General features: G+C 48.9%; 58 protein-coding genes and 1 pseudogene. 31 read left to right on the forward strand and 28 right to left on the reverse strand.

What is annotated here, in order from left to right:
- Positions 1-247 (forward strand): hypothetical protein (locus tag L4C42_RS19085; protein WP_429759926.1); only part of this gene is annotated, 247 nt, incomplete at its 5' end.
- Positions 248-350: 103 nt separating this feature from the next.
- On the opposite strand, the gene L4C42_RS19090 is transcribed toward L4C42_RS19085, so the two are convergent.
- From L4C42_RS19090 to L4C42_RS19100, 3 genes are all read right to left on the reverse strand, one after another.
- The gene (locus tag L4C42_RS19090; protein WP_429761617.1) at positions 351-1,334 is read right to left on the reverse strand and encodes an aldo/keto reductase; all 984 of its coding nucleotides are present in this window, start codon (positions 1,332-1,334) and stop codon (positions 351-353) included.
- Positions 1,335-1,372: 38 nt separating this feature from the next.
- Positions 1,373-2,707 carry a 6-phospho-alpha-glucosidase gene (locus L4C42_RS19095; RefSeq protein WP_429761618.1) on the reverse strand — a complete coding sequence of 445 codons (1,335 nt, stop codon included), beginning with the start codon at positions 2,705-2,707 and terminating at the stop codon, positions 1,373-1,375.
- A gap of 157 nt (positions 2,708-2,864) precedes the next feature.
- A complete protein-coding gene (locus L4C42_RS19100; RefSeq protein WP_353497426.1) occupies positions 2,865-3,593 on the reverse strand; it encodes a GntR family transcriptional regulator in 729 nt (242 codons plus the stop codon).
- Between the two features lie 174 nt (positions 3,594-3,767).
- Here L4C42_RS19100 and L4C42_RS19105 point away from each other — a divergent pair, with 174 nt between their 5' ends.
- Positions 3,768-5,345, forward strand: coding sequence for a PTS transporter subunit EIIC (locus L4C42_RS19105; RefSeq protein WP_353497425.1), 1,578 nt, complete (start codon positions 3,768-3,770; stop codon positions 5,343-5,345).
- An 87-nt stretch (positions 5,346-5,432) separates the two neighbouring features.
- Here L4C42_RS19105 and L4C42_RS19110 read toward each other — a convergent pair whose 3' ends face one another.
- The 6 genes from L4C42_RS19110 to flgA all read right to left on the reverse strand — a co-directional run bounded on the left by L4C42_RS19110 (position 5,433) and on the right by flgA (position 10,375).
- Positions 5,433-6,704 (reverse strand): NRAMP family divalent metal transporter, encoded by a 1,272-nt coding sequence (locus L4C42_RS19110; RefSeq protein WP_353497424.1) that lies wholly within the window; start codon positions 6,702-6,704, stop codon positions 5,433-5,435.
- Positions 6,705-7,016: 312 nt separating this feature from the next.
- Entirely contained in the window at positions 7,017-7,907 is an 891-nt protein-coding gene (locus L4C42_RS19115) for a DMT family transporter (RefSeq protein WP_353497423.1), read from the reverse strand.
- Positions 7,908-8,017: 110 nt separating this feature from the next.
- Positions 8,018-8,692, reverse strand: coding sequence for a lytic transglycosylase domain-containing protein (locus L4C42_RS19120; RefSeq protein WP_418642303.1), 675 nt, complete (start codon positions 8,690-8,692; stop codon positions 8,018-8,020).
- Between the two features lie 40 nt (positions 8,693-8,732).
- On the reverse strand, positions 8,733-9,176 hold the full coding sequence (gene flgN, locus L4C42_RS19125; protein ID WP_353497421.1) for a flagellar export chaperone FlgN: 444 nt from the start codon (positions 9,174-9,176) through the stop codon (positions 8,733-8,735).
- 32 nt (positions 9,177-9,208) lie between these two features.
- Positions 9,209-9,493: a flagellar biosynthesis anti-sigma factor FlgM gene (gene flgM, locus L4C42_RS19130; protein WP_042502029.1), complete on the reverse strand. Its 285-nt coding sequence runs from the start codon at positions 9,491-9,493 to the stop codon at positions 9,209-9,211.
- Positions 9,494-9,652: 159 nt separating this feature from the next.
- On the reverse strand, positions 9,653-10,375 hold the full coding sequence (gene flgA, locus L4C42_RS19135) for a flagellar basal body P-ring formation chaperone FlgA (RefSeq protein ID WP_353497420.1): 723 nt from the start codon (positions 10,373-10,375) through the stop codon (positions 9,653-9,655).
- A 132-nt stretch (positions 10,376-10,507) separates the two neighbouring features.
- On the opposite strand from flgA, the gene flgB reads away from it, so the two are divergent.
- The 12 genes from flgB (at position 10,508) to L4C42_RS19195 (ending at position 20,685) form a co-directional block, all read left to right on the forward strand.
- Complete coding sequence (gene flgB / locus L4C42_RS19140; RefSeq protein WP_042502033.1) at positions 10,508-10,870, forward strand: flagellar basal body rod protein FlgB; 363 nt, start codon at positions 10,508-10,510, stop codon at positions 10,868-10,870.
- 2 nt (positions 10,871-10,872) lie between these two features.
- On the forward strand, positions 10,873-11,307 hold the full coding sequence (flgC, locus tag L4C42_RS19145) for a flagellar basal body rod protein FlgC (RefSeq protein ID WP_353497419.1): 435 nt from the start codon (positions 10,873-10,875) through the stop codon (positions 11,305-11,307).
- The gene (gene flgD, locus L4C42_RS19150; protein ID WP_353497418.1) at positions 11,307-11,984 is read left to right on the forward strand and encodes a flagellar hook assembly protein FlgD; all 678 of its coding nucleotides are present in this window, start codon (positions 11,307-11,309) and stop codon (positions 11,982-11,984) included. Before flgC ends, flgD begins: the two co-directional genes overlap by 1 nt.
- Before the next feature lie 43 nt (positions 11,985-12,027).
- On the forward strand, positions 12,028-13,299 hold the full coding sequence (flgE, locus tag L4C42_RS19155) for a flagellar hook protein FlgE (protein WP_353497417.1): 1,272 nt from the start codon (positions 12,028-12,030) through the stop codon (positions 13,297-13,299).
- A 9-nt stretch (positions 13,300-13,308) separates the two neighbouring features.
- Positions 13,309-14,040: a flagellar basal body rod protein FlgF gene (locus L4C42_RS19160; protein ID WP_353497416.1), complete on the forward strand. Its 732-nt coding sequence runs from the start codon at positions 13,309-13,311 to the stop codon at positions 14,038-14,040.
- Positions 14,041-14,064: 24 nt separating this feature from the next.
- Positions 14,065-14,850: a flagellar basal-body rod protein FlgG gene (flgG, locus tag L4C42_RS19165; RefSeq protein WP_353497415.1), complete on the forward strand. Its 786-nt coding sequence runs from the start codon at positions 14,065-14,067 to the stop codon at positions 14,848-14,850.
- A gap of 86 nt (positions 14,851-14,936) precedes the next feature.
- The gene (flgH, locus tag L4C42_RS19170) at positions 14,937-15,626 is read left to right on the forward strand and encodes a flagellar basal body L-ring protein FlgH (RefSeq protein ID WP_353497414.1); all 690 of its coding nucleotides are present in this window, start codon (positions 14,937-14,939) and stop codon (positions 15,624-15,626) included.
- Positions 15,626-16,747 (forward strand): flagellar basal body P-ring protein FlgI, encoded by a 1,122-nt coding sequence (locus L4C42_RS19175; RefSeq protein WP_418641805.1) that lies wholly within the window; start codon positions 15,626-15,628, stop codon positions 16,745-16,747. Before flgH ends, L4C42_RS19175 begins: the two co-directional genes overlap by 1 nt.
- A gap of 10 nt (positions 16,748-16,757) precedes the next feature.
- Positions 16,758-17,312: a rod-binding protein gene (locus L4C42_RS19180; protein ID WP_353497413.1), complete on the forward strand. Its 555-nt coding sequence runs from the start codon at positions 16,758-16,760 to the stop codon at positions 17,310-17,312.
- 5 nt (positions 17,313-17,317) lie between these two features.
- Positions 17,318-18,691: a flagellar hook-associated protein FlgK gene (gene flgK, locus L4C42_RS19185; RefSeq protein WP_353497412.1), complete on the forward strand. Its 1,374-nt coding sequence runs from the start codon at positions 17,318-17,320 to the stop codon at positions 18,689-18,691.
- Positions 18,692-18,700: 9 nt separating this feature from the next.
- Entirely contained in the window at positions 18,701-19,603 is a 903-nt protein-coding gene (flgL, locus tag L4C42_RS19190) for a flagellar hook-associated protein FlgL (RefSeq protein WP_429761619.1), read from the forward strand.
- A 44-nt stretch (positions 19,604-19,647) separates the two neighbouring features.
- Positions 19,648-20,685: a flagellin gene (locus tag L4C42_RS19195; RefSeq protein WP_353497410.1), complete on the forward strand. Its 1,038-nt coding sequence runs from the start codon at positions 19,648-19,650 to the stop codon at positions 20,683-20,685.
- Positions 20,686-20,889: 204 nt separating this feature from the next.
- Here L4C42_RS19195 and L4C42_RS19200 read toward each other — a convergent pair whose 3' ends face one another.
- The 18 genes from L4C42_RS19200 to L4C42_RS19285 form a co-directional block, all read right to left on the reverse strand.
- The gene (locus tag L4C42_RS19200) at positions 20,890-21,192 is read right to left on the reverse strand and encodes a hypothetical protein (protein WP_429761620.1); all 303 of its coding nucleotides are present in this window, start codon (positions 21,190-21,192) and stop codon (positions 20,890-20,892) included.
- Positions 21,193-21,284: 92 nt separating this feature from the next.
- Positions 21,285-22,292 (reverse strand): flagellar motor protein MotB, encoded by a 1,008-nt coding sequence (locus L4C42_RS19205; protein ID WP_429761621.1) that lies wholly within the window; start codon positions 22,290-22,292, stop codon positions 21,285-21,287.
- The gene (gene motA, locus L4C42_RS19210) at positions 22,292-23,149 is read right to left on the reverse strand and encodes a flagellar motor stator protein MotA (RefSeq protein WP_429761622.1); all 858 of its coding nucleotides are present in this window, start codon (positions 23,147-23,149) and stop codon (positions 22,292-22,294) included. The genes L4C42_RS19205 and motA overlap by 1 nt, the downstream gene beginning before the upstream one ends.
- 9 nt (positions 23,150-23,158) lie before the next feature.
- A complete protein-coding gene (locus tag L4C42_RS19215; protein WP_429761623.1) occupies positions 23,159-23,887 on the reverse strand; it encodes a FliA/WhiG family RNA polymerase sigma factor in 729 nt (242 codons plus the stop codon).
- Between the two features lie 8 nt (positions 23,888-23,895).
- Positions 23,896-24,372, reverse strand: a complete 477-nt coding sequence (locus L4C42_RS19220; RefSeq protein ID WP_353497405.1) for a flagellar basal body-associated FliL family protein — start codon at positions 24,370-24,372, stop codon at positions 23,896-23,898.
- A gap of 18 nt (positions 24,373-24,390) precedes the next feature.
- The gene (locus L4C42_RS19225) at positions 24,391-25,455 is read right to left on the reverse strand and encodes a flagellar hook-length control protein FliK (protein ID WP_353497404.1); all 1,065 of its coding nucleotides are present in this window, start codon (positions 25,453-25,455) and stop codon (positions 24,391-24,393) included.
- Between the two features lie 4 nt (positions 25,456-25,459).
- Positions 25,460-25,771, reverse strand: coding sequence for a LafD (locus L4C42_RS19230; RefSeq protein WP_429761624.1), 312 nt, complete (start codon positions 25,769-25,771; stop codon positions 25,460-25,462).
- Positions 25,755-26,141 carry a flagellar export chaperone FliS gene (gene fliS / locus L4C42_RS19235; protein WP_429761625.1) on the reverse strand — a complete coding sequence of 129 codons (387 nt, stop codon included), beginning with the start codon at positions 26,139-26,141 and terminating at the stop codon, positions 25,755-25,757. Before fliS ends, L4C42_RS19230 begins: the two co-directional genes overlap by 17 nt.
- On the reverse strand, positions 26,141-27,511 hold the full coding sequence (fliD, locus tag L4C42_RS19240; RefSeq protein WP_429761626.1) for a flagellar filament capping protein FliD: 1,371 nt from the start codon (positions 27,509-27,511) through the stop codon (positions 26,141-26,143). The genes fliS and fliD overlap by 1 nt, the downstream gene beginning before the upstream one ends.
- 202 nt (positions 27,512-27,713) lie before the next feature.
- Positions 27,714-28,598, reverse strand: a complete 885-nt coding sequence (gene lafA, locus L4C42_RS19245) for a lateral flagellin LafA (RefSeq protein ID WP_429761627.1) — start codon at positions 28,596-28,598, stop codon at positions 27,714-27,716.
- Positions 28,599-28,797: 199 nt separating this feature from the next.
- Positions 28,798-29,760: a diguanylate phosphodiesterase gene (locus L4C42_RS19250; RefSeq protein ID WP_429761628.1), complete on the reverse strand. Its 963-nt coding sequence runs from the start codon at positions 29,758-29,760 to the stop codon at positions 28,798-28,800.
- Positions 29,761-29,800: 40 nt separating this feature from the next.
- The gene (flhA, locus tag L4C42_RS19255) at positions 29,801-31,894 is read right to left on the reverse strand and encodes a flagellar biosynthesis protein FlhA (RefSeq protein ID WP_353497398.1); all 2,094 of its coding nucleotides are present in this window, start codon (positions 31,892-31,894) and stop codon (positions 29,801-29,803) included.
- Between the two features lie 36 nt (positions 31,895-31,930).
- Complete coding sequence (flhB, locus tag L4C42_RS19260; protein ID WP_353497397.1) at positions 31,931-33,058, reverse strand: flagellar biosynthesis protein FlhB; 1,128 nt, start codon at positions 33,056-33,058, stop codon at positions 31,931-31,933.
- A complete protein-coding gene (gene fliR, locus L4C42_RS19265; protein ID WP_429761629.1) occupies positions 33,055-33,831 on the reverse strand; it encodes a flagellar biosynthetic protein FliR in 777 nt (258 codons plus the stop codon). Before fliR ends, flhB begins: the two co-directional genes overlap by 4 nt.
- Complete coding sequence (gene fliQ / locus L4C42_RS19270) at positions 33,831-34,100, reverse strand: flagellar biosynthesis protein FliQ (protein ID WP_112461405.1); 270 nt, start codon at positions 34,098-34,100, stop codon at positions 33,831-33,833. The genes fliR and fliQ overlap by 1 nt, the downstream gene beginning before the upstream one ends.
- Before the next feature lie 9 nt (positions 34,101-34,109).
- Positions 34,110-34,898, reverse strand: a complete 789-nt coding sequence (gene fliP / locus L4C42_RS19275; protein WP_353497395.1) for a flagellar type III secretion system pore protein FliP — start codon at positions 34,896-34,898, stop codon at positions 34,110-34,112.
- A gap of 6 nt (positions 34,899-34,904) precedes the next feature.
- The gene (fliN, locus tag L4C42_RS19280) at positions 34,905-35,276 is read right to left on the reverse strand and encodes a flagellar motor switch protein FliN (protein WP_353497394.1); all 372 of its coding nucleotides are present in this window, start codon (positions 35,274-35,276) and stop codon (positions 34,905-34,907) included.
- The gene (locus L4C42_RS19285; protein WP_353497393.1) at positions 35,273-36,091 is read right to left on the reverse strand and encodes a FliM/FliN family flagellar motor switch protein; all 819 of its coding nucleotides are present in this window, start codon (positions 36,089-36,091) and stop codon (positions 35,273-35,275) included. Before L4C42_RS19285 ends, fliN begins: the two co-directional genes overlap by 4 nt.
- A 571-nt stretch (positions 36,092-36,662) precedes the next feature.
- Between L4C42_RS19285 and L4C42_RS19290 the strand changes: the two genes are divergently transcribed.
- The 15 genes and pseudogenes from L4C42_RS19290 to tatC all read left to right on the forward strand — a co-directional run bounded on the left by L4C42_RS19290 (position 36,663) and on the right by tatC (position 50,736).
- A complete protein-coding gene (locus L4C42_RS19290; protein WP_353497392.1) occupies positions 36,663-37,478 on the forward strand; it encodes a MotY family protein in 816 nt (271 codons plus the stop codon).
- A gap of 15 nt (positions 37,479-37,493) precedes the next feature.
- A complete protein-coding gene (locus L4C42_RS19295; RefSeq protein WP_418642302.1) occupies positions 37,494-38,831 on the forward strand; it encodes a sigma-54 dependent transcriptional regulator in 1,338 nt (445 codons plus the stop codon).
- A 12-nt stretch (positions 38,832-38,843) separates the two neighbouring features.
- Positions 38,844-39,200 carry a flagellar hook-basal body complex protein FliE gene (gene fliE / locus L4C42_RS19300; RefSeq protein ID WP_042502074.1) on the forward strand — a complete coding sequence of 119 codons (357 nt, stop codon included), beginning with the start codon at positions 38,844-38,846 and terminating at the stop codon, positions 39,198-39,200.
- A 3-nt stretch (positions 39,201-39,203) separates the two neighbouring features.
- The gene (gene fliF, locus L4C42_RS19305; protein WP_353497390.1) at positions 39,204-40,946 is read left to right on the forward strand and encodes a flagellar basal-body MS-ring/collar protein FliF; all 1,743 of its coding nucleotides are present in this window, start codon (positions 39,204-39,206) and stop codon (positions 40,944-40,946) included.
- On the forward strand, positions 40,912-41,928 hold the full coding sequence (locus tag L4C42_RS19310; RefSeq protein ID WP_112461401.1) for a flagellar motor switch protein FliG: 1,017 nt from the start codon (positions 40,912-40,914) through the stop codon (positions 41,926-41,928). Before fliF ends, L4C42_RS19310 begins: the two co-directional genes overlap by 35 nt.
- Before the next feature lie 2 nt (positions 41,929-41,930).
- Entirely contained in the window at positions 41,931-42,680 is a 750-nt protein-coding gene (gene fliH, locus L4C42_RS19315) for a flagellar assembly protein FliH (protein WP_353497389.1), read from the forward strand.
- Positions 42,673-44,022, forward strand: coding sequence for a flagellar protein export ATPase FliI (fliI, locus tag L4C42_RS19320; protein WP_353497388.1), 1,350 nt, complete (start codon positions 42,673-42,675; stop codon positions 44,020-44,022). The genes fliH and fliI overlap by 8 nt, the downstream gene beginning before the upstream one ends.
- Before the next feature lie 44 nt (positions 44,023-44,066).
- Positions 44,067-44,498 carry a flagellar export protein FliJ gene (gene fliJ, locus L4C42_RS19325; RefSeq protein ID WP_353497387.1) on the forward strand — a complete coding sequence of 144 codons (432 nt, stop codon included), beginning with the start codon at positions 44,067-44,069 and terminating at the stop codon, positions 44,496-44,498.
- Positions 44,499-44,748: 250 nt separating this feature from the next.
- Positions 44,749-46,080: pseudogene (gene rmuC, locus L4C42_RS19330) on the forward strand (DNA recombination protein RmuC); the annotation flags it as partial.
- A gap of 45 nt (positions 46,081-46,125) precedes the next feature.
- Positions 46,126-46,908, forward strand: coding sequence for a bifunctional demethylmenaquinone methyltransferase/2-methoxy-6-polyprenyl-1,4-benzoquinol methylase UbiE (gene ubiE, locus L4C42_RS19335; RefSeq protein WP_429761630.1), 783 nt, complete (start codon positions 46,126-46,128; stop codon positions 46,906-46,908).
- A gap of 10 nt (positions 46,909-46,918) precedes the next feature.
- Complete coding sequence (locus tag L4C42_RS19340; RefSeq protein WP_429761631.1) at positions 46,919-47,554, forward strand: ubiquinone biosynthesis accessory factor UbiJ; 636 nt, start codon at positions 46,919-46,921, stop codon at positions 47,552-47,554.
- On the forward strand, positions 47,551-49,185 hold the full coding sequence (gene ubiB / locus L4C42_RS19345) for a ubiquinone biosynthesis regulatory protein kinase UbiB (protein ID WP_353497383.1): 1,635 nt from the start codon (positions 47,551-47,553) through the stop codon (positions 49,183-49,185). Before L4C42_RS19340 ends, ubiB begins: the two co-directional genes overlap by 4 nt.
- A 55-nt stretch (positions 49,186-49,240) precedes the next feature.
- Positions 49,241-49,492 (forward strand): Sec-independent protein translocase subunit TatA, encoded by a 252-nt coding sequence (gene tatA / locus L4C42_RS19350; RefSeq protein WP_353497382.1) that lies wholly within the window; start codon positions 49,241-49,243, stop codon positions 49,490-49,492.
- Positions 49,493-49,495: 3 nt separating this feature from the next.
- A complete protein-coding gene (gene tatB, locus L4C42_RS19355) occupies positions 49,496-49,900 on the forward strand; it encodes a Sec-independent protein translocase protein TatB (RefSeq protein ID WP_418641802.1) in 405 nt (134 codons plus the stop codon).
- 83 nt (positions 49,901-49,983) lie between these two features.
- Positions 49,984-50,736, forward strand: a complete 753-nt coding sequence (tatC, locus tag L4C42_RS19360) for a twin-arginine translocase subunit TatC (RefSeq protein WP_353497381.1) — start codon at positions 49,984-49,986, stop codon at positions 50,734-50,736.
- 410 nt (positions 50,737-51,146) lie between these two features.
- Here the strand turns inward: tatC and L4C42_RS19365 are convergent, their stop codons facing one another.
- Positions 51,147-51,908 (reverse strand): TatD family hydrolase, encoded by a 762-nt coding sequence (locus L4C42_RS19365; protein ID WP_429761632.1) that lies wholly within the window; start codon positions 51,906-51,908, stop codon positions 51,147-51,149.
- 132 nt (positions 51,909-52,040) lie between these two features.
- Between L4C42_RS19365 and hemB the strand changes: the two genes are divergently transcribed.
- On the forward strand, positions 52,041-53,063 hold the full coding sequence (gene hemB, locus L4C42_RS19370) for a porphobilinogen synthase (RefSeq protein WP_429761633.1): 1,023 nt from the start codon (positions 52,041-52,043) through the stop codon (positions 53,061-53,063).
- Between the two features lie 656 nt (positions 53,064-53,719).
- Positions 53,720-56,509: a DNA polymerase I gene (gene polA, locus L4C42_RS19375; RefSeq protein ID WP_418641801.1), complete on the forward strand. Its 2,790-nt coding sequence runs from the start codon at positions 53,720-53,722 to the stop codon at positions 56,507-56,509.
- Positions 56,510-56,702 lie beyond the last annotated feature (193 nt).

The raw sequence follows: 56,702 nt of genomic DNA on the forward strand, positions 1-56,702 counted from the left end.
AAAGTCTCCTCGACCATTCCCCAATCAATTACCTCCGCTGGAATACCCTAGCGAACATGAAGTCAGAAAGGTGAAATGTGGCGGCTATATTAAACTTAACGGGCAAGCCATTTACGTCACGAGAAGACTATTAGGTGAGTACGTTAGTTTGGAATATATCGACAATCGATGTTGGTTGCTTCGATTTGGAGAAATGAGATTAGGGATTGTAGATGAAGTTGTTGGAAAAGTAATTCGGCCAACATAGGGTGTTACCTATGTGGCCGGTTTAAAGTGTTACCTATGTGACCATCAGTACACGCATTCCAAGCTTTAAATTGTCATTAGCCTAGCAACAGGCTCGAGAGCCGTTATTTTAGTTCCCATTTCGCTACAATCGCTTCGGCACGTGCCAGTAACTCAGTGCTCGATGTCGATTGCATGAACGCTGCGTTATCACGCACTTGCTCGACAGTGTGCGCGCCAGCAATCACAGGCCCTACTTCTTCTTGCGCCACAAGCCAGTGGATCGCTAAGTGTGAAAGCGGAATGTTGGCTTCTTTAGCCAGCGCTTTTAGCTCTTCAACACAGTTGAAGTAGGGTTCAAACGCTTCGCCATTGAGTTTAGGGTTGTTACGACGGTCGTCGTTCTCATCCCAGTTACCAGAGCGCTTTAACGTACCCGTCAGCAGACCCTGCATTAGCGGTGAGTACGGTAGGTACTTCATGTCGTGCTCTTTACAGAACGGCAGCGCTTCTTCACGTGCACGGTATTGCAGCGGAATGTTGTGGTAATGCTCTGGGTTTTGCTCAAGTAGGTTGTAGAGACCTTGGAAGGTCGCCACTTCAACACCTGTCATCATCTCACGCGTCATATCAAGCGAGTAGTTCGATACACCGACGTGGCGAATTTTGCCTTGTCGTTTAAGTTCAGCCAGTGCCTCTGCCGTTTCTGAAATTGGCGTGTTTGGATCTGGCCAATGCACTTGGTACAGGTCGATGTACTCAGTTTGCAAGCGAGTTAGTGAGTCATCAATCTCTTTGGAGATGCTCTCTTTTGTCAGATCTTTACGAGTCTTTTTGCGCTCATCTTGAGACCATGGCAGGCCACACTTGGTCGCGATGATAATGTTGTCGCGAGACTCGGTTTTCAGCGCTTGGCCAAGTACCGTTTCCGCGTGACCTTTACCGTAAACCGGTGCAACATCGAAAAAGTTGATGCCGTTGTCGAGCGCCGCTTTGATTGCTTTGATGGATTCATTGTCAGAGACGTTGTTCCAAGTCCCGCCGATTGCCCAGCAGCCAAAACCCACCGCTGAGGCATTAAGATCTTTGATTTGTTTGTTTTTCATCATTCGTTCTCTTGTTTTCTCATTCAAGGGTCGGGATTGGATTACTTAAGTTCCGGCCAGTACTCTTTGTTCGCTTCGAGCATGTCATCAAGGATAAGCTTCGCCACTTTCGCTGATGGAATGGTCTTGTTAAGCGCAAAGGCTTGCAGCGCTTTGTCGTAAGAGCCTTCAATTGCAGCATCAACTAAGCACTTCTCAGACATTAGCTGTTGCTGCAGCATGCCTTGGTAGAAGTGTGGCACTTCACCCACTTGGATTGGGTAGACTTTATCGCGGCCGAGTAGTGCAGGCACTTCCACCATTGCGTCATCTGGCAAGCCTTTGATGATGCCGTTGTTAGGGATGATCACTAGCCACTTCTGGCGTAGGTCATAAGCCATCGACATCGCCACGTCTGCAATAAACTCACCGTGCACGCCAACATGGAATTTGCCTTCAACGTTGCCATCTGATGCTTTGATTTGCTCAATCGCTTCAAACATCTTCTTCTCACGACCTTCCATGACCTCGTTAGCACGAGTGTGCTCTGGGTCAGACTGAGCCACGATATCATCAGCCATTAGGTAGTATTGAAGGTAAGTGTTTGGCACGTACTCTGGGAACATTTGCATTAGAGGCTGAGTGTTCTTGAAGGTTTTAATCCAAGAAGGCTCAGAGTGACACGCGTTTTCCACTTCTTCTTCAGTCAGCATGCCGAATTTTTGGATGTGGCTACGAAGGAACGGGATTTTCTCTTCGCCATCAACTTTGATAGACGTAAACCAGCCGTAGTGGTTCAGGCCGAAGTACTCAACGTCGAGATCATAACGATTCACACCAAGGATATTCGATAGGTTACGCTCAATCGCCACTGGCATGTCACAGATGTTAAGCACGCGAGCGTTAGGACGTAGGCGGTGAACTGCATCAGCCACAATCGCCGCTGGGTTTGAGTAGTTCAGCATCCAGCAAGATTCTTTAGCGAAGCGCTCCATATGATCGATAAGCTCAATCATTGGGAAGATAGTACGCATGCCGTAAGCCAGACCGCCAGCACCACAAGTCTCTTGGCCTACACAGCCGTGACGAAGAGGGATTTTTTCGTCAGTTTCACGCATCTTGTACTGACCTACGCGGATTTGAGCAAACACGAAGTCAGCGTGAGAGAAAGCCACTTCTGGTTCCGTCGTCACCGTCAGTTTCACGTGTGGAGCGTGAGTTTTGACCACGTAGTCCACCAATACTGCAACGTTGTCTTGGCGCTCGGCATCAATGTCGTACATGCGGATTTCCGCGATAGGGAAGTCACCCCCTTTCATTAGAAGAGCTTTAACGATACCGGCAGTGTATGTTGAGCCGCCGCCTGCGATTGCGATGATTTGTGGTTGCTTGGTCATAACCAACTCCAATTTGATTTTGAATGCTGTTCGGATATTTTAAAGGTCATGTAATTTACAACCTATGTTGAATAGGTCTTATCCTATGGATTTGATCTGATGTGACAAATTGAATACCTTTAATGTGTGATCGTATTCAAACAATAGTTGGGATTGGTTATGGAAATACGGGTTTTCTATGCCCTCTTTTACGAGATAAGTAGATTGCCAGTTTGTGAGCGTTAGGGTGAAACCAGGCTTCGGTATAATCAAAGTAGCGCCCATCTTCTAGGTTGGATATTGAGCGCAGGTTCATGATCGGGTGGCTTTTCTCCATTCCAAGCAAGGCCATAATCTCCTCATCGGAGTCAACGGCGGTGAACTCTTGGCGACTGCCTTGTATCAACATTCCTTTCTCATGCTCGACATAATCGAATTTTGATTTCTGTAACGTAGAGATATTGAGGTCGGGAAACAATGCGACCGGCATATAGCTGTCTTCGACAATCCTTGGTTGGTCATCAATAAACTTCACCCGACGTATGTAATACAAGGGCTCGTTGGGTTTTAGTCCTAGGAGTTTATGGACGGGGGCGTTGTCACTACTCATCAAAAATTGCGTCACCTGATACTTCACGGTTTTATTGTTGTGGGTCAGGATTTCAGAGGTGCCAGCCAAACAATTGAGTTGATGCGAATATTGCTTTTCCAGTACATAGGTACCAGACCCACGGCGCTTTTCGACCAGCTTGAGCTTAACCAGTTCATCCACGGCCTTGCGAATGGTGATGCGGCTGACTTGGTACTCTTCAATTAACTGCTTTTCTGTCGGTAATGCTGATCCAACGCTGTACACATCCGCGTTGATCTTCTCTTTTAAGCTCTCTAATACTTTTACGTATAGCACGATGTCATTTCCAAAAAATTATTGGTTATATCAATATCAAAATAACATAATAAATTGGTTCTATATTAGGTCATTCATCACATTCTAGGTACAACAAAGTTGTTATGACTTCTTTTCTGAATAAAGTGATTTTCAGAAAGAAAATAATTAATAGCGTATTTAGGAACATCAATAATGAACAAAGAAGCTATAACCACTTATATGAGTGACTTATCGCGCGCCATGCTGGCACCGATATATGTCCTTCCACTAGTGGGTTTTGTGATTGCCATCGGAGCGGCAACAACCAACCCAGGCATTGTCGAAGTACTGCCTTTCTTAGATGCCCCTTTCTTTAAAGGGATGGGAGAAGTGTTGGTTTGGTCAACGCTGAGCGTTCTTATTAACCTGCATATCATCTTCGCTGTCGGTATTTCGATGGGGCTTGCGAAAAAAGACAAGCACCTAGCTGGCTTTAACGCGCTGATCATCTACTTCATCTACTTGTACACCATGCATACCTATATGAAGTTCAATGGTCTGCTATTAGATGGTGACTTAGGGGGAACCGGTCAGGCGAACATCCTTGGCTTGCAAGTGGTCGATACAGGTATCTTCGTTGGCATGCTGATCGGTATTGTTAACGCTTACTTCCACAACAAATACAGCCAAAAGGTACTTAAAGGCGCGCTATCACTATACGGTGAATCTCGACTTGTGCTTATTATCATGATTCCGGTTGCGATTGGCCTTGGTATTCTGTTTACCCACATCTGGCCACCGGTTCAGCACGCTATCTTCGGCTTTGGCGAAAGCATTCGCGGCGCAGGTTCTATGGGTGTTGGTGTGTACGGTTTCCTAGAGCGTATCTTGATTCCAACAGGTCTTCACCACTTGCTTTGGGTGCCAATGCACTTCTCTGATCTCGGTGGCTGTGCTGCTGTCGCAGGTCAAAACTACTGCGGCATCGAGAATATCTTCCTTGCTGAAATTGGTGACCCAGAGACTACGCGTCTTTCTAGTTCAATCGTGTTTGACTCACGCAGCCTAGTAAAAATCTTTGGTTTGACAGGTGCGGGTCTTGCTATGTACCACTGTGCTGACCAAGACAAGCGCGAAAAAGTGAAAGCGATTGTGTTCCCTGCTGTGTTGTCTTCTATTTTGGTGGGTGTTACTGAGCCGATTGAATTCTCATTCCTTTTCGTAGCGCCAATCCTGTTTGTTGTGCACGCTATCCTTACTGGTCTATTCATGGCTGTGTTGTCGTTGCTGGATGTCGTGGCGGTAGGTAAAGGTGGTCTTATCGACTTCATCGTTTACAACATTCCACTGGGTACCGATAAAACCGATTGGCCGATGTACGTGGCGATTGGTCTGGTTCAGCTAGCGGTGTACTACTTTGTGTTCCGCGCGCTGATCACGCACCTCAATCTAAAAACCATTGGTCGCGGTGAAGCTGAAATGAAGCTACAAACCAAAGACGACTACAAGAACCGCAACAAAACAGACGCCATTGATATTGCAGTCGGTGAGTTCAACTCGATTGCTATCATTGAAGGTCTAGGTGGTAAAGATAACATCGTTGATGTGCAAAACTGCTACACCCGATTGCGTGTGGAGGTTCGTGACCCATCTTTGGTGGACGAGGCGAAAATTCAAGAATCGAACCCTATGGGGCTGGTCAACAAAGGCCAAAACATTCAAATCATCTTCGGCAGTCACGTAGCATCCGTGCGCCAGGAAGTGAATGAGTTCTTGGAGGCGATGGCGTAAGCGCTAATACCTTTTCCTCCCTCTACGAAAAAGGCCTAGGTGACGATACTGTCCCTAGGCCTCTTTGAGCTCAAGTGTGTAATGTCGTTACATCAACCACTTCCACCAAATAAACACGGCAAGGAAACCAAACAGGTAAACAAGACCAATAATCGATAGTGCTTTTAGTTTACTACCCATTTGCAGCGCTTTAGGAAGAGCCGTTTTAGACACTAAAACATAATTGAGCAGTGCAAACACTGGAGTGGTAACAAACGCCATGATCATCGCAAAGTTGAGCATTGGCATCAGTGCTTTGGCAAAGAAAGCGATAATCGAAATAGCCGCAATCGACACCACAATGACCCATGCTTGGTAAGACTTCGGGTTCTCTTCAGTCTTGTTTTGAAGCAGGCGCTGTGACTCGGCAATTGCGCGCGAGTAGCCATCAATCACGGTAATGGTGCTGCCAAAAATACAGAAGAAGGCAATCACAGCGATCAGGTAGCGTGACCATTCACCAATGGTTGATGCGTACATGCCGACTATTTGATGAGAGAACCCCACTCCCGAAGCAGACAGCTCTGTCCCAGAACCGTGGATAACCAGTGCGCCCAGCGCAACAAAAACCAAGGCTAATAAAGCCGTACCAATATAGCCCACATTAAAATCGAACAGCGCCGACTCAGCGGTCACTTTCTGCTTCTTACACTGACTCTTAAGCCACATGGACGTGATGCTAGATATCTCAATCGGTGCAGGCATCCAACCCATAGTCACTACGATAAAGCCGATGGCGGCAATGGTCCACGGAGATGGGGCTTGATAATCGGCGGGCGCGACGCTGCCGTTAGACGCTGCGATAATCACCGCTGTCACAGTTGCCACCGTCAATGTGGCCATAATCGCTTTGGACAGTCCGTCGAGCGCTTTGTAGTGACCGGCGAATAAAATCCCAATACAGGTCACCAGCACAACCCCGCAAAGGGCAAGCGAGGACAGCTCAAATGGTAAGAAGTAGCCGAGTAAACTGGCGCTAAACAAGAGTAGTGCTGCCGTATTGACCACTGCGGAAATGACCGTCAGCAGCGTAAATACCCAAAGGTATCCACGGCCTAATCCTTCATAGCCTTGAATCAGACTATTGCCTGTACCGACGGTGTACTGAACCCCAGCTCTAAAAAATGGGTATTTAAATAGATTAACGAGCAAGATCAGTGCTGCGAGTTGCCAGCCATAGATGGCACCTGCTTTAGTAGAAGCAACAAGGTGAGAACCACCAACGGCGGCCGCTGCCATCATGATGCCTGGACCAAGAGAACGTACTAAGTGAGATAAGCCTGGGCGTGATGCTGGCTCTGAAGGGAGTGAAGTATCCATGACATGAGTCCTTTATGATTATTATCCGTACTGCAATCGCTGTAAAAAATTATTTACGAAACGATAAAAAATTATTTCCAACACATTCATTTCTACAGTAATTTCAGCAGGATGCAATGTGATGGAATGAAAAGGACGCCTTGGTTTGGTCGGTGTATCTATAAAATGAGTTAGAAGTGGATGTTTGTGCTGATTATCTTGGGATAGATAATGCATCCTCATTGGAGGTTGGCAAAAAAGAGTAGGAAAAATATTGGAAGGAGTCGCGAGCACAAAGGCTCGCGACGCTAGTAATAGGGTGCTATCTAGCGATTAAGTTTTAGGTTTTCTCTTCAGCTGCTGCACAACCAGTCCAATCACAATTAACATTAAGCCGACGAGTGTCGATGGATGGATTTCTTCGCCGATAACGGTGGCAAGCAGCATCAGTGAGATAAATGGCGAAGCAAAGATCAGATTACTGATACGCGCAGTATTTTGTGTCAGCTTCAAAGCGCTCAGCCAAAGAACAAAGGTAATACCCATTTCGAAAAGACCCACATAGCTTACCGCCAGCCAGCCCTTTAGGGTGATACTTGACCAAGCGGCGCCCTCATAGATCGCGACACCGAAAGCAAATGGTAACGCCACCAAAAAGCCGAGCAGTACACCAACAACCGGATCGGCAGTGTTTTTGGTGTTCAGGATCCAATAGCCTGCCCAAAGCAAAGTGGAAAGCAGCGCTAGTGCCACGCCTGCTGGACTATCAAATTGCAGTCCTAGCACATCCCCTTTAGTAGCGATGACCACCACGCCTAAATAGCCGAGTGCACACGCAAACCAATCTTGCGGACGGATTTTCTGTTTTAGGAATACCGCCGCCATTAAGGTTAATGTGATTGCCCAGCTGTAATTGATGGGCTGCGCTTGCGACGCTGGCAGTAAGTCATACGCCTTGAACAGAATAAGGTAATACGCGAGTGGGTTGATGAGTCCCAGCAATAGGTAGTACCAAGGATTGGAAAAAAACGTGGTTTTGAGTTGAGACAGCGTCCCTTTTACGGCACAGACAATGACCAGAGCGATGGTTGAGGCAACCGATGCTGCGGCGACCATTTGCGCAGGGGTAAATTCAGCCAATGTGAGTTTAAATGCCGTCGCGACCGTAGACCACAGTAGGACAGCAGATAACCCAAACAGCAGGGCTTTGCGTTCGTTTTGCATGGAGAGTTAGCATTAGGATGGAGTAAACAATGTCTGCATCTTACCAGTGAATGGCATTCTGAAAACAGCAGTTTGTGGTGACGAATCACACAAGATTGCAGCGAGCTCAACTAAAGTGAGATCAGCGGTGGCAGCGGTGTCAGATCGATCAATGGCGCTTGTTGCCATGAAGGTTCACTGGCAAACAGCCATAAGGTATCAACGTGATTTCCTTTAAGTGAAGAAATGTCGACGAGACTCATTAAGGCGTAAAAACGCCGTACATAGTGCACGGTCTCATTGGGCAGTTTGAGTTTTGAGAATTCACGACTGCCCGCTTTATTGATTGCGCGTTGTACTCGTCCTTCTCCCGCGTTATAGGCCGCTAGAGTAAGATTAATATCGCCCTCAAATTTTCGATATAAAAATGACAGATATTGCATCGCTGCCTGCGTGCTCGGCTCGATGTCAAATCGCTGATCGAGGTTTTGCTCTACGATTAACCCGAAGCGTTTTGCGGTGGCAGGCATGAGTTGCCAGAGCCCAGCGGCTTTCGCTGGTGAAACCGCCTTGGGGTTATAGGAAGATTCTAGCATCGGCACCAGTACGAGGCTTTCTGGTAGTGACCTTTTGCTTAGTTGTTTGAATATCTCATCCACTAAAGGACTGAACTCTTCGAACTTTTTAGTGATATGGGTTTGATAGGGTTTTAACGTGGCGATGTGCGGCGCTATGTCCGCTTGGGCTGGGGCACCTTGGGTCGGCTTGGCATAACTCACGCTGTGCCCAAGGCACAGCAGGCTCATCACTAGCAAAGTATGCCAGTGAGGTTGGCGCCAATAACGGCTAAACCGTTCGAGCATGTTCCTCATAACTGTGCTGTTTTTGACCCGTTAACTCGCCGAGTAATTCTTGGAAAGCGGCAGAGCTTTGGCCGTTGTTTTGGTTGTATTTTTGGCACTGTGCAATCAAAGACTCAAGGATGTGCCATTGTTTGTGCACGTTGTCTGACAGCTTTGCAGGCAGCGCTCTAATTAAGCGTTCAACCCCAGCTTGAGAGCAAGGCAGTTTTAATTGGGTGAGTGCCTGACTGCGGTTGCTGGCATTGCGGCCAAGTTGATTCAATATCGGCAGTTGGCTCTGGATATTGTCGCTCAGCGATTCCCCATCAAACTTGAGGTACAAGGCTTTTTGATGTTGCAGTAGTGCGAGCAGTTTTCGGTACAGTTTAATATCGTCAGAAATGCTCAGCACGAAGGCTTGTACTAGCTCGGTTTTCGATGCGGCCATGGTTGGTTACTCCACTCAATGGGGTCGCGTGCTTAGGATTCGTGACCAGTATGAAAACGCATCACCGCTTGCGACAGGGCTTTAACATCCAGACCCAATTCGCCATTCGCCAGTGCATTACGCACCGCTTCGACTTTGGCCATATCCACATTTGGCATAGCAGCGAGTTCGGCTTGTGCCTTGTCTAGCGCGGCTGTGTTGGCGTTGAATGCGGCTTCAGACACGGTTTTACGCTGCGGCGTTTCTGCGGTTTGAGTTTTAGACTGGTTGAAGTTAGTTTGTGGAACATGTCCGCCAGCCACTTTGTCGATTTTCATGGTGTTGCTGTCCTATCAAGATGTCGATAACAGTATAGGGCGACAAAGCGAGCGACAGTATTAAATCTGCCCACCTAAATTGTTGCCCTTTTTTTCTATCTTAATCTCAGTATTAATTTCGAGCGTGCTGTGTGAAATTTGTTACCTTGAGTCAGAAAATTAAAACTGAGTGTGAACTTGGTTCAAGCCAGTGACAACGGCGCGAATCACTTTCTTCGACTGGCTATTTTGTACTTTGATCTGTTCACCTTCTCCTGCCGTTTGTAGCGCGACGCCCTTGGTGGTGGCATTAAAGCCTCCCTTGGCGGCGATGATCACCACTTCGTTGCCCTTCTCGACCAACGGTGGATTGCTGACAAACTTAGCATCAATGATCTGCCCGGCACGCATCCTTCGCGTGACCTGTTTACCACGCAATGTCGACAGGTCGGTCACAAAGGCCGTTGCGCGCGACAAGGTGCGTGTTTCGAGTCGAACCGATGTGGCATCTACCGTGGTATGACGATTGAGCGTGGTGGTTGCCACTGCCACAGGCAAGGATAAGGTCGCCTTGATGCTGGCATTAATGCGCCAATCATTCACTCCGTCTTCACAGCTGACGCTGCGTTTTAAATTGCCTACAGGCAGCGCTTGATGGTCACGGCTACTGATGATGAGCGGTGCTATGCATTGATCGAGATGTTTTGCTGACTCTGGAACCAATATCACCAGTTTGGCGTCGTGCTTACCCCAGCGATGGCGCTCGGCGAGCTGCTCAATCTCCAAATCAAGCGCGTGGCGCACCGCGTGCTCGATATCCAACCGCGTCATTTTGGCGTGGCTGGTGGCGAAAGCAGACAGTGATATTGCCCCCAATAATAGACCTATGATCCATTTCCCCATGTCATATCTCGCTTCCGTGAATCGGAAGTTCCTCTTCCTTTGTTTTGTGTAATTCATTGTTTTTATTGAAATAAAAAATTGGCACGCATCTTGTTGTTAATTAGGGACGACCGCCCATTTAAGGACAAAGAGATGGCAATCAGTTTTGACAGTGCGTTAGGCGTGCATCCCGAAGCACTCAATTTTCGAGTTCAGAGAACCAAGGTGCTAGCCAGTAACTTAGCAAATGTCGATACACCTGGGTACCTAGCAAAAGACCTGAGCTTTACCACGGTGATGAAGCAAGCCAGCGCCAATGGTGTGCACAGCACGACACCAAAGTTGGACATTGCCACTCAATACTCCGTGCCGTACCAGAACAGCAAAGACGGTAACACGGTAGAGCTGGGCGTTGAGCAGGCCAAATTCACCCAAAACAACATGGATTTTCAAACTAGCCTGACCTTCATGAACATGAAGTTTAGCGGGCTAGCGAAAGCGATTGAGGGACGTTAATCATGTCATTTACCGATATTTATTCTATCGCTGGCTCAGCCATGACGGCGCAAACGGTACGACTTAACACCGTGGCCAGTAACCTTGCCAACGCAGACGCCGTGTCGGCCAACCCAGATGACGCTTATAAGCCGCTCAAGCCTGTGTTTGCCACTGTCTACAGCCAAACCCAATTGGCGAGTGATCAAGGGGTGTACCCCAATGCCGAAGTGCGCATTGTCGATGTGGTGAATAGTGGTGCTAAAGCCGAACAACGTTTTGAGCCGAATAACCCACTCGCCAATGAAGAAGGTTATGTCTACTACCCGGGCGTTGATGTGGTGGCGGAAATGGCAGACATGATGTCCGCATCACGCAGCTTTGAAACCAATGTGGAAGTGCTGTCGAATGTGAAAAGCATGCAGCAAGGATTACTTCGTTTAGGGCAGGGCAGCTAATGAGTATTGCACAGTTCACCGCGCTGGATACGGACTCTCCAGTCGCCCAGCAAACTAATGCTAATGTGTCTGCGAATCCGCAAGACGCCAACAGCGCTAGCTCACTACAAAATGAGTTTATCACCTTAATGGTGGCGCAAATCCAGAACCAAGATCCACTCAACCCGCTTGATGGCACCGAGTACGTTAGCCAACTGGCGCAGTTCTCTCAGGTACAAAGTACCGAGAACATGTCAACACTAATGCAAAACAGCATGGTGCTTCTCGACAACATGCAGGTGCTATCGACTGCAAGCCTAGTGGGTCAAACCGTGTATGTCAGCAGCAACGAGGTTGAACTGGCGGACGGCGCGCAAAAAGGTCGTATTGAGCTCGCCCATTCATCGAGCCAAGTGAATGTGGTGGTGGAAGACGAGTTTGGTCAAAAAACCAAAGTGCCACTGGGCGCTCACCCTGCCGGTGACGTGGATTTCACCATCAACCCAGAAGAGCTGGGTCTTAAGCCGGGCAAGTACTCTATTTCAGTCGAAGTACAAGACGGTCAAGCGCAGCCAAATTTGCTGCTGGCAGGTGAAGTTCAACAAGTCCGTATTCCTAGCACAGGCGGCGCGGCGATGGTCAATGTCGCTGGCGTGGGCAATGTGCCTTTCTATGAAATCAGTCAGTTTGGTGCTTAGCGCCGAGTGTAAAACCCATAATTATCAGAATTAAGAGGACATCATGAGTTTTAATATTGCTTTAAGTGGCTTGGATGCTACGAATACTCAGCTAAACACTATCAGTCACAACATTGCTAACGCTTCGACGTATGGCTTTAAGCAAGCGCGTACCGAGTTTTCTGCGGTCTATAACGGCATGCAGGCAGGCGGTGTGGAAGTGGCATCTATTTCACAAAACTTCGACAAAAATGGTTCGGTTTCCGGCACGGGGCGTTCGATGGACTTGGCCATCAATGGTAACGGCTTCTTTGTCACTAAAGACGGCATGGGGCAAACCCTGTACACCCGATCTGGTGTGTTTGGTACGGACAAAGACAACTACGTAGTCGGTAATACAGGCGCTAAGCTGCAAGGCTACAGTGTTGATAGAAATAACAACCTGCTTGAAGGCTCCGTTGGCGACATCAAAATCAGTACCTCATCTCTCGCCGCAAAAGCAACCGACAAGCTGGACTTTATCGCTAATTTCGATGCAAGTGCATCGGCGACTAATGTCGTACCTGCTGGCGATCCGTCACTCGCTCCATTTGAGGCCGACGGCGTGACACCGAACCCAGTTTACGATTCGACCGCAATTGCTTTTGACCCAAGCAACCCAGACTCCTTTAACTCGTCTTATACCTCAAAGGTTTATGACTCATTGGGTAACTCTCACACAGTGACGCAGTACTTCACTAAAACTGCGGACAACACATGGCAGGTGAATGTTGAGGTGGATGGTTCGCCAACGACGCCAGCGACAACACAGCAAGTAGACTTTAAAGCTGACGGTACGCTTGCTTCTCCAACTGGCAGCTTTAATGTTTCTTTCCCTGCTGCCGGTGCAAAAGGGATGAGCATCGATATCAGTCTAGCGGGCAGCACCCAGTTTGGCGCGGCATTTGGCGTAAGTACCAACAGTCCAAATGGTTACACCTCTGGTGAGCTTGCGGGTGTGCGTGTTGAGAACAACGGCATGGTTTTCGCGACTTACACCAACGGTCAGTCACAGCTACAAGGTCAGGTAGTGCTGGCGAACTTCGCGAACCCACAAGGCCTGGCGAAAACCAATGGTACCGCGTGGACACAGAGCTTTAGCTCTGGTGCACCAGTGGTGGGCACGCCGGGTACAGGCGTATTGGGCGATCTGACACCGGGTGCGCTGGAAGGCTCCAACGTAGACCTCACATCTGAGCTTGTGAACCTGATGACGGCGCAGCGCAATTACCAAGCGAACGCGAAGACGATTTCAACGTCTGACAAACTTACTCAAGCGCTGTTTAACGCGGTATAGAGGTAGGCCATGGATAGCTTGCTATTTACTGCGACCACGGGCGCAAGTCGCGTCCTTAAAGCGCAGCATGTTCGTTCAAACAACTTATCGAATGCCGATACGGCGGGCTTTCGTGCGGATATGGAGCGCGTCAACAGCGTTCCATTGCAAGGCTCAGGTTTCGATGGCCGCACTATGGTGGTCACCAACTCAGCCGCGACGCGATTTGATTCAGGCGACGTGGTGAAAACCGGTCGCCCGCTTGACATTGCCATCATGGGCGAAGGCTATATCAGTGTTCAAACCCCTGCCGGCAACGAAGCCTACACTCGCGCCGGTAACATCAAAGTGGACGATTTGGGTGCTATGAGCATCAATGGCTTTGCCGTTGTTGGTGATAACGGTCCTATGGTATTGCCTGAATTTCAGAAAGTGGAAATCAGTGAACGCGGCCGTGTGTCGGTGATCCCACCTGGCGGCGGTGCGGAAGTGGAAGTTGGCACGCTGAAACTGGTTAAGCCGGATATCACTCAGTTGCAAAAAGAGAGTGACAGCCTACTGCATAGTCTTGATGGTCAGCCGTTTGCGGCGGATGCGACGGTCAATCTAGCGCCTGAGCATATCGAGAGCAGTAACGTTTCAGCCATTGATGAGCTGCTGAGCGTGATGTCACTCACCCGCAACTTCGAGATGCAGATCCGCATGATGAAAACCGCGGAAACCTTAGCGCAATCCGGAAACAAATTAATGAGTGCGAGCTAGAAGGCTCGCCAACAGGAGTTAACCATGCATTCAGCATTGTGGGTCAGTAAAACAGGGATGGCCGCCCAAGACACCAAAATGACGGCGATTTCCAACAACCTTGCCAACGTTAATACCGTCGGTTTCAAACGTGACCGAGTGGTATTTGAGGACTTGTTCTACAGCATTCAGCGCCAACCTGGTGCTCAGGTAGACCAAGTGAATGAGCTACCAACCGGTGTTCAGTTGGGTAGCGGTGTTCGCGTTGTGGGGACGCAAAAAGTGTTCACTCAAGGCAGCTCACAAAACACAGGGCAAGAGCTAGATTTAGCCGTCATGGGACAGGGCTTTTTCCAAATCGAAAATTCCGATGGCCAGATCATGTACACCCGTAACGGCCAGTTTCATGTCAACTCAGAAGGTTTAATGGTCAACAGCCAAGGTCTACCGCTTGAGCCGCAAGTGCAGATCCCAGACAACGCCTTGACGGTTTCTGTGGGTGTCGATGGCACGGTGACGGCAACAACAGCCGACGGCCCTGCACCACAAGAACTGGGTCAAATTACCCTAGCTAAATTCATTAACCCCGCTGGCCTTGAAGCGATTGGTGGCAACTTGTTTAAAGAGACTGAAGCAAGCGGTCAAGCACAAGAGCTGATTGCGGGTGAAGAAGGCGCAGGTAGCATCAAGCAAGGCTCACTGGAAGGCTCAAACGTGCAAGTGGTGGAAGAGATGGTCGACATGATTACCACACAGCGCGCTTATGAAATGAACGCCAAGGTCGTATCGGCGGCCGATGACATGCTTAAGTTTGTCGCGCAAGCGGTGTAACGGGTTCCGTTAACCAAACAAGTTAACCAAACTCGTTGAGGAATTGAGTTGAGTGAGCGGGAGATAACGTGAAAGGAAGTAGTAATATGAAATGGTTTTCGCGACGCCTAATAGAAAAAGGCATAGTGGCACTGACGGTGCTACTGCTCGCTGGATGTGCAGCCAGACAAGAGTTTGTGCCGCCAGAGCCAGATGAGCAGAAGTACGCGCCGCCAGAGTTAAACTACGCGCTGCCCGAGGCAACCAATGGCAGTTTGTACCGTCATCAATACAACCTTACGTTATTTCAAGATCGCCGCGCCTATCGCGTCGGCGATGTGCTCACCATTTTGCTGGTGGAAGAAACCCAATCGAGCAAAAAAGCCGATACCAAGTTTGGTAAGTCATCGAATGTGGATTTTGGTGCCGCCAACATAGGTGGTACTACGATTAATGAAACGGCGGTGGGCATTAGCGGTAACCGCGCTTTTGACGGCAGTGCCGCCAGTTCGCAAGGCAACAAGCTTGAGGGTGCCATTACGGTCACCGTGCATGAAGTGATGCCAAATGGCGTACTCAAAGTCAGCGGTGAAAAGTGGATCCGCCTCAATCAAGGTGATGAATTTATCCGCGTCACTGGTATCGTCCGCGTTGACGATGTTGACCGTTATAACCAAGTCTTTTCACACCGTATCGGTGATGCTCGCATTACTTACTCAGGACGCGGCGCTTTAGCAGATAGCAACTCAGCGGGTTGGCTAACGCAATTCTTCACAAGCCCTTGGATGCCATTCTAATGTTGAAACTTCGTCACTTTTTTAACGCCCTTACTGCTGTGCTTGCCCTTGGCTTAATGCCAATGGCACAGGCGGAAGTGGAAATCCCAATTATGGATTTGGTTGACGTACAAGGTGTGCGTAGCAACCAACTTGTCGGTTACGGCTTGGTAGTAGGCCTTGATGGCCAAGGCGACCGCAACCAAGTGAAATTTACCGCTCAATCTATTACCAACATGTTGCGTCAGTTTGGCGTGCAGATTGGCGACGATGCTAACCCAAAGCTGCGTAACGTGGCATCGGTTAGTGTGACCGCCTCGGTCGATCCGATGGCAGGTCCCGGCCAAATGCTGGATATCGTGGTTTCGTCGATTGGTGATGCCAAGAGCTTGCGTGGCGGCACGTTATTGTTAACACCTCTGCGTGGTGTGGACGGTGAAGTGTACGCTGTGGCTCAAGGCAACGTGGTTGTTGGCGGTGTGTCTGCGGAAGGGCGCAGTGGGTCTAAGATAGCCGTGAACACGCCAACAGCCGGCCGCGTGCCAAATGGCGCGACGCTGGAGCGTGAAATTCCATCCGACTTTAATACTCGTCCACAAATTACCTTAAACCTGCGCAAAGCAAGCTTTACCACGGCGAAGAACATCGCTCGTGAAATCAACGGCACCTTTGGTCCCGATGTAGCAATTGCGGTCAACAAGGTTCGTGTGGATATGCGCGCGCCAAAGGATTCCCAGCAGCGCGTGACTATGATGTCGATGCTTGAAGAGATGAGCGTGGTTGAAGGCCGCAAGCCAGCGCGCATTGTGTTTAACTCGCGCACCGGCACTGTGGTGGTGGGTAAAAACGTCAAAGTCACGGAAGCGGCGGTTAGCCATGGCAACTTGACGGTCGCGATCAGTGAATCGCAGCGCGTCAGTCAGCCTAATGCCTTTGCCGATGGCGATACCGTAGTGGTAGACCAAACCACAATCGACATTAATGAAGACCAAGCACAAATGGTGATTTGGCCGGAAGGAACCGAACTGAATACTATTGTCAATGCAGTCAATAGCTTAGGTGCAACGCCAACAGACTTGATGTCTATTCTGCAAGCGCTGCACGAAGCAGGCGCGCTCAATGCTGAGCTGGTTGTGATATAGGAGACGCAGTATGAAAATCGATGCCATGAACGATACGACTCGCGTCAACAGCATGCTTTATCATGACAATGCGGCGCTAACTAATATCAAACACAGCAACGACAGCCCTGAAGCGCTAAAAGAAGTGGCGGGGCAGTTTGAGGCCATGTTCTTGCAAATGGTGCTAAGACAAATGCGTAGCAGCAGTGACGCACTGGCCGACGAAGACAGTCCGTTTTCCTCGCAACAACACGGCGTATTTAGAGATATGCACGATGGACAGCTGTCGATTGAACTGGCCAAAAAACAGAACTCTGGCATTGCCGACATGCTGGTAAAACAGCTCGGTCCCGCTCACTCTTTTCAGTCGAATCGAGAAGTGCAGTTTGATGCCTCGCGCGTACAATCGTTAGGGGCGGCCAACGATTTGGAAGCCAAATCACAATCTCATACAGCCAGCCTTACAAATGGCGCACCTGCGGTTAATGAAGCCAATAACGCGGCCGCCTTTAATCTTCAGTCGCCTAGTGAGGCAGCCATGACCATGGCATTTTCTCAGCCTCTTATGAAAATCACGGAGCGTTAATCGTCATGAGTCTTATTAATATCGCCCTCACCGGGATGAATGCCAATCGCGTGGCATTAAATGTCACCGCGCAAAACGTGGCGAACGTGAATACCCCTGGATACAGTCGCCAGCAGGCACTCATGTCTTCGGTAACGGGGGGAAAATACGATTACAATTCACCAGGAATGGGCGTGGAAGTCACCAGCATTCGCCGCGTGACCGATCAATACTTGGTGAAGCAAACCTGGTCCACAGCCAGTGAAGCTAACTACTCTGCTGGCTATACGTCGGCGATGAGCCAGTTAGAAAATATGCTGGGTGCCGATGGTTTCAGTTTGTCATCTGGGCTTGATAGCCTGTTTGCTTCACTCAACGATGCGACCACCAAACCAGAATCGACCCCACTTCGTCAGCAGGTGGTCAATGAATCGGAAGCCCTAGCGCGCCGCTTCAATACGCTCACCGAATCGCTGCATAATCAGCATAAAGATGTACACGATCAGCGCAATGCTGCACTGTCGCATGCCAACAGTGTGATGGCTAACATTGCCCAAGTGAACAAGCAGATCGTTGAGATGCAAGGCACGGGCGGTAATTCTTCGCAACTAATGGATACCCGTGATGCCTTGATTGGTGAGTTGTCTACCATCATGGCGGTGAAAACCACAGAGCAGCCTGATGGCAGTGTTCAAGTCTCTTTAGCGTCTGGTCAGCCCTTAGTCATGGGCTCAGATGCCAGTGTCATCAAAGCGATTCCAGATCCAAGTGACCCTTACCTTGCGGATTTGCACATCGAATTTGGCAATCAGACGTTTGCAGCCAAAGGGGATATTGGCGGCAAGCTGGGGGCGCTGCATGATTATCAAATCGACGTGCTCAAGCCGAATCAACAGGCGATTGATGATATGGCGCGCAGTGTGGCCGACGAGTTTAATGCGGTATTGGCAGCTGGCACTGATCTCAATGGTAATCCGGGTGCGCCACTGTTTACTTACGACCCTGCTAACCCTGCGGCCAGTTTAGATATTACTGCTATCAGTGCTGATGAATTGGCATTTTCTAGCGATGGGAATCCAGGCAACAGCGACAATCTTAAAGACCTGATTGATATCAGTAACAAACAGGTGGCCATCAGCGGCTATGGGTCAGTCACCCTCAATGATGCATTTACCGCTATGGTAGGTGACACCGCTATTCGAGCTAGACAGGCTGAGTCGGATTATCAGGCGAAGCAGGCGATGTCTGAGCAAGCGGTTGCCGCACGCGATAATGTCAGTGCGGTCAACAGCGACGAAGAAGCAGCGAACCTAATGACGTTTGCTAATGCACATAACGCCAACATGAAAGTGATCAGTACAGCGAATCAATTGTTTGATTCGGTATTGCAGCTATTTTAAGGAGAGACCATGAGGATCAGTGATACTCAATTTAGCCAAATGATGCTGCAAAGCCTGCAAACCAATAACGCAGGCCTTGGCAAAGTGATGCAGCAAATGGCCACAGGCGATCGACTGACTAAATTGTCAGATGACCCAATGGCATCGATTCAATTGCTCAACCTCGATCGAGAAGGCGCGGCAATCAATCAGTATCAGCGCAACATCGCCAATGTCAAAACCACGCTATCTAGCCAAGAAGTTCACCTAGACTCGGTCAATGAGAGTCTAAAAAGCATGCGCGAGTTGGTGCTTTGGGGGGCGAACGGCACGCTCACCGATGAAGATCGACAGGGGATGATTACTGAACTTGAAAGCTTGCGTGACTCGGTTCAGTCATCATTCAACTCTCAAGATGAAGAGGGTCATTACCTTTTCTCCGGTACTAAAACCGATACCCCAGCGATTTCTGATGCGGGGGGCGGTGTGTATTCGTTGGATGGCAACAGTGATAAGCGTGTAGTGACCGTCGCTAAAGGCGTAACAATGGAGTCTAATACTACGGCGCAAGACATCTTAGATTTAGGTGGCGGTGACAATGTATTGAATCAAATCGACCGATTGATTGTGGAATTTCAGAACCCGAGTCCAAATTTTCAAACCGAAGTTGGTGCCAGTCTGGATGCCATTGATAATACCTTAGGCAATGTGCTTGGTGCGATGACAGAAATTGGCGGCCGCCACAACAACCTCGATTTGATGGATGGCGCCCACAGTGAGAACAAGCTGTTTGTCGACAAGGTGACTAGTGATGTCTCTGCACTCGATTACGGCGAGGCGTCGGTGCGGCTTAGCAACTATATGGCAGCGCTGCAAGCCACACAGGCCAGCTACATGCAGATTAATGATTTATCTCTATTCGACCGCATTTAGCGGTCGTTTTTGCCACTCGGCAATAAGGCTCAAGGAACGGTGTTATGGCAGTAAGTACGGTTGAAGTTAGACCGCATAGTATAAAGCTCACAGGGCAGGGAACGACGAGTATTGCTCCTTCGCAAGCGTCTGATACCACAACAACCTCGCTCTCCAAACATCTTCTCAAGCCGCAAGCGGAAATCTCTTCCGCTTATTCGTTATCCGGCGTGCTGCTGACACAAGGTCAGCAGCACGCCACGTCGGTACAAATTGCCACGAAAGCACTACAAGGCGTGGGCAAAGAGCTGACACAAGTGAAAAAGCAGCTCACCCAAGCGTTATCGCACGGTTCCACGCCACAGATGACCGACAAGCTGTCGCGTTCAAAGCAAGTGATTGAAGCAACGCTTAATCAGGCACGCTTTGATGGTAAACGTGTGGTCGACAATGAGCTGCATCTAAAGCTTGATACCTCGGATGTAAGGCGCTTTTCGATCCCGGGTCTCAATGTGCACCGCATGAGCGAGCGTGCCGAACAAGTGCGTCTAGACTTTCCAAGCGGCGGCTCGGTGATGCTGCAATTTGACGGCCAGTCAGACGGCCAGCGCACCGTTAAACAGCTCGACCGAAGCGTCATCCCAATGGGCATGCGCGCGTCACTTGCCAACGATGGCAGCATCGTATTTGAGGTGCACGAATCGGCCTACGCTGCGATGCAGCAGCAAGTTCGAGTCACAGGCGAAGGCCACCGCTTCCCGGCAGGACAAGCCAACACTTTCTCGATTCAAGCTGAGCCAGATGGCATGGCGGAACTCAAGTTTGACCTAGGTTCTCGCGATGGCATCAAACAATCCATCGCCAAGGTGAACCAACACCTAAAACAAGCACAATCCAGCTTAAGCGAAGCAAGGCAATTCCAATCCCAACTCGATACGCAAATGACGCGTATTCAGAGCCAATCCAAGCTCCCTTCCGAGCAACAAGTTAACGAAACGCTCTCTGGCTTTAGTCAGCTTTCACAAGATTTTACGACAACATTTCAGGCGCTCAATGCACAGGCGAATGTGAGACGTCATACGGTCGTGGCTTTATTAAAATAATCAATCTAAACAGCAATCGTCATCCTCACGCAAGTGAGGATCTCCCACCGCACGTGGCTCACTTATTATTGTCCCAATAACCCAAGGTACACGCGTCAGAAGACTCTCGTTTCCACGAGAATGACGTTGTTGTGGATGTCAGTATTCTGGAAAACTGTGCTTTAGGTGACTGTGCTTCGAGCGAACGGGTTCTAGTCTTTGCCATCACACCAAAAAGAAAAAATACAAAAAACACACAAACGCCAACAAGGTAGCCGATATCGTCGGATAGATGATATAGGCATCTTGCCGATCGGTGCGTCTAAAGCACATGAAGGTAAGTAGGCTGTTGTACACAACCAGCAGCAAGCTAATTAACGTGCCGCCCTTTAGTGAGAGGGTAGTGAGCTGACTTAAGAACAGTGCAAGTAGGGCGTAATCAATGATGATCAGCCATAAGAACGCCTTTTGAAGTCCATCTGGCATTCGGTTTGGTTTTGGCGGTATGTGCGGAATAGATTGTCGCATAACATGCCCTACTGACTGGGTGCTCAATAATAAAAGGTAGCGAGATCAAAGGTGTTCTACCAAAGCATAGAACACCCGATTAAAGGTGCAAGTTACAGTGCTTGCACCTGGGTGGACGCGTTTGAGGCGCTGTCTGAGTCGAATCGAATGGTATCGGTTCTAAACACAGGTTGATTGAATTTGGCCTTGTCGCGCGCCTTCTCTAGCTCGTTCTTCGATTCACTGTTGGGCGATTGTCCAAACAAGGTATTGATGACCTCAGCCGCGGGTGTGGTGAGGATAAACAGTTCGATTCGGCGGTTTTCGCTTGATGAGGGATCGCTGTGATTGAGTAAGGCACGGTCAGACATGCCCGTTACTTGCAGCACACGTTGCTCTGGCATGCCGCCAGAGGCGAGAGTCTGTCTAGCGACGTTGGCGCGTGAGGCAGAGAGCTCCCAGTTGGATTTGCTGGAGAAGGTTTTACGATACTGAGTCGCATCGGTATGACCGCTGATGATCATTGGATTTTCCACTCGCTCAAACACAGGTGCTAAAGCTAGCAATAAATCTTCAAAAAATGGCGTTAACGTTGAGCCGCCGCGACCAAACATGTTCTGTTTGTAGTCATCTTGCAGCACGATGCGCAATCCTTGAGGCGTAACGGTGACATCGACATTTCCTTGAGCATTGATCTGACGCACCATGTCATTGATGACCTCAGCAAGAGCCGCTAGGCGCTCTTGGGTATCAAAGGTGCCGTCGATAAGTGAGTCCGATTCTGGCCCTTCGCGATCGCCTTGGAAAAAAGAACTAACCGAATGCACCGAATCGTGACGACTGGCCACGGACGAATCCGTGGTTAGATCGATAGGAGAAATGCTTTTTGAGGTGTCGAATAGGTTGCCACTGCCTTGGTCAAAGACACTGGCCATTTGCAAATGGGCGACAATCGCTTTGCGCTCTTCTTTGTCGACCACCTGCATGACCCAAAGTACGAGGAATAACGCCATCAAGGCAATCATAAAGTCAGCAAACGCTACTTTCCATGCACCACCATGAGACTCATGATGATGACTACGACTGGCGCGTTTGAAGACTACTTGCTCATGTTTTTGCATTATCCCTCCTGTTCAGCGAGCCACACCTCCATTTGATTAAAGGTCGGTTTAATGTCTAGCTGAATGTGCTTGCGGCCAGCGTCAATCGCCAATAGTGTCGGCTTCTTCGCGACGTAGGCCACTAAGGTGGCGCGGGTGCAGTCGAAAGCGGACATGTTGCGTTTAACGCGTTGAGCCATGGCGTTACTTGCTGGGTCTAAGCAGCAGTAACAGCCGAAAATACCGATAAATGTGCCTACTAGAGCGGCAGCAACGTGATAGCCAATCATGGCAATAGAGCCATCTATGGCGGACATGGTAATGATGATGCCGCCAACGGCAGCCAAAATACCAAAGCCAGGCATGGCTTCTGCGGTGCGCTGCATGGAGCGAGCGGGCTGCATATAGTCGGCCTCAATCGCTTCAATCTCTTGCTCTAGTAGTCCCTCTAACTCATGAGGCGACATTTGTCCCATTGCCATTAAACGTAAATTGTCGGTAATGAAAGAAACTAAGCGATAATCACCGCTTACGCGTGGGTAACGAGCAAAAATATCGCTCTGTTCTGGGTTTTCAATGTGCTTATCTAGTGCTTTGAAACCACCACTGCGCACGGTTTCCAGCAATACTTGCAGCAGCGCCATCAGTTCCATGTAGAACTCGCGCTCATCCTTAGGTGGAGAGATGATGCCTCGCAGCTGATTGCGCATCTCTTTAAGAACTTGAGGCGGGTTGCCTATGATGAGGGAGCCAATGGTCGCGCCGATGATGATTAGCATTTCTGCCGGTTGCCAAATGGCCATCAGACTGCCTCCAGCCCAGACGTAACCGCCGAAGACACACATCAAAATGATGATTGCGCCAGTAAACTTTTGCATAGTGGACTCCTAAGAAGACAGTAGTTGGTTGAGTTGCTTAAGGGCTTGCTTGTGCAGCTGACAAATCCGTGGTGGGGTCAGCTCTAGCACCAGAGCAATCTCGTGTAAGTTCAAATCGTGTTGGTAGAACAGCGTTAGCAGTAGCTGTTCGCGTTTGGGGAGCTGGCTAAGTGCCCTCTCAAGACTGCGGCGGATATGTTCGTGGTTTATGCCATCGCAACCAGACTCGACCGCTCCTTCAAGACCGCTCTCGATAAGCTGATCTAGGCTTTGCATTTCTGCGGCCATGGTGGCATTAAGCCGAGTATGATAATCCTGCTGTGTGGTGCCGAGTGCTTTGATAATCTCTTGCTCGGTGGGCGTGCGGCGCAGGTGCTTGGTTAAATCACGCGTCACATCATTGAGCTCATGAGCCTGCTGACGAGTTTTGCGTGAGCGCCAGTCAAGGCGGCGCAGCTCATCTAAGATAGAACCGCGAATGCGGCACACGGCAAATGCCGGAAAGTTAGGGTCATCGATGTTGCCATAGCGGCGTCCAGCCTCAAGTAAGCCAATCAGTCCAATTTGCTGCATGTCCTCGATGCTGCAATGGGTCGTGGCATGGTTGCGCAGTTGGTTCACCACGCGCTTAACCAAGATTTGATGTTGGCTGAGTAGGCGATTTTCATCGATACGATTGGCGCTTGATGTGACATCTTCGGCGACGCCGTAGCTGTCTGAGTGATTCATATCCAGCACAGTCGCTCCTACTGAATAACAAATTTCGTTAGCAGAACATCGTCAATATCTCGGTTTAACTGGGTATCGGCGTAAGCCGTCATCACCGAGGCTTTCACCTCCCGCTGAAGCTGATCCAATGCATCTGCACCATGCAGATCTTCATAACGTTTTTGACTGAACAGGTTAAGCATTGCGTGTCTGACTTTTGGCATGTAGTCGTTGGCGAACTCAAGACGCTCGATGTGACGCGTTTCCAGCGCCAGCTCCAACATCACAAAGTGAGTCTGTTTTTTACCGCGCACACTGACAATCACATTGTCTAGGGCGTGAAATTTAGGACCGGCACTCGGCTTTGGCTCAGATTCCAAAAACGAAAACTGGCCATCACTTAATGTCGAGGGTGAGTTGAGGTACCACATTGCACCCGCAACTGTGCCGCCAGAGACGAGAGCACTAGTTACAACGCAGGTGGCAAAGAGTGAAAGAAACTGTTTTTTATTCATGCTGTATTCCTAAAGCGATCACACTTGGGTACTAAGCCAGTGTTCATCCGTGGAGAAGGCCGTGGCGTTATTGCTGCCAGACTCATGGCGCTCATTGGCAAAAATGGTTGAGCTTTGCTCGGGAGCTGGTTGGCCGTTGGACTCTTGTTTGTCACCGCCACCAATTTGCACATCAACGTGCATCAAACTTTGGTTTTGTAGCTCGGCGCGTAGGCGTTCTGACACTTGAACTAAGGCTTCGCGCGTGGCGGCAACGTTGGCATTGAGCTGAACGCTGAGTTTGTCGCCTTCGACACGCACCATAAGATCCAATTTACCAAGATCGGGCGGATCTAATCTGATCCGTGCTTCTTGAAGATTTTGCTGTGCTTGCAGCGTGACTCGATCATTGAGTACCTGCAGCATTTGTTCGCCCCACTTTCCTGCTTGAGGGTCGATGCGAACCGGTGCCCATTCCGTCGTCGCAGTCGCTGTGTTTACTGTGGTCGTTGGGTTGACGGAGGGTGCTCCTGCTTGTGAGCCAGTGGGTAGAGCAGCAGCGCCGTTTTGTGTTTGATTGGCACTGAGCAGATTGGCTATATCGGTTGCCAGTGATTTCCCGCTGAGCTCGGTTTGAGTCGCTGATGTTTGTAACAAGCCTGTCGGCAGAGCGGCCTCTTTTGCGGTGCTCTGAGCAGGGCTGTTAGTAAGCTGCGGGTTGACTTCACCAAAGCTGCGCTGTGAACCATTGAGCTGAGCCAGCATAGGGCTGGTGGATTTTGAGAGTGCTTCTGCATCTAGCGCAGCGTTACTTGCACCTGCAGAGCCGAACGACTGTACTGGCGGAGTGACATACTGCGTCAATAGCGCACCATCGGTAATTTCATTTTCAACTAAAGCCTCATCCAATAAAGACGCAGGTGTAGCATCCTTGTCAGAGGTTGATTTAGGCGAGAGCAGCGAGCCAAAGCCACGCACGATAGGCAGGCCATTTTCTTTGCTGTCTAGCGCTTGGCTAATCGAAGTTTGCCCTGTGCTATGGCCTTGTTTGCTGGCAGACGCGCTGCCAATGTGATTGTTCACTAATTGGTTGCTCACTAGCATGGTATTACTCCAAGGTCATCGCCAGTTGATAAGCCATGGCGCGCTCTTTTTCCGCATCACTGCTATCTAGCTTTTGTTTCAGCTTACTGGTCGCTAACGATAGCGCTTCGTAGGCGCGTAAATGCGCGCGCCGAGCACGTTCGATTTCAGGTGCTAAACGTGGGTCTTTAAGGAAAGGTCTATGGGTGTCCAAAAGCTCACGAAGCTGACCATCGTAGCGTTTGAGTGACTGCCAATCCTCGGTTTTGGCCGCCACCGTCATGCATTGGCTGAGGTGGCGAAACCGCTCGGGTGAAACCTTATGCGTGTTTACCAAAGTTCTCCCATCCTTCTTTAATGTGAGTCATGACTTTTTCGACATTTTCTAGTTTGTCGGCATCGTTGTTGACGCTTGCTTGATACAGCTCCGCCTGGCAAAAATCGTAAAGTTGGTGCAAGTTAACAGCGATCTCGCCGCCATTTTCATCATCGAGAGCGCTATCTAGGCCAACAAGAATATTCATGCATTTGCTAATACCTTGGCCTTTTTGTTCCAAACGACCGTCTGTCATATGACCGCGAACGCGTTCGATTTCGTTAAGTAGTCCATCAATAAGCATGACCACAAGCTGATGCGGGTTAGCGGCCGCTGCTTGTGCGTTAAGATCGACTTGTTGATATGAGTCGTAACCTGAGTCCATTAGCATTAGATCATTCCTTGTGGTGTACCGAACATGCCCATAGTGCTGTTCATTTGGTTGATTAAATTGTTCATTTGAGTAAATTGCGCGAGATAGCGGTTGTACGACATCTCGTATTTGCGTTCTAAGCCAGCTTGCTTGGTTTCGATGCCCTCCAAAATGGTCTCGACATTGTCTTTTCGTCCACTGAATAAGCCTGTACTACTTTGTACAAAGGGTTTGATCATGGTGTCGATTGAATCGAAGAGGTTGTTCTCACCATTGAAAAGCGTTTCTATTTGGCTGCTGTTGTCACGTTGAGCAGCTTCAAACTTGGAAGAGTCTAGTTCTAGCTTGCCATCTCGATTGGTGGTGATACCGATTTCATAGAGGTTAATGCCATCAAAGGACTGACGAATCAGACCATTCACTTGGCTTTCGATGGAACGAATTGTTGGGTCATTAGCCAGCACACCTCGTGCACTGTCCTCTCCACCAATAGATGTATGAGTGTCTAATGCGTCGATAAGAGTGTTGTAGGCTTCGATGAATTTGTTGATGCTTTCTTTAGTGGCTTCTTGATCTGAGCCTACAGTTAGCATGGTACCTGCTTCACCGGTTTGGTTTGCTTTGGTGACAGTAAATGAAACACCTTCAATGGCATTATCAAAGGTGTTAGAGCTGTTGGTGATGACTAAACCATTTTCACCGCCTAAGCTGACGATTGCGTCTTTCGCATCAGAAAGACTAGTCATATTGGCGGGAGTGAAGGCTTGCGAGACCCAGCTCCAATCTTCATCCGTCGGTAGATTGCTGATACTGGTAGTGATGACATTTTCAGAGCCCGTTTCGCTGCTGGTAAGCACAAAATGTGTTTCGCCATTACTTCGAACGAGAGAGGCATTGGCTCCCGTATTGTCGGGGTGCTCATTAATGGCTTTGACCAAAGACTCAATCGTCGGTTTACCGTCGGCATTAGTTTCTAGAGTCGAAAAGTCGATAGTAAAGCTGTCTGTTCCCACGCCGATTTGAAGCTCACCACTTGCAGGCAGCGCGGTGTCTTGAGTGATGGAATTAGGCATTCCCGCAACAACTTGGTGTTTGCTTGCGAGCTGTTTTACAAACAGCTCATAGCTGCCCGCGATAGCTTTATTATCCGCTGAAGCCGTCAAATACCCCTCTTGTGAGAGCGTGGCTGAGTTCTTGATGATGCTCTCAGTTGAGCTGTTCATATCATTGATGGCGGTTTGAAACGCTTTGAGTGCACTTTCGACTTCTGTAAGTGCGGTGAGCTGCGCTTGATAACGAGTTGCTTGTGCCTGATAACGTAATTCAAAAGGCTGTATATCAAAGGTGGCTAAATTTTGAGCCATGGTAATCGGGTCGATTGAACTCATAGTGATTCCTTCAGCGTTAAGTTATGGCTATCAGACAAATGTTGGTGTAAGAATGACAGCAACATTTGTGCCCAAGTTAAGTTGTTGATATTTAATGTTTTGAGGTGTTGGTGGGAAGCGGGTTTTCCTCTTGGTTCATTCCGCTTCCCCTGTAACAGAGCTAAAAAAACCTCCCGAAGGAGGTTTTTGGGATAGCGAGTAATTAGCCAAGTAGTGACATTGCCATGCTAGGCATTTGCTTACTTGTAGCTAGCATTTGTGTACCAGCTTGCATTAGCATCTGTTGCTTAGTCATGTTTGCAGATTCAACCGCGTAGTCTGCGTCAGTGATACGACCTTTTGCCGCTGCCGTGTTCTCTGAGACGTTTTGTAGGTTACTGATGGTGTGCTCTAGGCGGTTGATTTTTGCACCGAACTGAGAGCGAGTTCCACTAATAACATCAAGAACACCTTTGATAGAGTCCATTTCAGTACTAGCGCCAGCGGCTAAAGTTGCTGCAGCTGTAGTAGTAGTTGTTCCACCTGATGTTGTACCCGCAGTAGCAGTAAAGAAATTAGCGATATCTGCGAGGCCATCAGTAACGTTGACGTCGAGAGTTTCATTAGAAGACGCACCTATTTGAAAGCTAATACCTGTAGTACCGCCGTTCACGTCAAAACCACCAGCGTTGAAGAGTTTTTGGCCAGAACCATATGATGTCTCTTCTAGGATACGCTTGCCTTCAGCTACTAGCTCTGCATATTCAGCATCCATTGCCGCAATTTCACTGGTACCGTTAGTACCATTCGCTGCTTGTGTGGCTAGGTCGCTCATTCTATACGCGATGTTAGTTAGCTCTTCTAGTGCGCCTTCACCAGTTTGCATCATTGAGATAGCATCTTGAGAGTTACGCATTGCAACAGACATACCGCGAGTTTGCGCTTCTAGCTTGTTAGCAATCGTCAGGCCTGCTGCATCGTCAGCTGCTGAGTTAATGCGAAGACCAGTACTTAGACGCTCCATTGCTGTGCCTAGCAAATCGCTTGATTTATTTAGGTTGCCTTGAGTAACTAGTGCTGTGTAATTAGTGTGCATTGATAGAGCCATGAGACTTCTCCTTGAATGATGTCAATTTGGGACCATAGCCCCGCTCACTAACTAGAGGCGGTTGGTTGATTTTGAAAATTAATTGGAAATAAGAAAAAAAGCTAAGAAATTGAAAAGTAGCGATAAAACTGTGAGGTTGGTTCCGGGTTTTGGGGCTAGAGCCTAGAATCTAGGCTCTATAGCGGAAGAATGGAGGGATTTATTCTTCTACCTGTCTGACGATGGCTTCAATTTCTTCATCGACAAACTCTGTCTTTGCCGACTGATACATATTGTCGATACTGGCATCAAGCAGCGCTTGCTGTTGGTCGCGTTCGGCTTGTTCTTGTGCGAGTTGGTTTTGAGCTTCGATTTGTTGATCGGCAAACTGCTCGGCCTTGGCGCGCTCGCGCTGTTTTTTACGCATTTCTGCTTTTGGGTCTTCAAAACCTTTGAAATGCACTGGAATTGGCACGTCAGATACGTAACCAAAATAGAACTTAGCGCCAAGCATCTTATATTGCGACAAGGTATTTTGGCTGGTGACGCGACCGGCCACTAAGGTCGCTTTACGACGCTTGATATAGCGGATCACTGGTAGTAGCGCGCGCTTTTCGTCTTGGCTGTCGAGTGAGTTAGAAATTTTAATCATCTGTGGGTCAAATGGCGTCAGGTATTCTAAATCACTGATTGGTAGATGCACGTCAAAACAAACTTTGTGGAAGCGATCTTCAAGTCGCTCCAGCATGGCCTTAGTGGCGGGGTTGCTGGCCTCACCTGGTGTGAGGTATAGGCTCGGGATCAACATCGACATAGGCTGCTTGAAGTGTTGGCCTAACTGGTCGATAAAGTGTTTGCCTTCTGGGCGCAGCAAGGTGCAGGCGTTCATGGAAAACACGAGGTTGTTGAGTAGATCTGGATGAAAGGTCTCTAGCTCAAATTGGGTTTGCCTAACTGCCAGATATAAGGCGAACAGGTCGAGCGCTGCTCGCACCGTATCGGATATATCGAGTGCAAATACGCTGTGATCTTTCTTGTCACCATAACGCAAGGTGATGTACTGATACTCTATCTCGTCACTGCGGCAATACCGAATAGGCTGGCACGCATGACACACCTCATCGGCGGCCATGAGCTCGGCAAGCTTATGATCGTCATCTGTGACCGCATTGTCCTCTATCATGCGCAGCACAAAGAGGAACTGGGCCCTATAGCTACTTAAATTATCCAAGGTTTCCTACCACGTTGATTTGTTTGCTTTCAGGGATTTCGTTGTATGACAACACGGCCAATCCCTGGGAGAAGGTGCGGGCATAGCGCGCAATCAGCGGCCTTAGCTGCGGCATCACCAAGAGTATTGGTGCCAATCCTTGCTGCTTTAGCTGCTGTTGTATCAGAGGCAGATTCTGTTGGAACTGACTCAAAATATTCGGTTCAATCGGGAAGCTATCCAGAATCACATTACCATTCGCTTGAGCTTGATGCAGTGACTGCATAAGCATTTGTTCTAACTCATCGGAAAGCGCGTAAACGTTGAGCTCTTTGCGCTGGCCTGCGACGAGGTTAACCAGAGTGCGGCGCAATGCACAGCGCACGTCCGAGGCAAGCAAGATCGGCTCTTTGGTATTTTCTGCCGACTCCAACATAGTATTGGCAATGGTGCGAATGTCTTTTAGTGGTACCTGATCGAGCAGCAGTTGCCTGTACACCTTTAACTGCTGTGCTGGGTTTAAAGCTGCACCAAGAGCTTCTGCAAGCTTGGGCGCTTGTTGGGTTAAACGCAGGTTCATTGCGTCAACATCGTCGTGGGTAAATAGCTCCGCAAGATGGGATTTCATCACTTTGCTGATGTGGGTGGCAATCACGGTAGCGTCGTCCACCACTTGATAACCCATGTTGAGCGCTTTGGCTTTGTCGTTGTGCTCAATCCAAACTGCAGGCAGATGATAAGCAGGATCGCTACCCAAGATACCGTCGACTTCGCCATAGGTTTCGCCCACAGCAATCGCCATGAGGCGGTCTGGCTCGATAAAGCCTTCTTCGATGATCTCACCGTTAAGTGCAACGGTGTACTGGTTGGGTTTTAAGCTTAGATTGTCGCGAATGCGCACTTCTGGCAGCAAAAAGCCCACTTGCTCTGAAAGGTTCTTCCGTACTCCGCGAATACGCTGCAGTACCGGTGCGCCTTGCTCTTTATTCACCAAATGCACCAAACGATACCCAAGCGCGAGCGACAAACTTTGCACATGGGGAATATCATCCCAAGAGAGTGGAAGCTCGTTGTCGTTTTGCATCGCATGGCTAATGGCTTCGACTTCATCAAGCTGCGGATCATCATTGGGCGCTTTCGATTGCTTCCAGCCCGCAAAGGCTAAAACGGCGGAAAAGGTAAAGAAGGCCAAGTGTGGCATGCCTGGCACTAGACCAATAATCAACATGATCGCCGAAACGGTGTACAGCGTGGCTGGTGTTGCCAACAGCTGCTTTTGCATGGTGTCAGCCATATCGCTGTCGCTGTCATTAATGCGCGTCACAATAATGGCAGCAGCGGTCGCAAGCAGTAGCGATGGAATCTGAGCTACCAAGCCATCACCGATGGTCAGTAGGGCGTAGGTTTTAAACGCTTCCGATGCAGGCAGTCCGTGCTCAAACACACCAATGCTGATACCACCAATGATGTTGATGAACAGGATCATCAAACCGGCTACCGCATCGCCGCGCACAAACTTGGATGCACCATCCATCGAGCCATGGAAGTCCGCTTCGTTGGCGACTTCTTTACGCCTCGTGCGTGCGGACTCTTGGTCGATAAGACCCGCATTCAAGTCTGCGTCGATCGCCATTTGCTTACCCGGTAGGGCATCAAGGGTAAAGCGCGCCGATACTTCAGAAATGCGCTCACCACCTTTGGTGATCACCACAAAGTTAATGATCATCAAGATGACGAAAATTACCATACCGACCACATAGTTGCCGCCGATCACCACTTCACCAAACGCTTGAATTACCTTACCCGCAGCATCACCGCCGTTGTGGCCTTCAAGCAACACAACACGTGTCGAGGCCACGTTGAGCGTCAAACGCATCAAGGTCGCGATAAGCAATATGGTTGGGAATATAGAAAAGTCGAGTGGACGCTTCGCGGTGGTACTCACCAAAAGTACCAAAATCGCCAGTACGATGTTGAAGGTAAACAGGGCATCCAGTAGCAAAGGTGGCAATGGCAAAATCACCATGGCCAAAATCATCAGCAATACAATGGGAATGCCAATGTATCCTTTTCCTGAGCGTCTAAGTTGATGAAGACGATTCAACATATGTGTTCCTTTGTTGTTTCGAGCGCGCTAAGCAGGTTAATGCTGCAAGTGCTTAGGGATAGTAAACGACGGTAGCGGCATCGGTTTTTTACCGCTGCCGCGACGAAATGCTTTGAGCTGCATGACGTAAGTCAGTATGTGCGCCACGGCGATATAGAGCTGGCTGGGTATGGCTTGCTCTATCGCAGTGGTATGGTAAATGGCACGAGTGAGTGGCGGTGAGTTAAGTACCTCCACATTGTTTTCTCTGGCAATGCGCTGAATGTGCATTGCGGTTTCATCGATGCCTTTGGCGACCACAAATGGCGCTTCTGATAAATCATTGTCGTATTTGAGAGCGACCGCGTAGTGAGTCGGGTTGGTGATCACCACATCGGCTTTCGGTACCGCTTGGTCGATTTTGCGACGAGCGAACTGTTGCTGGATTTGGCGAATACGCTGTTTGACCTCTGGTCGACCTTCGTTGTTCTTATATTCTTCTTTGAGCTCTTGTTTGGTCATTTTGAGCTGCTTTAGGTGCTCGTAACGCTGGTAGGGAATATCAATTACCCCAAAAATCAGCAGGGCTACGCCCATCAGGAGCAAGCCTTCAAACAAGATAGTCATGACTAGGGTAATGCCCTGATTTAACGTCAGCTTTTGCATCCCAAGCAGCTGCGAAAAATTGCTGTCGAGATAGGTATAAAGCAGGGCAAAAATCACCGCGACTTTGAGTGAGGATTTAATGAGCTCAACCACTGAGCGCGAAGAGAACATGCGCTTGATGCCTGACAGTGGGTTGAGCTTACTCAGCTTTGGCTGAATATTGGCTGGTCGAAACATCCAGCCGCCCAAAATCAAACTGCTGCCAACGGAGGCAATGATGATGACGGCAAACAGCGGTAGCAACAGCTCAATGATGATCGCCAGACTTTGTCCAAGCTGCTCGAGCATTTGTTGTGGGTTTTCTAAATCGTGGCGTGTTAGCGACATATTGAAGTGAAACACCCCAGAGATGTGCTCCCAAATCCAAGGCAGTTGGCTGTAGAAAAACATCGCCACAATCAAAAATAGCACCGCAGTGGTGAACTCTTTGGCGCGGGGTATTTGGCCTTCTTGCCTCGCCTTTTTGACTTTCTGGGGCGAGGCTTTCTCGGTTTTGTCCTGGCTCGATTGCTCACTCATGCGCCGCCCACCATAAACAGGTTGAGGTAAGACAGCGTCTTGTGCACCAGCGCGGTATAGCGACTTGGGATACCGCTCACCGTGATCAAAATACTAAATAGACCCAGTAACATGGTCATGGGAAAACCAAGCGCGTAGACGTTCAAACTAGGCGCGGCGCGGTTCATGACACCAAAACTGATGTTGGCAAGCAGCATAGACACAATCGCCGGCAGCGCCAGTGCCAATGCAGATGCGAACATCCAGCCAAACAGCGAGACCAAGCTATCAAGTGAGAACACCGATAATCCGGAACCTACCGGCCAAATGACAAAGCTTTGCACCAGAATGTCGATCACCAGAAGATGGCCTTCGAGCGCCAAAAACAGCAAGGTACATAGAAGCAAAAAGATGCGACCGAGAATGGCGACCGATAGGCCATTGACCGGATCGTTCATGATGGCCATACCGAGACCCATTTGCAGTGACACTATCTGTCCCAGCATGGTGAAGATATTGAAAAATAGGTGCAGGATAAGGCCAAAGAACACGCCCCACATGGCTTGCTCAAAGGCGAGAAACAGCGACGTCATCGAGAATAAGTCGACAGCAGGCATCGCTGGCATCAGTGGTGCGGTGATCACCACTATCGATAGGGCGAGCAGCGCTCGTACCCATACCGGAATTAACGCGTCGCCGAAAAATGGCATGGCCAAAAAAGCAGCCCCAATCCTGAAAAAGGGCCACCATAATTGGCCGAGCCATTGTGAAATTTCGGCGAACGTAATTGGCATCAACCAATCATCCCTGGAATGTTGTGGAACAAGTAGTCGAATAATTCCATCAGCTTTCGAAGCATCCAGTGACCGGCGAAGATCACCATCAGCAAAGTAGCTAAAAGCTTAGGGAGAAAACTTAATGTTTGTTCTTGGATCTGTGTTGCAGCCTGAAACACCGCAATCACTAAACCAACCAAGAGTCCGGGTACCACGAGTACCATCACCATAGTGATGATGAGCCAAACGGCGTTAGAGAACAGCGCGACGGTCATTTCTGGGGTCATAGCGTGTCCTTACCCGGTACTAAAACTGGCAGACAGTGTGCCTACCGTCATCGCCCAGCCATCGACCAATACGAACACCACCAATTTAAATGGCAGTGATACAATCAGCGGCGACAGCATCATCATACCCATGGCCATCAACACGCTGGCCACGACTAAGTCGATGATCAAAAAAGGAATAAACAGCATAAAGCCAATTTGAAACGCGGTTTTTAGCTCACTGATAACAAACGCGGGGAGCACTATCGCAAACGAGATTTCTTCAACATTAGAGTCAACGGGTTCATTGGCAATGCGCAACATTTGTTCAAGCGAGTTGCGCTGGGTCTGCGCCAACATAAAGTGACGAACCGGCTTTTCTGCGGTTGAGAACGCTTGCATCAAAGTGATTTCACCCTGGTCGTAGGGCAAAAACGCATTCTCATACACATCGCTCCAGACAGGTCGCATGATGAGAATACTCAAACACAGGGCAATACCAATCAGCACTCGGTTGGGCGGGCTTTGCTGTAAGCCGAGAGCCTGACGCAAGATGGCCAACACAACAATGATGCGCGTGAAGCTGGTGGCCATCAGCAAGAATGCTGGCAGAAAGCTCAGTGCTGTCATTAGCAGCAAAATTTGCAGCTTAACGCTGTACTCTTGCTCCGACTGACCATCGTTGACGGTCAAAAAAGTCAGTCCATTCTCAGCCCAGGCAGGCTGGCTGCTGACCAATAGCAGCACGCCAATCACAAAGATCGAGGCGAGTGCGCGCCATCTTGACGTAGGAATTGTCTGAGTGCGTAAACTCAACATGCTAGGCTACTTACCCATGGAGGTGAGAGCCGATTCCACCACGTCGATAAGACGTAGACCGTACTTATCATTGACGACCACAACTTCAGCATGTCCCATTAGGGAGCCGTTCACTTTCACATCCAGTGGTTCACCGTTAAGTTTATCTAACTCAATAATGCTGCCTTCTCCTGCAGTCATGAGATCGCCAAGGGCAACCTCTTTGCTGGCGACTTCCAGCGTCACGGTAACAGGAATGTTTTTGAAAAAATCCAGATTGCGTGTCGCGGTGTTCGGCGCGGCAGCAACTGGCGTATCGGTATCGAAATCTTCCAGTTCAAAATCATCGAACTGTAAATCGTTGCTATCGAAAGCCGTCTGATCTAGCGATTCGCTCATCGGTGGGTTTCCTTATCTTCGTTTAAAATCAGTACCAGTTGGCCGTCTTGTTCGGCGACTCGACCCGTAAACAGCGTTTGTTTGCCGATGTTAACTGGGGCGTGGTTAAGTAATTCGATGGGTAGAATGTCGTCTGGCTTGAGATCGAGTACCTGAGTCAGTGGCATGACATTCTTGCTAAGCTGCACATTCAGTTTGACTGGCGTGGTGTGCAGTGCCTGACAAAATTCGCTGGCAAGCTCTGGGTTGGCCGTAAGCTCAAGTTCGCTGACCAAGGTCTGAATCAGATCGCTATCCAACACCATGGTTAGGGGCGCCTGCTTATTTTGCATTTGAATAGTGAGGGTGGCGACAATGCCAATCCCAGTTAGGGTTTCGAGTTCTTGCGTTTGCCAAGTGTCATTTGGGGCAATCCAGTTCGCTACATGTTTGCTAATGCGTTGCAGCAAACGAACATCGCTGTTGGTGAGCTCAGCTTGACTGCGCTCGATGCCTGCACCGTAGAATTCATCGGAGAGTCTCATGAGCATCATAGGCTCAACAGAGACATACAACGCGCCTTGATTGGCGTGCTTTTGCGCTGCGCAGTTGCGGCTATCAAGTAGATTTGCACCTAGCGTACTGAGCTGAATGTCAGTCAGTTCGACATGAATGTTAGGCGTTTTTAACCAAGCTTGAAGCTCATTGGTTAAATATTGCTGTGAGCTATTAATAATCGACTCAAGCTTATTTTTGATGATATGAATAGGCTTGCCTAATAATTCAACATTTAGTGCTTGAACAGAATCTGGTTCGGTTACAATTTGTTCATCCATATTCATCTTAAATCTCTTGACTGATTTACCTGTTGTAAATGACACGCTAATTGGCGTTAACAATGTCATTTTTCGTCAGTCTACTCTGGTTTTTTTAGTTGTTTTTAGCCTTTGAATGTAAATATGTGAACTTGGTTCATATGTTTGTTATCACTTAATAAACCATCTTTAAATATAAAATAAATGCAGGTAGCTTAATCGCATAATAATTATATCTAGGCGTTTAATACGCCAGGTAAATAGCCTACGTACCGCGTAGGCTATCAGTGTCAGAATGAGTAATTTACCTAAATTTATGTTTTATAAGCACTTGGCTGATGGCGTTCAAGCGATGTGGCTTATATGACACTAGGTTTGTATATGTCAGCAACATAAACATTAGATGGGTGGCAATATGAATTCTCGGGCAGGGAAGAATAGGCTCTCTTTATTATTGGCTAGTTTTACTGAGTCAAGGGACTGTAAAATACACTTTCAAACTAAAGTTGTTAATAAATTGTTTGTGCTACTTGTTTCTAGCAGCTTTGTTTTTGGGACTAACCTCGCATTTGGCGCTGACGTTAATATACCTATGGATTTGGTTAATTGGCAGTCCAAAGACGGTGAATTTGAGTGCCAACTTGAACATCAGTTGCCAAATAATATGGGGAAGTTTTACTTCCACGCGGAACCAAATAATCCGCTTTCCGCTGTTCTGTATTTACCTAATAAACCTATTCAACAAGCCGAACTATTTCAGCTGACTGCGCCTTGGCAAACTCCGGCACAACACAGCATGGTCGATAGAGCGGCAAAAACCACCAAGGGCTATGCGATTTTCGATGTTGGTATTGAATCGCTACTCGGTGCAGTGAGCAAAGGTGCTTGGGTTCGAGTCAGTGCCATGTCGGGTGCGCAAACGCACAGTGACGCTTACGTATTGCCATCGACTCGCATTGAGTCTGCGTTTATTCGATTCAACGCCTGCCGGATTGCCTTACCAGAAATGAGCTATCAGCAAGCACGCGACGTGGTGCTGAACTTTGAATTTGGTCAGCGTGTGGTATCGAGCGAACAACGTCGTACCTTGGAATCTCTGGTGAGCTATCTCACTGCCGATCAGAGCGTGTCTAAAGTGTTGGTCGATGGGCATACCGACAACGTAGGCAGTACCACTAGTAATTTACAGATGTCTCGTGTGCGAGCTGATGATGTGGCCAGCACTTTGATGGAGCTTGGCGCACCAAAGTCGCTTATCGAAGTCCGTGCTCATGGAGCTCGTTATCCAGTGAGCACCAACGATACCGAATTTGGCCAAGCGAAAAACCGCCGCGTTACTGTGCGCGTAGTCAGACACGATTCTTCACAATCAGCGTCTTCAATGGATCAGAAGACAGAGGTGCAATAAATGCCAACTCAGCTAATGCATAAGGATATTCTCTTCGTTGAGCCTTGCGACATCAATGCCGCGCCAATAATCGACTTGCTTACAGAGCAGGGCTTTAGTGTGACGCATGTGAAAACAGGCCGTGCGGCACTGCTCCAGGATAAAGCCACCATCAGCTTAATCAGCTCGGCGCTGCCGGACATGAGTGTTCGTGAATGGATCGCTTGTCATCAACGTAAGTCCAATCCGGGTGTAGCGATTGCCATTGTTGAACAAGACCAAGGGATTTTGGCTGCGGAAGCGATGAAAGCGGGTGCGACGGATTACCTATTACGTCCATTTGAAGGCGCGCAGCTGCTTAGTCTTATTCAGCGCGTGGAAGCGCTGGAAAAACCGATGGCTAACATCGTGGCGGAATCATGGCGCAGTAAACAAGTACTACAACTGGCGCATCGTGCCGCTTGTACTAGTGCTAGTGTATTGGTCACTGGAGAGTCGGGTACCGGTAAAGAAGTATTGGCTCGCTATGTTCACGATCAATCTCCGCGCAGCAATCAGCCTTTTGTAGCAGTGAACTGCGCGGCGATCCCAGAATCGATGCTAGAAGCGGTGCTGTTTGGTCACGTTAAAGGTGCCTTTACCGGAGCGACAGGCTCTCAGTCGGGTAAGTTTGAAGAGGCCAACGGAGGCACTATCTTGCTCGATGAAATTGGTGAAATGTCACCAGCTGTACAAGCTAAGTTACTGCGTGTGCTTCAAGAGCGCGAGGTTGAGCGTGTCGGTAGCCACAAAGCGATCGCTTTAGATATTCGTGTGATTGCCGCGACTAACAAAGACCTGCGTGAGGAAGTGCGCAAAGGTCAATTCCGAGAAGATCTCTATTACCGCTTAGATGTGCTGCCACTGCACTGGCCACCACTGCGTGATCGCAAAGAAGACATCTTGCCGATCAGCCAATTCTTCATCAACAAATACAAAGAGCATAGCAATTGCCATTTATCGGCGGATGCCGAGCAAGCGCTGTGTCACTACCACTGGCCAGGTAATATCCGTGAGCTTGAAAATGTCATTCAGCGCGCCTTAGTCATGCGCCACGGCGACTACATTACTGCGCACGATTTGATGCTGCCAGTCGAACTGCCAACGGCGAGCGTCGCTATCCATCAAGGGATGGGAAAACAAGGTATGGGGCATGTGGAAGTGAAAAAGCAGGCCGAGTTCCAGTTTATTCTCGAAAAGTTGCGCCAATTTGGCGGTAACCGCACTAAAACGGCGGATGCGCTTGGGGTAACCACACGTGCACTGCGCTACAAGCTAGCCGCGATGCGCGAGCAAGGAATTGATTTACAGTCAGCCATCGGCTCGGCTGCATAAAGGAGAAATTAGATGGCGATGCAACCTATCAATAATGCCGTATCTGCAGAGCAGTTGATGCTGACCAAGATGCAAGCGATGCAGCAGCAAGTTCAACCGGACTTTATGGTGACCAACAATCCAATGGACACTCAAAAGGTCAATCAACCGTTGGCATTTTCTGGTGCGATGAAAAACGTTTTGGATATGGTCAATGAGCACCAATCGCTAGCGTCGAAGAAAATGACGGCGGTGGAAACGGGTCAAAGTGATGACTTGGTGGGCGCGATGATCGCCAGTCAAAAAGCCAGCTTGTCGTTCTCGGCACTGATGCAGGTTCGCAACAAGGTTGTGGCGTCATTTGAAGATGTCATGAAGATGCCGGTGTAACCTATGTCTGAATTAGCCCCTCAAACGGCGACCATGCCGGGCTCTATTGATGTCGCGCCTAAGTCGGCATCCAAAACAGATGATGTTCAAGCCAGACTGAAAAAACTGTGGTCAAGCTCGCAGCGCAACCTTGTATTGTCTGCTGTGTTGGCAGCGATTGTTGCGGCGATCATTGTCGTCGCGTTATGGAGTTCATCGCAAAGCTATCGTCCGCTGTATAGCCAGCAAGAGCGTTTTGATATTGGCGAAATTGTCTCGGTGTTGGAGTCGGAAGGTATCGCTTATCGTCTTCAAGAGCAAAACGGCCAAGTGCTTGTTGCCGAAGGGCAAGTTGCCAAGATTCGCATGCTACTTGCAGCGAAAGGCGTTAAAGCTCAGTTGCCAACAGGTCTGGACTCTCTTAAGGAAGACAGCTCACTCGGTACCAGCCAATTTATGGAAAACGCGCGCTATCGTCATGGTTTGGAAGGGGAGTTGGTTCGAACTATTATCTCTCTTAATGCCATCTCCAATGCTCGTGTGCATTTAGCCATTCCAAGACAAACCCTGTTTGTGCGCCAGCAAGGTGAAGATCCTTCGGCGTCGGTGATGATTGAGCTAAAACCGGGTGAAGATCTCAAGCCGGATCAAGTGGAAGCGATCATCAATTTGGTGGTGGGCAGTGTCACTGGGATGAAGTCTGAATCGGTATCGGTTATCGACCAATACGGCCGCTTGCTCAGTGCTGATGTTGCTTCGGCGGCAACCGGTAAGGTGAATGCGAAATATCTGGAGTATCAAAAGAACGTTGAGAAGCAGATCATCCAGCGCGCGGCGGACATGTTAACGCCGATTGTCGGGCCAAGTAACTTCCGTGTCCAAGTGGCGGCGGATATGGACTTCAGTCAAGTTGAAGAGACTCAAGAAATTCTCGATTCCAACCCGGTGGTACGTAACGAGCACAGCATTCAGAATAACACGGTTGATAAGATTGCTCTCGGTATCCCTGGCTCTTTGAGTAACCAACCGCCAGTCACGGGTGAAGTGCCAACCAACGACAGTCAAAATACCAACGCACGTAGTGAGCTGAATCGTCAGTATGCGGTCGGTAGTAGCGTTCGTCGCACTCAGTACCAACAAGGTCAAATCGATAAGTTAAGTGTTTCTGTTCTACTTAACGAGACCGCGGCGCCAAATGGCACAGCCTGGACACCGGCAGAGCGTGCACAAATTTCTACCATGATCACCGATGCAGTGGGCATCTCTACCGAGCGTGGCGATAGTTTGAGTTTGATGAGCTTTAATTTCACGCCAATCGAGATTGAAGCGCCGCCAGCGATGCCTTGGTGGCAAGATCCGACGGTTCAGCAGCCACTGCGCTACGTGATTGGCGGCATGCTTGGCATGGCAATGATCTTCTTTGTGCTGCGTCCACTGATCATGCATTTAACCGGTGCAGACAGACGTGGGCATGAACTGGAGTTTGCGGAGCCTCAAGAAGAAGAGTACCAAGAAAACATTCAAACTCGCGAAGAGCGTGAGCGCGAAGAACGTCTCAACCGCAAGCTAACGGAGCGCGGAATTGAGTCGACATCGTCCGGACTTGATGCGAGCAGCGATATGTTGCCACCGCCGGGATCACCGCTTGAACTGCAATTGAAACATCTACAACTTATCGCGACCGAAGAGCCGGAGCGCGTGGCCGAAGTCCTTAAACAATGGGTAAACGTCAATGAAAACAGCACAGTCAACGCCAGCAACGCTTAGTCACGTCGAACGCACGGCATTGGTGCTGCTCGGCATGGGAGAAGATGCCGCCGCACAGGTATTGCGTCACTTCTCTCGTGATGAAACTCAGCGCGTCACTAAAGCCATGGCAAAGCTCAGTGGCATCAAGAGTGACAGTGCGAAAAATGTTATTCAGCACTTCTTTGACGACTTTAGGCAACACAGTGGCATTCGCGGCGCATCAAAAGAGTATCTGTCGAATACGCTGCGCAAAGCTCTGGGTAACGATTTGGCTAAAGGCCTTCTGAATAACCTATACGGCGATGAAATTCGCAACAACATGCAGAGGCTGCAATGGGTTGAAGCTGAAGTACTGGCGCGCTTTGTTGCCAGCGAACACCCACAAATGCAGGCGATTTTCTTAGCTTACTTGCCACCAGAAACCTCATCGCAAGTACTGAACCATTTGCCATCGGACTACCATGATGAGCTGCTGTATCGCATTGCCACATTGCAAGATATTGACCACCAAGTGGTGGGCGATCTGAATGAGCTGATTGAGCGCTGCATCGAGCAAGTCTCGGTGAGTCAAAGTGCGCCTATGTCTGGCGTGAAGCAGGTGGCCGATATCATTAACCGCTTCTCTGGCGACCGCGCGATGTTGATGGAAATGCTCAAGCTGCATGATGAGAAAGTGGTGAGCGAAATTGAAGAGAACATGTTCGACTTTATGGTGCTTGGCAGACAGCGTGAAGACACCATGGATGCCTTGGTACAACAGGTGCCTGTTGAGCTATGGTCTGTCGCACTGAAAGGCGCGGAAATTACCTTGCAGCAAGCGATCAAAGCCTCGATGCCGCAGCGTATGGTCAAAGCGCTAGAAGATGACATGCAACTGCGCGGCGCCGTACCGCTGAGCACGGTGGAGCGTGCCCGCAATGAGATCATGCAAATCATCAAAGAGATGTCGGAAGCTGGTGAGATTGAACTCACTCTGTATCAAGAGCAGACGGTGGAGTAATCATGACGCGCAGCAAAGTATTCACATTGCCAGCAACAGGCTATCGTCAGCACCGCTTTCCGCCTGTTGCCCAGCCTTCTGCCAGTGAAGAACTGGCAGCGGATCTCAACTGGGATGACGCACCGACGCAAATGGATATTCAGCAGCGTCTGGAAGAAGGTTTTCAGCAAGGCCTTGAACGCGGTCATCGCGAAGGGTTTAACCAAGGCGTTGAGCAAGGCAAGCAGCAAGGGATGACCGAAGGCCAAAAAGAAGGCTTTCAGCAAGGCTTTGTCTCAGGTGAGCAAGCCGGTAAGCAGACCTACTTGGACGCCGTCAAACCGGTCAACGATATTTACGTGGCGCTCTCGCGCTGGCAGGAAGAGAAAGAGCAGCAGCAACGGCATGTGATTTGTGAGTTGGTGCAAAAGGTAGCCCAGCAAGTGATTCGTGCTGAACTGACTCTGATGCCACAACAAATTCTTGCCCTAGTCGATGAAACGCTTGAAGCGATGCCGGGTAAATCGGAAAAGGTCACTGTGTTCCTAAACCCTCAAGACCTAGAGCGTATTACCGATATCAATCCAGAACTTGCCGCGGGTTGGAAGCTGGTTGCGAAAGCTGAGCTTCCTGTCGGTGGCTGTCATCTGGTCACCGATGAGGCAGAAGCCGATGCTAGCTGCGACTCGCGCTTAGAGACCTGCATGGATGCCGTAAAAGAGCATCTACTAGATGAAGTGATTGCCAATGACGCTGAGGAACGCGATGTCTAACGTCTCGCCGCTTCTGAACGACCGCTTGCACGATGCGATTGCCTCGCTGAGCACGATTCCCGTAGCGCGAGTGACCGGGCGTTTGGTAAAAGTGAATGGCCTGATGCTACAAGCGGTCGGCTGTCGATTTAAGCTCGAGCAGCGCTGCTTGGTAGAAACTGACGAAGGCGATATGATTGAAGCCCAAGTAGTGGGTTTTGACCACAATATTGCTTATCTTATGCCTGTGCGCAGACTGGGCGGGCTGTTTGCTGGTGCCAAAGTGGTGCCGCTCGATGGTGATAGCTCTGTCAATCTGGGCAATCACTGGTTAGGCCGAGTGGTGAATGGATTGGGTGAAGCGCTTGATGATGGCGTGAAACTCAAAGGCGGCGAGCGAGTGTCGTTAGAGCCGAATCCGATCAACCCACTTAAAAGACGTCCGGTGGATACGCCGCTCGATGTCGGCGTGCGCGCCATTAATGGTTTGCTAACAGTGGGTAAAGGTCAGCGCATCGGTTTGATGGCGGGCAGTGGCGTCGGTAAAAGTGTCCTGATGGGGATGATCACCCAAAACACCGAAGCGGACGTGATTGTGGTTGGACTTATTGGTGAGCGTGGCCGTGAGGTGCGCGAATTTATTGAGCGCAATCTCACCGAAGAGATGCGCCGCAAAGCAATCATCATTGCAGCCCCTGCCGATGAATCGCCGCTAATGCGGTTACGTGCGACCCTTCTTTGCCATCGTGTGGCCGAGTATTTTCGAGACAAAGGCAACGACGTGTTGCTGTTGATGGATTCACTAACCCGCTATGCCATGGCGCAGCGTGAAATCGCCTTAGCATTGGGCGAGCCGCCAGCTTCTCGAGGGTATCCGCCCTCGGTATTCAGTGTCTTGCCACAATTGTTGGAGCGTTCCGGTAACAGTGAGCACCCTGATGGCAGTTTAACCGCTATCTATACTGTGTTGGCAGAGGGTGACGACCAGCAAGATCCTGTGGTCGATTCGGCGCGAGCTATCCTTGATGGCCATGTGGTGCTTTCTCGTCAACTGGCGGAGCAAGGCCACTATCCAGCGATTGATATTAACGCCTCGATAAGCCGCTGTATGTCGGGGTGTACCCCGCAGGCGCATTCGACTATTGCCAATCAATTCAGGCAGCTTTACTCGAGCTACTTGCAGGTCAAAGAGCTTCTGCCCCTTGGCGGTTATCAGCCAGGGCAAGACCCCGAACTTGACCGTGCGGTGGCGATGCATCCTCAGCTCAAAGGCTATTTACTACAAGACGCTAACGAAGCGGTGAACCTTACCAGTAGTTTGACTGAGCTCGCGACGCTGTTTCAGGCTCAGCCGAGTGCTTGATTGGAATAGTTCGTTGAGGGAATAGCAACGTAGGGAAGGGAAGAATGGAAAGTAAAATTCGCGCCGTCGGTAAAATGACCCAAGTGGAAGAGCTAAGACGTGATCAAATTGGGGCTCAGCTAGAGTCGATGCGCCATCAAAGTGAGCAGCTAAGCCAACAGCTCGCAGCATTATCCGAGCTAAAAGCACGCAACTTCCAAGGGGCGACCAAAACCTGCAGTGTGGGGCTGATGAACCTCAACCTGGCTGATCAAATGCTGCAAAAAATGCTGCTTCATCATCAGCAAGAGCAGGCCGTGATGGAAGCTCAGTGTCAGTCAGTTCAAAAACAACTGCAGCAAAAAGCAGCACGAGTGCAAGGCTTAGAGCAGGTGCTAGAGCGCTGGAACAAAAAACAGAATTACGAAAAAGCTAAGCGTGAGCAAAAGCTTATCGAAGATATTATCAACGCCCGTTTCAAGCGTCGCGACCTGTAAATATCTGGACATTTATCCAGTATAAATTACCATTAGCTTAAGAGTTTCGGCTGATGGCAAGCAAAGCATGCAATGGATTATTGATAATCAAACCCTCCTACTTTCAATCACTTCACTAGGCTCAGTGGTCGGTTTTTCCGCCGCCGCAGTACTGCATTTTAAATCTCGTCAGTTGCAAGCTTTGGCAGAGCACAAGGCTGAGTTAGAAGCCTCAGCGCTAGAGCAGCAAATTGAGCGTCTTAGAACCGAATTAAAAGAAGCAAAACAAGAGCTTGATGAGCTTGATGATGAGCGAGATAAGTCGGCATTTGAACTCAAGCAAGCCCATGGCAAGGTCATGGCCGCGATGGAGAAGCTGCGCTATTTCGATGCCGTGAAGCAAGAGCGTCAGCAATACGCCAGCGAACTTGAGCAAGTGAAGCAGCAGCGCGCCCAATCGGAAGCCCAATTGCGTGAGCAGCTTGCCACTTATCAACAGCAGCAGCGCTCTGACAGTGAAAAGCTCGAACTATTGCAGCAATCAGAACTGCGCCTAAAGGAGCAGTTTGAACGCCTCGCCAATCAGGTATTTGAAGCCAAAACCGCCAAAGTCGACGTGCAAAACCGTCAGAGCTTGGAAGGGATTTTAACGCCTCTCAAAGAGCAGCTTGAAGGCTTTAAGAAGCAGGTCAATGACAGTTTTAGCCAAGAAGCCAAAGAGCGTCATACCTTAGTGCACGAACTTAAGAACTTGCAGCGCCTCAATGACCAGATGACCAAAGAGGCGATGAACCTGACTCAGGCATTGAAAGGGGACAACAAACAACAAGGTAACTGGGGTGAGGTAGTACTCGCTCGCGTGCTCGCGGAATCGGGATTGCGCGAAGGCCATGAGTATCAAACCCAGGTGAGCCTGCAAAATGAAGCTGGCAAGCGTTACCAGCCTGATGTGATTGTTCACTTACCTCAAGAGAAGCAGGTGGTGATTGATTCGAAAATGGTGCTGGTGGCCTATGAGCGCTACTTCAATGCAGAAACCGATGCTGAGCGCGCTCGTGCCCTAAGTGACCACTTACTGGCGCTGCGTAATCACATTCGTGGCTTGTCACAAAAAGATTACCATCAGCTCAAAGGCATTCGCTCGCTGGATTACGTACTTATGTTTATCCCAGTCGAACCTGCGTTCCAGGTTGCGATTCAGGCCGATCCAAACTTGGTGAAAGAAGCAATGGAGAGCAACATCATTCTTGTCAGCCCAACCACCTTACTGGTGGCGCTGCGCACTATTGATAATTTATGGCGCAACGACCGACAAAATCAAAATGCTCAAGTCATTGCTGACAAGGCCAGTAAGCTTTACGACAAGCTAAGATTGTTCGTTGATGACATGGAAGGGCTTGGCGGCGCGCTTGATAAAGCCAACCAAAGTTACCAAGGTGCGATGAATAAGTTGGCCACGGGACGCGGCAATGCGATTCGTCAGGCGGAAAGCTTTAAACAGCTTGGTGTTGAGGTAAAACGCTCGATTTCTCCTTCGCTCACAGAAATCGCACAAAATGATGCGCTGGTGGAAAGACAACCAGACATGGATAAAGTAAACTGACCGCTTGCGGCGACAGAGACGTAACGCTGCCCAAGAGGAAGAATAATGACGGAAAGTACTGTGCAATCGAATCAGCTAAATCAACAAGACGACACCACGCACTTCGGCTTTGAAACAGTCGCGAAACAAGAAAAAGTGACGCGCGTTGCGGAAGTGTTCCACTCGGTAGCGGCGAAATACGACATCATGAACGACCTAATGTCGGGCGGTGTCCACCGTTTATGGAAACGCTTCACTATTGATTGCAGTGGTGCAAGACCGGGTCAGCGCATTCTTGACCTAGGTGGCGGTACGGGTGATTTGACCGCAAAGTTCTCTCGTATTGTTGGTGACAAGGGCCATGTGGTACTTGCCGACATTAACAACTCAATGCTCAATGTCGGTCGCGATAAACTGCGTGATACTGGTATCGTTGGCAACGTGCATTACGTGCAAGCGAACGCCGAAGAGCTGCCATTCCCAGACAATTACTTCGACTGTATTACTATCAGTTTTTGCCTACGCAACGTAACCGACAAAGACAAAGCTCTGCGTTCGATGTTCCGCGTATTGAAGCCGGGCGGTCGTCTATTGGTGTTGGAGTTCTCTAAACCTATCGTTGAGCCACTGGCAAAAGTGTATGACGCGTACTCATTCCACTTGCTGCCAAAAATGGGCGAGTTGGTGGCGAATGATGCGGAAAGCTATCGCTATCTTGCGGAATCGATCCGCATGCACCCAGACCAAGATACTCTGGAAGGCATGATGCAAGAGGCGGGCTTTGAACACACCAAATACTACAACCTAACCGGTGGCATTGTAGCCCTGCACCGTGGATACAAATTCTAAGGATTGAGTCATGCCATTTGACCCATTAGTGACCGCGGTGGTGGAAACCACACTGAATACGCTGATCAACGATGACGAAGCGCTGGTCAATCGTGTCACTCGCCTTAAAGGCCAGGTGATTCAAGTTCACCTGCGTGAATTCAACAAATCACTGACCTTTGTGTTCAGTCATCAACTTGATGTGCTGGCTAATTATGAAGGTGAGTCAGATTGTTATCTGTCACTGAACCTTTCTGTGCTGCCTGAGCTTAAAGATCAGGCCAATATCACCAAGCTTATTAAACAAGATAAACTGGAGCTGGAAGGCGATATTCAGTTAGCGCAAAAATTCTCAGCATTGCTGACCGACTGTAAACCGGATATCGAAGAGTGGTTGTCACGCGTAACCGGTGATGTGGTTGCGCACACTGCAGTACAAGGGGTTAAAAACCTGTTTGGTTTTATCGCTTCACAGACGTCAAAGCATCAAGACCATTTCGGCCAGGTGCTCACCGAAGAGTGGAAAATTGCCCCGCCACCGTTGGCGATTGCAGCCTTTTGCGATGATGTCGACGACGTACGCAGCCAAGCTGAGCGACTCAATGCTCGCCTTGATGCGCTGCTAGCAGCCGCTGGCAGTGACAATACCGACTCGGAGCGTGTATGACTCCGAGTGAAATAAAGCGCCTTTATCACATCATCAAGGTACAACTTGAGTATGGCCTTGATGAACTGATGCCAACGCATCAATTAACCAAAGCCCCTCTGCTGGTCAGACGTTCGCTGTTTTGGATGAAGAACAAGCATCCAGAAAAGCCGTTAGGTGAGCGCCTGCGTTTGGCGCTGCAAGAACTCGGTCCGGTGTGGATCAAATTTGGACAGATGATGTCGACGCGTCGCGATCTGTTCCCACCACACATCGCCGACCAACTGGCTCTGCTGCAAGACCAAGTCTCTCCGTTTGATGGTGAGCTAGCTAAGTCGCAAATGGAGTTGGCACTCGGTGGTCCGATTGAAAACTGGTTTGACGATTTTGATATCAAGCCACTGGCGTCTGCGTCTATTGCTCAGGTACATACCGCTAAGCTGAAATCGACCGGCCAAGAGGTCGTACTTAAAGTGATTCGTCCGGATATTCGTCCGGTGATCGATGCCGACCTAAAGCTCATGTATCGCATGGCACGCATCGTGTCGAAGGCGCTGCCCGATGCTCGTAGATTGAAGCCAGTCGAGGTAGTTCGTGAGTATGAAAAGACCTTGCTTGATGAGCTCGATCTGCGCCGAGAAGCAGCCAACGCGATTCAGCTGCGCCGCAATTTCGAAGGCAGCGAAGAGTTGTATGTGCCGGAAGTATTGCCAGATTTTAGCAGCGAAAGCTTGATGGTCTCTGAACGCATCTATGGTATTCAGGTTTCTGATATCCCGACGCTAGAAGCGAATGGCACCAACATGAAGCTACTGGCGGAGCGTGGTGTGAGCGTTTTCTTCACCCAGGTGTTTCGCGATAGCTTCTTCCATGCCGACATGCACCCTGGCAACGTGTTTGTTAGTTATGACCACCCTGAAAACCCACTGTGGATTGGTCTTGACTGCGGTATTGTCGGCACACTCAATAGCGACGACAAGCGCTACCTAGCTGAGAACTTCCTAGCTTTCTTTAATCGAGACTATCGTAAAGTGGCTGAGCTTCATGTGGATTCTGGTTGGGTGCCACGCGATACCAATGTCGACGAGTTCGAGTTTGCGATTCGTATGGTGTGTGAGCCGATTTTTGCTAAGCCACTGTGCGAAATTTCCTTTGGTCATGTACTACTGAACCTCTTCAATACTGCTCGCCGCTTCAATATGGAAGTGCAGCCACAGCTGGTATTGTTGCAGAAGACTCTGCTCTATGTTGAGGGGCTCGGCAGACAGCTTTATCCGCAGCTAGACTTATGGGAGACGGCGAAGCCATTTCTCGAAAACTGGATGATGAATCAAGTTGGACCGCAGGCAGTTATTAACGGTATCAAAGATCGTGCGCCGTTTTGGGCAGAAAAATTGCCGGAACTTCCAGAGTTGCTGTACGATAGCCTGAAACAAGGTAAAGCTATGAATCAGCGCATGGATACCTTGTACCAAGGATACCGTGAAACAAAACGGCAACATGGGACAGGTAAATTTTTGTTTGGCGTTGGTGCAACTTTAATCGTATGCTCCGCCATATTACTTGAAGGACCTTACGATCAGCTGTCAGTTGCATCTGGCGTTGCTGGTATCACATTTTGGTTGTTCAGTTGGCGTACTTACAGGCGTTAAGCGATAAACTCGTATTAAATCATTTGTTTGTTAATCAAGACCCGAGGTAGAAAGAATGGGCGGTATTAGTATTTGGCAACTTCTTATCATTGCAGTGATTGTGATTCTGCTATTTGGAACCAAGAAACTGCGTGGTATTGGCGGCGACTTAGGTGGTGCTGTAAAAGGCTTTAAGAAAGCCATGAGCGAAGATGAGCAAACGGCAAAGAAATCTGACGACAAAGATGCAGATTTTGAACCAAAGAACATTGAGCAACAGAAAACAGACGCTTCTACTGAAACAAAGAAAGATAAAGAGCAGGCATAATTCGTGTTTGATATCGGTTTTTGGGAACTGGTACTCATCTCTGTAGTTGGTTTGGTGGTTCTGGGACCAGAGCGCCTACCAACGGCTATCCGAAGTGTTTCTCGTTTTATCAGCTCAGCAAAAGCGATGGCGAATAACGTCAAAGACGAGCTGTCGCATGAGCTTAAAGTTCAAGAGCTTCAAGAGAACCTGCGAAAAGCTGAGAAAATGGGCATGGAAGACCTCTCACCGGAACTGAAAAGTTCGGTAGAAGAATTGAAGCAGGCGGCAAAAGAAGTCACCCGACCTTACGCAAGTGATAAGGTGACAACTGCAGAACCTGATTCCCGTCCGCAAGAGACGGTGCAACCGGAACCTGCTAAACCTGCCGAGAATGAGTCTCCAGAAAAAGATCTAAACAAGGGCTGAACATCAGCCCTTGTCTGTATATATGTCTCCCGTGGATGGGCCTTTAGTTTGCTCATCTTCACGGTATTTTATTCGAGGTTTTCATGTCTTCCGTCGAACAGACACAGCCTTTGATTAGCCATCTGTTAGAGCTTCGTAACCGACTGCTGCGTGCGATTGTCGCTGTGTTGGTGGTGTTCTTAGCCTTGGTCTATTTCTCTGGCAATATTTACGATTTCGTTTCTAAGCCTTTGGTAGAAAGATTACCAGAGGGGGCGACCATGATTGCTACCGACGTAGCGTCGCCATTCTTCACTCCGCTCAAACTTACTTTGATCGCATCGGTGTTTGTGGCCGTGCCTTATATTCTTTATCAGGTATGGGCTTTTGTCGCACCTGGCTTGTACAAGCATGAGAAAAAGCTGGTCATGCCATTGATGTTCTCGAGCTCGCTGCTGTTTTATTGCGGCGTTGCGTTTGCGTACTTTGTGGTATTTCCGCTGGTGTTTGGCTTTTTCACCGCGATATCGCTTGGCGGCGTAGAATTCGCGACCGATATCTCCAGCTATCTGGATTTTGTATTGGCGCTATTTTTGGCATTTGGTATTGCGTTTGAAGTACCTGTGGCCATTATTTTGTTGTGTTGGACAGGGGCGACGGATGTTGAAAGCTTGAAGCAAAAGCGTCCGTATATCGTAGTTGGAGCGTTTATCGTGGGGATGCTCCTCACTCCGCCGGATATGATTTCGCAAACTCTGCTAGCGATTCCTATGTGTTTGCTGTTTGAAGTGGGACTGTTCTTTGCACGCTTCTATACACGTAAGACAGATGACAGCGAAGAGGCTGAGCAAGAGTAAAGCTTGTGATGGATTGATGACATCATCTTAGATGTAAAAATAGCGGCCTAGGCCGCTATTTTTTTCTCTGCATTCTTTGTCGTGGCAATCTTTGTTGCAGTAATACTGGCTTCTTCATTCTGACAACTGAGCTTTGAGGTTAGCGGATTTTCAGAACGTAACCGCAATTAGAGCATACATACACTTCTTTCACGCCCATTAGCTTTTGCCAAAATGTGCGATGCTGACGTTGTAATAGATTTCCATGTTGGCACATACTCCACCTCCGAGATAGAACTGCGTGATCTCTGCCACGTTTCCTTTGTCGGTAGTGGCATATAAAATTGATGCATATTCTACGTTAACTTGAGGTTGTCTTGTGTACACCAAACTCGATCTCCGTCACGGAATGAGTAATAAATTATGAAAAACTACAATGAAAACAGTGATTTTGCATTGTTTGTTGTTATCTGTGCCACTTTTTTACTACTCAATTCGGTGAGATCCGCTATGCGTTTTAGCACCAGTTCAGTATACGCAGGCTCATTGCGTTTTCCACGATGTGGCACTGGTGCTAGGTAAGGGCAGTCGGTTTCTAGAATCACTTTGCTCAAATCTAGCTCAGGAATCACTTTGTCCATGCCTGAATTTTTAAAGGTAGAGACACCACCTAGGCCAAGGTGAAAGCCAAGAGCGTTAATGGCTTTCGCTTCTTCAATTGTGCCGCCGAAGCAGTGGAACACGCCGCACAAGTCGCCGTTTTGCTCTGATCTAAGTAGAGCCAAAGTTTCTTCAATCGAATCTCGTGTATGGATCACTACAGGCAGATCCATCTCTTTGGCCCAATTCAACTGAGTGATGAAGGCATGCTCCTGCTCCTTGCGGTAGGTTTTATCCCAGTACAAGTCGATACCAATTTCACCTACAGCAATAAAGTTATGCTTGTCGAACCAAGAATGGATGGTGTCGAGCGTTTGATCGACATTAGCATCGACATAGCATGGATGCAGACCCATCATCGAGCGGCATACTTGAGGATAAGCCGCTTCGGTAGCCAGCATTGGCTCAATGGAGTCGAGATCGATGTTGGGTAGCAAAATATGCTCAATACCGGCATCAAGTGCGCGCTGTACCACTTCATCACGGTCTTGGTCGAATTCAGAGGCGTAAATATGGGCGTGTGTATCTATCATGGCTAACTAAATTTGGTGAGTAATATGTTCAGTATATCGTTTGTGGTTTAGCATTTTCCAATTTTACTACTAGCATGAACATGCGAGAGTGATATGCTTGATTTTCGCATTTTTCCAGACAAGGAGAGAAAGGTGTCTGTATCGATTCAAGGTCAATTTCCAGCACGCCGTATGCGCCGTATGCGCAAACATGACTTTAGCCGACGTTTAATGGCAGAGAATAAGGTGTCGGTGGATGACTTGATCTACCCAATGTTCATTCTAATGGGCAAAAATCGCCGCGAAACAGTGGAGTCCATGCCTGGGGTTGAGCGTCTTTCTATTGATTTGATGCTAGAAGAAGCCGAATATCTAGCAAAACTGGGCGTACCTGCCATTGCGCTGTTCCCAGTAGTTAACCAAGATGCAAAAAGTCTCTGTGCGGCGGAAGCCTATAATCCAGAAGGCTTGGTGCAGCGCGCTGTGCGCTCACTAAAGGAAAATGTGCCACAAATGGGCGTAATCACAGACGTAGCGTTAGATCCGTTTACGACTCATGGTCAAGACGGCATTATCGATGAAGATGGTTACGTACAGAATGATGAAACTACTGATGTGCTCATCAAACAAGCCTTGTCCCATGCAGAAGCTGGCGTAGATGTCGTTGCGCCGTCGGATATGATGGATGGTCGTATTGGTCGTATTCGTGAAGCGTTAGAAGAAGCGGGTCATGTACATACACAGATCATGGCTTACTCGGCGAAATATGCATCAAACTACTATGGTCCATTCCGAGATGCTGTCGGTTCGGCCTCCAACCTTAAGGGCGGTGATAAGAAAAATTACCAGATGGATCCTGCCAACAGTGATGAAGCCTTGCATGAAGTTGCGATGGACATCAATGAAGGTGCGGATATGGTGATGGTCAAGCCAGGTATGCCATACCTAGACGTGGTGCGTCGTGTGAAAAGCGAGCTTCAGGTACCGACGTTTGCTTATCAAGTCTCTGGTGAGTATGCAATGCACAAAGCCGCGATTCAAAATGGTTGGCTAAAAGAGCGTGAAACGGTACTTGAATCACTGCTGTGCTTTAAGCGCGCCGGTGCGGATGGCATTCTGACTTACTTTGCCAAAGATGTGGCGGAGTGGTTGGCACAAGATAGCCAGCAAGATTAATAAACATCGCGACATTAGAAGCCGGCATTACGCCGGTTTTTTTGTGCTCAGAAATTAAATGATAAATATTCTCAATTAGTGGTTGACGCATTAAATGAGAATGATTACTATTAACTCGTCCTAAGGGAAAAGGTTAAACAACTAGCGACATGGCTCAGTTCACTTAATCGGTTCTTTTTTGACACGACATTGCTCACATTGCTTCCAGTGTATTTATAGCTTTTGGTTGGTTAGCCGTACTCGTTAAACGAGATAACCTCCTTAAATTATTGCTAGGCGACACCTTTGGTGTCGCTTTTTTTCTATCTACTCTTTGCAGATTAATTGCACACTCTGACTAGAATATAATCCTATCGCTGACATTAAACGCAAAATTAGGTTTTCCACATGGCATGATCCGAGAAGGATCATGGGAAGGGTGGGGGATCTGATATTTAATGCTTTAATTACAGTGGCTTATATTTGTTTTTTGATGACCTTGAATAACTTTATCATTTGTTAAAACAACTCTATAAACAGATTTATCCACAGGCTGAGGGGTGCGAGAGCGCAGTTTAATTTGGTAACTGTGTATATAGACAGTGAAAGAGCGTAGCATCGCGCTGCGAGTCATGGCATCCTTATAGATCACTACCAAAAATTTTGGACGACTAAACATGGCGCAAATACCAGACAACCCATTGATCCTTATCGATGGTTCTTCTTATCTCTATCGAGCATTTCATGCTTATCCAGAAACGATGAGCAATGGCGAAATCCCAACCAATGCGGTTTACGGTGTTGTTAACATGCTAAGAAGCATGATGCGTCAGTTTGCCTCTGATCGTATCGCGGTGGTGTTTGATGCCAAAGGCAAAACATTCCGTGATGATATGTACCCTGAGTACAAGGCAAACCGTCCGCCTATGCCGGATGATCTTCGTTGCCAAATTGAACCTTTGCATAAAGTGATTCGTGCTATGGGTCTACCGCTTATCTGTGTACCTGGCGTGGAAGCGGATGATGTCATTGGTACTTTGGCGCATCAAGCTTCACAAGCGAGTATGCCAGTATTGATCAGCACGGGCGATAAAGATATGGCTCAACTGGTTGATGACAACGTTACCCTTATCAACACCATGACCAATGTGGTGATGGACAGAGCAGGCGTAGTGGATAAGTTTGGTATTCCACCTGAGCTTATTATCGACTATCTGGCACTGATGGGCGATAAAGTGGATAACATCCCAGGTGTACCAGGCGTAGGTGACAAAACAGCAACAGCACTATTGCAAGGTATCGGCGGCATTAAAGACCTATACGATAGACTCGATGATATCGCCCCTCTTGGCTTTCGTGGTTCAAAAACCATGGCTAAGAAGCTTACCGAGAACAAAGAAAATGCATTACTTTCTTATGATCTGGCGACCATCAAACTGGATGTGGAACTCGATTGCACGCCTGAATCTCTGCTGAAAGAGACACCAAACGTTGATGAGCTGACCAAGCTGTACGGCCAATTGACCTTTAAATCTTGGCTCAATGAGCTTCTTGAAGGCGGCACAGGTGAAGTGCAAGCGGTGGAGAGTGCAGCAAAACGTATTTCTAGCGATGATGATGCTCCAGCGATGGACACATCAGCAGTAAAAATTGACCGCAGCCAGTACGAAACCATCCTAACCGAAGAGCAGTTTGCTGAGTGGCTAGAGAAGCTAAAATCGGCTTCTGTGATTGCGTTTGATACTGAGACGGACAGCTTAGATTATATGGTGGCGAATCTTATCGGTCTGTCGTTTGCGACCGAAGAAGGCGTGGCCGCTTATCTGCCTGTTGCTCACGACTACATGGGCGCACCAGAGCAGCTTGACCGTGATTGGGTTCTTGAGCAATTAAAGCCGTTGCTTGAAGACGACAACGTAGTGAAAGTCGGTCAAAACCTGAAGTATGACGCCAGTGTGATTACACGCTATGGTATTGAGCTTAAGGGCATTAAATACGACACCATGCTTGCTTCTTACGTCTACAACAGCGTCGGCGGTAAGCACGATATGGACAGCTTGGCACTGCGCTTTTTGCAGCATAGCTGCATCTCATTCGAGCAAATTGCCGGTAAAGGCAAATCGAAACTGACTTTCAACCAAATCGAGATGGATCAGGCAGCACCATACGCGGCAGAAGATGCGGATGTGACTTTGCGTCTTCACCAGCGCATCAATGCAGAGCTTGAGAAAAACGAAGCACTGAATCGTGTCTATCAAGACATCGAAGTACCGTTGGTGCCTGTGTTATCTCGTATCGAGCGCACCGGTGTACTGATTGATGACATGCTTTTGGGCGCTCAATCTCAAGAGATCGCGGCGCGTCTTGATGAGCTGGAGCAGAAAGCCTATGAGATTGCTGGCGAAGAGTTTAACTTGAGCTCGCCTAAGCAGCTGCAAGCGATCTTCTTTGAGAAAATGGGCTTGCCGGTACTTAAGAAAACGCCATCAGGCGCACCTTCTACCAATGAAGAGGTGCTGCAAGAGTTGGCGTTGGATTACCCACTGCCTAAGTTGATTTTGGAGTATCGCGGCCTAGCTAAACTCAAGTCCACCTACACAGACAAGCTACCGAAGATGATCAACCCAGAAACGGGTCGAGTACACACGTCTTATCATCAGGCTGTCACTGCAACCGGTCGTTTGTCATCGACCGATCCAAACTTGCAGAATATTCCTATCCGTAACGATGAAGGCCGACGCATTCGTCAGGCGTTTGTGGCTCCGCATGGCTGGAAGATCCTTGCGGTGGATTACTCTCAGATTGAACTTCGTATCATGGCGCACTTGTCAGGTGATAAGGCGCTACTGGATGCGTTTAGACAAGGTAAAGATATCCACGCTGCCACAGCGGCGGAGATCATTGGTGTCGATATTGAGCAAGTCACCAGTGAACAGCGTCGCCGTGCCAAAGCGGTTAACTTCGGACTTATCTATGGCATGAGTGCGTTTGGTCTGTCTAAGCAGCTCGGTATTCCTCGTGGTGAGGCGCAGCAATATATGGATACTTACTTCGAGCGTTATCCAGGCGTGATGCAGTATATGGAAGACACGCGAGCGTTAGCGAGTGAGAAAGGCTACGTTGAAACCATCTTTGGCCGCAGACTGCACTTACCTGAGATTAAGTCTCGTAATGGTATGCGTCGCAAAGCGGCGGAGCGTGCGGCAATCAATGCGCCAATGCAAGGTACTGCCGCGGACATCATTAAGAAAGCGATGTTGTTGGTGGATGAATGGATCCAAGCTGAAGGTGATGGCAAGGTGAAACTACTGATGCAAGTGCACGATGAACTGGTCTTTGAAGTGGAATCGTCATCTTTAGGCGAAATTGAAAGTAAAGTACAAAAATTGATGGAATCTGCAGCAGAATTGGCTGTTCCACTTGTTGCTGACTCTGGTCACGGAGACAACTGGGATCAGGCTCATTAGTCATATTTTGAGCTAAATTATTAAATTAACATGAGCCAGCGCACAGTCGCTGGCTTTTTTTTGATGTTAAAAAAGTTCATGCATCTAAGCGACTTATGTCTATTAACAAAAACTTCATGAAAAAAAACTACAAAAATAGTTTCATTTTCTGATCACTTGTTGTACATTAGAACGCGTAGGGTACAGAGGTAAG

It is taken from the genome of Vibrio wakamikoensis, from assembly GCF_050337275.1.
In the GTDB taxonomy this organism is placed as follows: Bacteria; Pseudomonadota; Gammaproteobacteria; order Enterobacterales; family Vibrionaceae; genus Vibrio; species Vibrio chaetopteri.

What these genes read in the sequence shown, in the direction of transcription:
- polA (WP_418641801.1), top strand. Translation starts at nt 53,720, where the DNA reads ATGGCGCAAATACCAGACAACCCATTGATCCTTATCGATGGTTCTTCT.
- flgN (WP_353497421.1), bottom strand. Translation starts at nt 9,176, where the DNA reads ATGGCCGCATCGAAAACCGAGCTAGTACAAGCCTTCGTGCTGAGCATT.
- L4C42_RS19175 (WP_418641805.1), top strand. Translation starts at nt 15,626, where the DNA reads ATGTTGAAACTTCGTCACTTTTTTAACGCCCTTACTGCTGTGCTTGCC.
- fliS (WP_429761625.1), bottom strand. Translation starts at nt 26,141, where the DNA reads ATGCTAATGGACTCAGGTTACGACTCATATCAACAAGTCGATCTTAAC.
- L4C42_RS19205 (WP_429761621.1), bottom strand. Translation starts at nt 22,292, where the DNA reads ATGCAAAAACATGAGCAAGTAGTCTTCAAACGCGCCAGTCGTAGTCAT.
- flgK (WP_353497412.1), top strand. Translation starts at nt 17,318, where the DNA reads ATGAGTCTTATTAATATCGCCCTCACCGGGATGAATGCCAATCGCGTG.
- tatC (WP_353497381.1), top strand. Translation starts at nt 49,984, where the DNA reads ATGTCTTCCGTCGAACAGACACAGCCTTTGATTAGCCATCTGTTAGAG.
- L4C42_RS19120 (WP_418642303.1), bottom strand. Translation starts at nt 8,692, where the DNA reads ATGAGCCTGCTGTGCCTTGGGCACAGCGTGAGTTATGCCAAGCCGACC.
- fliI (WP_353497388.1), top strand. Translation starts at nt 42,673, where the DNA reads ATGTCTAACGTCTCGCCGCTTCTGAACGACCGCTTGCACGATGCGATT.
- fliJ (WP_353497387.1), top strand. Translation starts at nt 44,067, where the DNA reads ATGGAAAGTAAAATTCGCGCCGTCGGTAAAATGACCCAAGTGGAAGAG.
- ubiB (WP_353497383.1), top strand. Translation starts at nt 47,551, where the DNA reads ATGACTCCGAGTGAAATAAAGCGCCTTTATCACATCATCAAGGTACAA.
- lafA (WP_429761627.1), bottom strand. Translation starts at nt 28,598, where the DNA reads ATGGCTCTATCAATGCACACTAATTACACAGCACTAGTTACTCAAGGC.
- flgG (WP_353497415.1), top strand. Translation starts at nt 14,065, where the DNA reads ATGCATTCAGCATTGTGGGTCAGTAAAACAGGGATGGCCGCCCAAGAC.
- fliP (WP_353497395.1), bottom strand. Translation starts at nt 34,898, where the DNA reads ATGTTGAGTTTACGCACTCAGACAATTCCTACGTCAAGATGGCGCGCA.
- L4C42_RS19195 (WP_353497410.1), top strand. Translation starts at nt 19,648, where the DNA reads ATGGCAGTAAGTACGGTTGAAGTTAGACCGCATAGTATAAAGCTCACA.
- flgB (WP_042502033.1), top strand. Translation starts at nt 10,508, where the DNA reads ATGGCAATCAGTTTTGACAGTGCGTTAGGCGTGCATCCCGAAGCACTC.
- tatA (WP_353497382.1), top strand. Translation starts at nt 49,241, where the DNA reads ATGGGCGGTATTAGTATTTGGCAACTTCTTATCATTGCAGTGATTGTG.
- fliR (WP_429761629.1), bottom strand. Translation starts at nt 33,831, where the DNA reads ATGCCAATTACGTTCGCCGAAATTTCACAATGGCTCGGCCAATTATGG.
- flgD (WP_353497418.1), top strand. Translation starts at nt 11,307, where the DNA reads ATGAGTATTGCACAGTTCACCGCGCTGGATACGGACTCTCCAGTCGCC.
- flgE (WP_353497417.1), top strand. Translation starts at nt 12,028, where the DNA reads ATGAGTTTTAATATTGCTTTAAGTGGCTTGGATGCTACGAATACTCAG.
- motA (WP_429761622.1), bottom strand. Translation starts at nt 23,149, where the DNA reads ATGCAAAAGTTTACTGGCGCAATCATCATTTTGATGTGTGTCTTCGGC.
- flhA (WP_353497398.1), bottom strand. Translation starts at nt 31,894, where the DNA reads ATGTTGAATCGTCTTCATCAACTTAGACGCTCAGGAAAAGGATACATT.
- fliQ (WP_112461405.1), bottom strand. Translation starts at nt 34,100, where the DNA reads ATGACCCCAGAAATGACCGTCGCGCTGTTCTCTAACGCCGTTTGGCTC.
- L4C42_RS19090 (WP_429761617.1), bottom strand. Translation starts at nt 1,334, where the DNA reads ATGATGAAAAACAAACAAATCAAAGATCTTAATGCCTCAGCGGTGGGT.
- fliF (WP_353497390.1), top strand. Translation starts at nt 39,204, where the DNA reads ATGTCTGAATTAGCCCCTCAAACGGCGACCATGCCGGGCTCTATTGAT.
- L4C42_RS19250 (WP_429761628.1), bottom strand. Translation starts at nt 29,760, where the DNA reads ATGATAGAGGACAATGCGGTCACAGATGACGATCATAAGCTTGCCGAG.
- flhB (WP_353497397.1), bottom strand. Translation starts at nt 33,058, where the DNA reads ATGAGTGAGCAATCGAGCCAGGACAAAACCGAGAAAGCCTCGCCCCAG.
- L4C42_RS19310 (WP_112461401.1), top strand. Translation starts at nt 40,912, where the DNA reads ATGAAAACAGCACAGTCAACGCCAGCAACGCTTAGTCACGTCGAACGC.
- fliE (WP_042502074.1), top strand. Translation starts at nt 38,844, where the DNA reads ATGGCGATGCAACCTATCAATAATGCCGTATCTGCAGAGCAGTTGATG.
- L4C42_RS19115 (WP_353497423.1), bottom strand. Translation starts at nt 7,907, where the DNA reads ATGCAAAACGAACGCAAAGCCCTGCTGTTTGGGTTATCTGCTGTCCTA.
- flgA (WP_353497420.1), bottom strand. Translation starts at nt 10,375, where the DNA reads ATGGGGAAATGGATCATAGGTCTATTATTGGGGGCAATATCACTGTCT.
- L4C42_RS19285 (WP_353497393.1), bottom strand. Translation starts at nt 36,091, where the DNA reads ATGGATGAACAAATTGTAACCGAACCAGATTCTGTTCAAGCACTAAAT.
- L4C42_RS19295 (WP_418642302.1), top strand. Translation starts at nt 37,494, where the DNA reads ATGCATAAGGATATTCTCTTCGTTGAGCCTTGCGACATCAATGCCGCG.
- L4C42_RS19340 (WP_429761631.1), top strand. Translation starts at nt 46,919, where the DNA reads ATGCCATTTGACCCATTAGTGACCGCGGTGGTGGAAACCACACTGAAT.
- flgL (WP_429761619.1), top strand. Translation starts at nt 18,701, where the DNA reads ATGAGGATCAGTGATACTCAATTTAGCCAAATGATGCTGCAAAGCCTG.
- L4C42_RS19110 (WP_353497424.1), bottom strand. Translation starts at nt 6,704, where the DNA reads ATGGATACTTCACTCCCTTCAGAGCCAGCATCACGCCCAGGCTTATCT.
- flgH (WP_353497414.1), top strand. Translation starts at nt 14,937, where the DNA reads ATGAAATGGTTTTCGCGACGCCTAATAGAAAAAGGCATAGTGGCACTG.
- ubiE (WP_429761630.1), top strand. Translation starts at nt 46,126, where the DNA reads ATGACGGAAAGTACTGTGCAATCGAATCAGCTAAATCAACAAGACGAC.
- L4C42_RS19200 (WP_429761620.1), bottom strand. Translation starts at nt 21,192, where the DNA reads ATGCGACAATCTATTCCGCACATACCGCCAAAACCAAACCGAATGCCA.
- flgM (WP_042502029.1), bottom strand. Translation starts at nt 9,493, where the DNA reads ATGAAAATCGACAAAGTGGCTGGCGGACATGTTCCACAAACTAACTTC.
- L4C42_RS19220 (WP_353497405.1), bottom strand. Translation starts at nt 24,372, where the DNA reads ATGAATAAAAAACAGTTTCTTTCACTCTTTGCCACCTGCGTTGTAACT.
- L4C42_RS19290 (WP_353497392.1), top strand. Translation starts at nt 36,663, where the DNA reads ATGGATTTGGTTAATTGGCAGTCCAAAGACGGTGAATTTGAGTGCCAA.
- L4C42_RS19160 (WP_353497416.1), top strand. Translation starts at nt 13,309, where the DNA reads ATGGATAGCTTGCTATTTACTGCGACCACGGGCGCAAGTCGCGTCCTT.
- L4C42_RS19095 (WP_429761618.1), bottom strand. Translation starts at nt 2,707, where the DNA reads ATGACCAAGCAACCACAAATCATCGCAATCGCAGGCGGCGGCTCAACA.
- L4C42_RS19225 (WP_353497404.1), bottom strand. Translation starts at nt 25,455, where the DNA reads ATGCTAGTGAGCAACCAATTAGTGAACAATCACATTGGCAGCGCGTCT.
- fliD (WP_429761626.1), bottom strand. Translation starts at nt 27,511, where the DNA reads ATGAGTTCAATCGACCCGATTACCATGGCTCAAAATTTAGCCACCTTT.
- L4C42_RS19365 (WP_429761632.1), bottom strand. Translation starts at nt 51,908, where the DNA reads ATGATAGATACACACGCCCATATTTACGCCTCTGAATTCGACCAAGAC.
- fliN (WP_353497394.1), bottom strand. Translation starts at nt 35,276, where the DNA reads ATGAGCGAATCGCTAGATCAGACGGCTTTCGATAGCAACGATTTACAG.
- fliH (WP_353497389.1), top strand. Translation starts at nt 41,931, where the DNA reads ATGACGCGCAGCAAAGTATTCACATTGCCAGCAACAGGCTATCGTCAG.
- L4C42_RS19105 (WP_353497425.1), top strand. Translation starts at nt 3,768, where the DNA reads ATGAACAAAGAAGCTATAACCACTTATATGAGTGACTTATCGCGCGCC.
- flgC (WP_353497419.1), top strand. Translation starts at nt 10,873, where the DNA reads ATGTCATTTACCGATATTTATTCTATCGCTGGCTCAGCCATGACGGCG.
- L4C42_RS19180 (WP_353497413.1), top strand. Translation starts at nt 16,758, where the DNA reads ATGAAAATCGATGCCATGAACGATACGACTCGCGTCAACAGCATGCTT.